This window comes from Mesorhizobium sp. BR1-1-3 (assembly GCF_020165455.1).
GTDB lineage: Bacteria > Pseudomonadota > Alphaproteobacteria > Rhizobiales > Rhizobiaceae > Mesorhizobium > Mesorhizobium ciceri.
Map to the genome: position 1 here is coordinate 1 of NZ_JAIUIC010000002.1, position 56,423 is coordinate 56,423.

General features: G+C 59.5%; 54 protein-coding genes and 4 pseudogenes (1 of these 58 running past the window's edge). 19 read left to right on the forward strand and 39 right to left on the reverse strand.

Annotated elements, in window-relative coordinates; all coding sequences use genetic code 11:
• Positions 1 to 2,070 precede the first annotated feature (2,070 nt).
• The 7 genes from LB559_RS04330 to LB559_RS04360 all read right to left on the reverse strand — a co-directional run bounded on the left by LB559_RS04330 (position 2,071) and on the right by LB559_RS04360 (position 6,164).
• Positions 2,071 to 2,451, reverse strand: a complete 381-nt coding sequence (locus LB559_RS04330; protein WP_024505614.1) for a DUF982 domain-containing protein — start codon at positions 2,449 to 2,451, stop codon at positions 2,071 to 2,073.
• A gap of 495 nt (positions 2,452 to 2,946) precedes the next feature.
• Positions 2,947 to 3,321 carry an SPW repeat protein gene (locus tag LB559_RS04335; protein WP_411970025.1) on the reverse strand — a complete coding sequence of 125 codons (375 nt, stop codon included), beginning with the start codon at positions 3,319 to 3,321 and terminating at the stop codon, positions 2,947 to 2,949.
• A 24-nt stretch (positions 3,322 to 3,345) separates the two neighbouring features.
• The gene (locus tag LB559_RS04340; protein WP_127367032.1) at positions 3,346 to 3,669 is read right to left on the reverse strand and encodes an RNA polymerase rpb6; all 324 of its coding nucleotides are present in this window, start codon (positions 3,667 to 3,669) and stop codon (positions 3,346 to 3,348) included.
• 11 nt (positions 3,670 to 3,680) lie between these two features.
• A complete protein-coding gene (locus LB559_RS04345; protein WP_318014150.1) occupies positions 3,681 to 4,448 on the reverse strand; it encodes an NADH dehydrogenase ubiquinone Fe-S protein 4 in 768 nt (255 codons plus the stop codon).
• A gap of 71 nt (positions 4,449 to 4,519) precedes the next feature.
• Positions 4,520 to 5,029: an Hsp20/alpha crystallin family protein gene (locus LB559_RS04350; RefSeq protein ID WP_013525023.1), complete on the reverse strand. Its 510-nt coding sequence runs from the start codon at positions 5,027 to 5,029 to the stop codon at positions 4,520 to 4,522.
• A 73-nt stretch (positions 5,030 to 5,102) separates the two neighbouring features.
• Positions 5,103 to 5,573 carry an Hsp20 family protein gene (locus LB559_RS04355; RefSeq protein ID WP_224673631.1) on the reverse strand — a complete coding sequence of 157 codons (471 nt, stop codon included), beginning with the start codon at positions 5,571 to 5,573 and terminating at the stop codon, positions 5,103 to 5,105.
• Between the two features lie 237 nt (positions 5,574 to 5,810).
• Positions 5,811 to 6,164: a hypothetical protein gene (locus LB559_RS04360; protein WP_224673114.1), complete on the reverse strand. Its 354-nt coding sequence runs from the start codon at positions 6,162 to 6,164 to the stop codon at positions 5,811 to 5,813.
• Between the two features lie 286 nt (positions 6,165 to 6,450).
• On the opposite strand from LB559_RS04360, the gene LB559_RS04365 reads away from it, so the two are divergent.
• Positions 6,451 to 7,791, forward strand: coding sequence for a Do family serine endopeptidase (locus LB559_RS04365; RefSeq protein WP_224673115.1), 1,341 nt, complete (start codon positions 6,451 to 6,453; stop codon positions 7,789 to 7,791).
• A gap of 562 nt (positions 7,792 to 8,353) precedes the next feature.
• Here LB559_RS04365 and LB559_RS04370 read toward each other — a convergent pair.
• From LB559_RS04370 to LB559_RS04425, 11 genes and pseudogenes are all read right to left on the reverse strand, one after another.
• Positions 8,354 to 8,590, reverse strand: a complete 237-nt coding sequence (locus tag LB559_RS04370; RefSeq protein ID WP_224673116.1) for a hypothetical protein — start codon at positions 8,588 to 8,590, stop codon at positions 8,354 to 8,356.
• Between the two features lie 478 nt (positions 8,591 to 9,068).
• Positions 9,069 to 10,321, reverse strand: a pseudogene (locus LB559_RS04375) (GGDEF domain-containing protein).
• Between the two features lie 1,522 nt (positions 10,322 to 11,843).
• Positions 11,844 to 12,668 carry a Ku protein gene (locus tag LB559_RS04380; protein ID WP_224673117.1) on the reverse strand — a complete coding sequence of 275 codons (825 nt, stop codon included), beginning with the start codon at positions 12,666 to 12,668 and terminating at the stop codon, positions 11,844 to 11,846.
• 83 nt (positions 12,669 to 12,751) lie between these two features.
• Positions 12,752 to 13,612 carry an RNA ligase family protein gene (locus LB559_RS04385; protein WP_224673118.1) on the reverse strand — a complete coding sequence of 287 codons (861 nt, stop codon included), beginning with the start codon at positions 13,610 to 13,612 and terminating at the stop codon, positions 12,752 to 12,754.
• Positions 13,613 to 13,847: 235 nt separating this feature from the next.
• Positions 13,848 to 14,168, reverse strand: coding sequence for a KTSC domain-containing protein (locus LB559_RS04390; RefSeq protein ID WP_127369311.1), 321 nt, complete (start codon positions 14,166 to 14,168; stop codon positions 13,848 to 13,850).
• A 597-nt stretch (positions 14,169 to 14,765) separates the two neighbouring features.
• Positions 14,766 to 14,957 carry a hypothetical protein gene (locus LB559_RS04395; protein WP_224673119.1) on the reverse strand — a complete coding sequence of 64 codons (192 nt, stop codon included), beginning with the start codon at positions 14,955 to 14,957 and terminating at the stop codon, positions 14,766 to 14,768.
• The gene (locus LB559_RS04400) at positions 14,954 to 15,094 is read right to left on the reverse strand and encodes an entericidin A/B family lipoprotein (protein WP_032809501.1); all 141 of its coding nucleotides are present in this window, start codon (positions 15,092 to 15,094) and stop codon (positions 14,954 to 14,956) included. Before LB559_RS04400 ends, LB559_RS04395 begins: the two co-directional genes overlap by 4 nt.
• A gap of 675 nt (positions 15,095 to 15,769) precedes the next feature.
• Positions 15,770 to 16,480 carry a hypothetical protein gene (locus tag LB559_RS04410; protein WP_024505780.1) on the reverse strand — a complete coding sequence of 237 codons (711 nt, stop codon included), beginning with the start codon at positions 16,478 to 16,480 and terminating at the stop codon, positions 15,770 to 15,772.
• A 5-nt stretch (positions 16,481 to 16,485) separates the two neighbouring features.
• Complete coding sequence (locus tag LB559_RS04415) at positions 16,486 to 17,079, reverse strand: SOS response-associated peptidase (protein ID WP_013525037.1); 594 nt, start codon at positions 17,077 to 17,079, stop codon at positions 16,486 to 16,488.
• Positions 17,080 to 18,142: 1,063 nt separating this feature from the next.
• Entirely contained in the window at positions 18,143 to 18,949 is an 807-nt protein-coding gene (locus tag LB559_RS04420; protein ID WP_224673120.1) for a DUF2243 domain-containing protein, read from the reverse strand.
• Between the two features lies 1 nt (position 18,950).
• Entirely contained in the window at positions 18,951 to 19,121 is a 171-nt protein-coding gene (locus LB559_RS04425; RefSeq protein WP_013525040.1) for a hypothetical protein, read from the reverse strand.
• A gap of 154 nt (positions 19,122 to 19,275) precedes the next feature.
• On the opposite strand from LB559_RS04425, the pseudogene ctaD reads away from it, so the two are divergent.
• A pseudogene (gene ctaD, locus LB559_RS04430) lies at positions 19,276 to 20,930 on the forward strand (cytochrome c oxidase subunit I).
• 77 nt (positions 20,931 to 21,007) lie between these two features.
• Here ctaD and sdhD read toward each other — a convergent pair.
• Positions 21,008 to 21,397, reverse strand: a complete 390-nt coding sequence (gene sdhD, locus LB559_RS04435; RefSeq protein ID WP_224673121.1) for a succinate dehydrogenase, hydrophobic membrane anchor protein — start codon at positions 21,395 to 21,397, stop codon at positions 21,008 to 21,010.
• Between the two features lie 663 nt (positions 21,398 to 22,060).
• Between sdhD and cphA the strand changes: the two genes are divergently transcribed.
• From cphA to LB559_RS04455, 4 genes are all read left to right on the forward strand, one after another.
• Complete coding sequence (gene cphA / locus LB559_RS04440; RefSeq protein WP_224673122.1) at positions 22,061 to 24,841, forward strand: cyanophycin synthetase; 2,781 nt, start codon at positions 22,061 to 22,063, stop codon at positions 24,839 to 24,841.
• Positions 24,841 to 25,743, forward strand: coding sequence for an isoaspartyl peptidase/L-asparaginase family protein (locus tag LB559_RS04445; RefSeq protein WP_224673123.1), 903 nt, complete (start codon positions 24,841 to 24,843; stop codon positions 25,741 to 25,743). The genes cphA and LB559_RS04445 overlap by 1 nt, the downstream gene beginning before the upstream one ends.
• A complete protein-coding gene (locus LB559_RS04450) occupies positions 25,647 to 26,564 on the forward strand; it encodes a cyanophycinase (protein WP_224673124.1) in 918 nt (305 codons plus the stop codon). The genes LB559_RS04445 and LB559_RS04450 overlap by 97 nt, the downstream gene beginning before the upstream one ends.
• 257 nt (positions 26,565 to 26,821) lie before the next feature.
• Positions 26,822 to 27,679: an alpha/beta fold hydrolase gene (locus tag LB559_RS04455; protein ID WP_224673125.1), complete on the forward strand. Its 858-nt coding sequence runs from the start codon at positions 26,822 to 26,824 to the stop codon at positions 27,677 to 27,679.
• 633 nt (positions 27,680 to 28,312) lie between these two features.
• Here the strand turns inward: LB559_RS04455 and LB559_RS04460 are convergent.
• Positions 28,313 to 28,795, reverse strand: a complete 483-nt coding sequence (locus tag LB559_RS04460; protein ID WP_013525048.1) for a DUF2269 family protein — start codon at positions 28,793 to 28,795, stop codon at positions 28,313 to 28,315.
• Positions 28,795 to 30,081 carry an SDR family oxidoreductase gene (locus LB559_RS04465; RefSeq protein WP_013525049.1) on the reverse strand — a complete coding sequence of 429 codons (1,287 nt, stop codon included), beginning with the start codon at positions 30,079 to 30,081 and terminating at the stop codon, positions 28,795 to 28,797. The genes LB559_RS04460 and LB559_RS04465 overlap by 1 nt, the downstream gene beginning before the upstream one ends.
• On the opposite strand from LB559_RS04465, the gene LB559_RS04470 reads away from it, so the two are divergent.
• Complete coding sequence (locus tag LB559_RS04470) at positions 29,986 to 30,462, forward strand: hypothetical protein (protein WP_164920089.1); 477 nt, start codon at positions 29,986 to 29,988, stop codon at positions 30,460 to 30,462. The two genes, LB559_RS04465 and LB559_RS04470, sit on opposite strands and share 96 nt — an antisense overlap.
• A 53-nt stretch (positions 30,463 to 30,515) precedes the next feature.
• Here the strand turns inward: LB559_RS04470 and LB559_RS04475 are convergent, their stop codons facing one another.
• Entirely contained in the window at positions 30,516 to 31,040 is a 525-nt protein-coding gene (locus LB559_RS04475) for a ferritin-like domain-containing protein (protein ID WP_224673126.1), read from the reverse strand.
• Positions 31,041 to 31,590: 550 nt separating this feature from the next.
• Positions 31,591 to 31,725 (reverse strand): hypothetical protein, encoded by a 135-nt coding sequence (locus tag LB559_RS32825; protein WP_013525051.1) that lies wholly within the window; start codon positions 31,723 to 31,725, stop codon positions 31,591 to 31,593.
• Positions 31,726 to 32,205: 480 nt separating this feature from the next.
• Here LB559_RS32825 and LB559_RS04480 point away from each other — a divergent pair, with 480 nt between their 5' ends.
• From LB559_RS04480 to LB559_RS04495, 4 genes are all read left to right on the forward strand, one after another.
• Entirely contained in the window at positions 32,206 to 33,174 is a 969-nt protein-coding gene (locus tag LB559_RS04480; RefSeq protein WP_024505775.1) for a manganese catalase family protein, read from the forward strand.
• A 127-nt stretch (positions 33,175 to 33,301) separates the two neighbouring features.
• A complete protein-coding gene (locus tag LB559_RS04485; protein ID WP_063170815.1) occupies positions 33,302 to 34,351 on the forward strand; it encodes a chemotaxis protein CheB in 1,050 nt (349 codons plus the stop codon).
• A gap of 401 nt (positions 34,352 to 34,752) precedes the next feature.
• A complete protein-coding gene (locus tag LB559_RS04490; protein WP_224673127.1) occupies positions 34,753 to 34,956 on the forward strand; it encodes a hypothetical protein in 204 nt (67 codons plus the stop codon).
• A gap of 819 nt (positions 34,957 to 35,775) precedes the next feature.
• Positions 35,776 to 36,279 carry a hypothetical protein gene (locus LB559_RS04495; protein ID WP_224673655.1) on the forward strand — a complete coding sequence of 168 codons (504 nt, stop codon included), beginning with the start codon at positions 35,776 to 35,778 and terminating at the stop codon, positions 36,277 to 36,279.
• Between the two features lie 4 nt (positions 36,280 to 36,283).
• On the opposite strand, the gene LB559_RS04500 is transcribed toward LB559_RS04495, so the two are convergent.
• The 5 genes and pseudogenes from LB559_RS04500 to LB559_RS04520 form a co-directional block, all read right to left on the reverse strand.
• Positions 36,284 to 36,892: an EF-hand domain-containing protein gene (locus tag LB559_RS04500; protein WP_224673128.1), complete on the reverse strand. Its 609-nt coding sequence runs from the start codon at positions 36,890 to 36,892 to the stop codon at positions 36,284 to 36,286.
• Positions 36,893 to 37,060: 168 nt separating this feature from the next.
• Positions 37,061 to 37,255: pseudogene (locus LB559_RS04505) on the reverse strand (IclR family transcriptional regulator C-terminal domain-containing protein); the annotation flags it as partial.
• A gap of 111 nt (positions 37,256 to 37,366) precedes the next feature.
• Positions 37,367 to 37,744: a helix-turn-helix domain-containing protein gene (locus tag LB559_RS33065; RefSeq protein ID WP_411970031.1), complete on the reverse strand. Its 378-nt coding sequence runs from the start codon at positions 37,742 to 37,744 to the stop codon at positions 37,367 to 37,369.
• 1,694 nt (positions 37,745 to 39,438) lie between these two features.
• Positions 39,439 to 40,170 (reverse strand): Crp/Fnr family transcriptional regulator, encoded by a 732-nt coding sequence (locus LB559_RS04515; RefSeq protein ID WP_224673129.1) that lies wholly within the window; start codon positions 40,168 to 40,170, stop codon positions 39,439 to 39,441.
• Positions 40,171 to 40,829: 659 nt separating this feature from the next.
• Entirely contained in the window at positions 40,830 to 41,081 is a 252-nt protein-coding gene (locus tag LB559_RS04520) for a hypothetical protein (protein WP_024505862.1), read from the reverse strand.
• 432 nt (positions 41,082 to 41,513) lie between these two features.
• Between LB559_RS04520 and LB559_RS04525 the strand changes: the two genes are divergently transcribed.
• Positions 41,514 to 41,735, forward strand: coding sequence for a DUF768 domain-containing protein (locus LB559_RS04525; RefSeq protein WP_013525056.1), 222 nt, complete (start codon positions 41,514 to 41,516; stop codon positions 41,733 to 41,735).
• 597 nt (positions 41,736 to 42,332) lie between these two features.
• Here LB559_RS04525 and LB559_RS04530 read toward each other — a convergent pair.
• The 4 genes from LB559_RS04530 to LB559_RS04545 all read right to left on the reverse strand — a co-directional run bounded on the left by LB559_RS04530 (position 42,333) and on the right by LB559_RS04545 (position 43,786).
• The gene (locus LB559_RS04530; protein ID WP_411970026.1) at positions 42,333 to 42,521 is read right to left on the reverse strand and encodes a DUF982 domain-containing protein; all 189 of its coding nucleotides are present in this window, start codon (positions 42,519 to 42,521) and stop codon (positions 42,333 to 42,335) included.
• A gap of 551 nt (positions 42,522 to 43,072) precedes the next feature.
• On the reverse strand, positions 43,073 to 43,234 hold the full coding sequence (locus LB559_RS04535; RefSeq protein ID WP_224673130.1) for a hypothetical protein: 162 nt from the start codon (positions 43,232 to 43,234) through the stop codon (positions 43,073 to 43,075).
• 79 nt (positions 43,235 to 43,313) lie between these two features.
• Positions 43,314 to 43,556, reverse strand: a complete 243-nt coding sequence (locus LB559_RS04540; RefSeq protein ID WP_013525060.1) for a DUF982 domain-containing protein — start codon at positions 43,554 to 43,556, stop codon at positions 43,314 to 43,316.
• Positions 43,556 to 43,786, reverse strand: a complete 231-nt coding sequence (locus LB559_RS04545; protein ID WP_224673131.1) for a hypothetical protein — start codon at positions 43,784 to 43,786, stop codon at positions 43,556 to 43,558. Before LB559_RS04545 ends, LB559_RS04540 begins: the two co-directional genes overlap by 1 nt.
• A gap of 1,091 nt (positions 43,787 to 44,877) precedes the next feature.
• Between LB559_RS04545 and LB559_RS04550 the strand changes: the two genes are divergently transcribed.
• Positions 44,878 to 45,621 (forward strand): Crp/Fnr family transcriptional regulator, encoded by a 744-nt coding sequence (locus tag LB559_RS04550; RefSeq protein WP_224673132.1) that lies wholly within the window; start codon positions 44,878 to 44,880, stop codon positions 45,619 to 45,621.
• A 9-nt stretch (positions 45,622 to 45,630) separates the two neighbouring features.
• Entirely contained in the window at positions 45,631 to 45,858 is a 228-nt protein-coding gene (locus tag LB559_RS04555; protein ID WP_224673133.1) for a DUF6894 family protein, read from the forward strand.
• A 476-nt stretch (positions 45,859 to 46,334) separates the two neighbouring features.
• Here the strand turns inward: LB559_RS04555 and LB559_RS04560 are convergent.
• The 4 genes and pseudogenes from LB559_RS04560 to LB559_RS04575 all read right to left on the reverse strand — a co-directional run.
• Positions 46,335 to 46,670: pseudogene (locus LB559_RS04560) on the reverse strand (Crp/Fnr family transcriptional regulator); the annotation flags it as partial.
• Between the two features lie 393 nt (positions 46,671 to 47,063).
• Entirely contained in the window at positions 47,064 to 47,309 is a 246-nt protein-coding gene (locus LB559_RS04565; protein ID WP_063174025.1) for a DUF6894 family protein, read from the reverse strand.
• A gap of 42 nt (positions 47,310 to 47,351) precedes the next feature.
• Positions 47,352 to 47,735: a hypothetical protein gene (locus LB559_RS04570; RefSeq protein ID WP_224673134.1), complete on the reverse strand. Its 384-nt coding sequence runs from the start codon at positions 47,733 to 47,735 to the stop codon at positions 47,352 to 47,354.
• Positions 47,736 to 48,469: 734 nt separating this feature from the next.
• Positions 48,470 to 50,386, reverse strand: a complete 1,917-nt coding sequence (locus LB559_RS04575) for a PAS domain-containing sensor histidine kinase (RefSeq protein ID WP_224673135.1) — start codon at positions 50,384 to 50,386, stop codon at positions 48,470 to 48,472.
• A gap of 256 nt (positions 50,387 to 50,642) precedes the next feature.
• Here LB559_RS04575 and LB559_RS04580 point away from each other — a divergent pair, with 256 nt between their 5' ends.
• Complete coding sequence (locus LB559_RS04580; RefSeq protein WP_024504654.1) at positions 50,643 to 52,082, forward strand: ATPase domain-containing protein; 1,440 nt, start codon at positions 50,643 to 50,645, stop codon at positions 52,080 to 52,082.
• Positions 52,079 to 53,134, forward strand: coding sequence for a sensor histidine kinase (locus LB559_RS04585; RefSeq protein WP_024504653.1), 1,056 nt, complete (start codon positions 52,079 to 52,081; stop codon positions 53,132 to 53,134). Before LB559_RS04580 ends, LB559_RS04585 begins: the two co-directional genes overlap by 4 nt.
• Positions 53,135 to 53,169: 35 nt before the next feature.
• Here LB559_RS04585 and LB559_RS04590 read toward each other — a convergent pair whose 3' ends face one another.
• Together LB559_RS04590 and LB559_RS04595 are read right to left on the reverse strand one after the other, a co-directional pair.
• The gene (locus LB559_RS04590; RefSeq protein ID WP_224673136.1) at positions 53,170 to 53,355 is read right to left on the reverse strand and encodes a recombinase family protein; all 186 of its coding nucleotides are present in this window, start codon (positions 53,353 to 53,355) and stop codon (positions 53,170 to 53,172) included.
• Between the two features lie 369 nt (positions 53,356 to 53,724).
• Positions 53,725 to 53,916 (reverse strand): recombinase family protein, encoded by a 192-nt coding sequence (locus LB559_RS04595; RefSeq protein WP_224673137.1) that lies wholly within the window; start codon positions 53,914 to 53,916, stop codon positions 53,725 to 53,727.
• 268 nt (positions 53,917 to 54,184) lie between these two features.
• On the opposite strand from LB559_RS04595, the gene LB559_RS04600 reads away from it, so the two are divergent.
• The 3 genes from LB559_RS04600 (at position 54,185) to LB559_RS04610 (ending at position 55,773) form a co-directional block, all read left to right on the forward strand.
• A complete protein-coding gene (locus LB559_RS04600) occupies positions 54,185 to 54,499 on the forward strand; it encodes a glycine zipper 2TM domain-containing protein (RefSeq protein ID WP_224673138.1) in 315 nt (104 codons plus the stop codon).
• Between the two features lie 181 nt (positions 54,500 to 54,680).
• Complete coding sequence (locus tag LB559_RS04605) at positions 54,681 to 55,295, forward strand: class I SAM-dependent methyltransferase (RefSeq protein WP_224673139.1); 615 nt, start codon at positions 54,681 to 54,683, stop codon at positions 55,293 to 55,295.
• A gap of 106 nt (positions 55,296 to 55,401) precedes the next feature.
• Positions 55,402 to 55,773, forward strand: a complete 372-nt coding sequence (locus LB559_RS04610; protein WP_224673140.1) for a nuclear transport factor 2 family protein — start codon at positions 55,402 to 55,404, stop codon at positions 55,771 to 55,773.
• Positions 55,774 to 56,085: 312 nt separating this feature from the next.
• On the opposite strand, the gene LB559_RS04615 is transcribed toward LB559_RS04610, so the two are convergent.
• Positions 56,086 to 56,423 carry the 3' portion of a hypothetical protein gene (locus LB559_RS04615; protein ID WP_013525073.1) on the reverse strand. Its footprint extends 10 nt past the window's final position, so only the last 338 of its 348 coding nucleotides appear in the window; its start codon lies off the right edge, out of view; it ends in the stop codon at positions 56,086 to 56,088.

The following is a 56,423-nucleotide window of genomic DNA, read 5'->3' on the forward strand; positions in this document are numbered from 1 at the left end:
GGGGGGGGCCGGCGCCTAACGTCCCAACAAACCCGCCACAGGCGCCGGCCACCCCTCCAATCGCTTACCGAGATGTGGATTGTGGGGGATGCGCACCATGTGTCGGCGATGACCAGTCGATGCCCGTCCGCGTGAACGTCTGCGCCCGCCGTCCTCTCGAGTCAACCTGGGGAGAATTCGACCATGGAACACAGTTTGGCTGAAAATAGCGGCGCGGCTCTCCCGCGATCGCCTGGGTCGCGGCGGCCCTTGCATGATATGGACCGTCTAGCTGCCGATAGTTGGGCTTCGCCATTTGCTCGGCTATAGTTAGAACCATCTATGGCTCAAAGCCCCTCCAGCATCATCGGTTCGCCGGCTCAAGGATCAGGTAAGTTCCGGCGCCACCTCAGTGATCATCCCACTGACGCGGAGGGAAGCCCGCTTTGAACTGCACATTTTACGTCGCGGACCCCATGTCGGTCTGGTCGCCATGTTAGCCGACGCTAAATCAGAGCGATGCGACACTTCTTGCTGGGCCTTACAGTCTGTCTCTATTGCACCACATTGCTTCGGGCCGAAGCATGGCAGCCCTTTGGCGTCCGGCAGCTTGGCTTTACATTCGATATTCCTCCAGGTTTCGTCCTCACCCAGCACTCGGATCAAGGCGCGGCTTTTCTGGGGCCGAGAGAAGCGTCCCTAGTCGTTTGGGGCGGACGATTGGGCAAAGCCAGTTTTCGCGCCGAGATCGAGCACCGCATGATAGAGGACAAAAAGTCCGGTTGGCGACTGACCTATCGGCGCATAACATCCAGATGGGCAAGCTACTCGGGTGTCAAGAATGGCGAGATCCGCTATGTCCGCGCAATCACGGTCTGCGGCGACCGCGCCGCGCTTTTCATAATTAATTACAGGAAATCGGAAAAGAAACCATATGACCCTGTTGTCGTGCGGATGGTCCGGTCCCTGAAGGCACAGGGCTGCTAAGTGGGGGGTGGGCAACGCGGACTGCTGCGCCCTGAGCTGCGGCCGCGTGATCCGCACGCTCAGGCAGTCGGCCTTGCGGCTGTTTCCAAATGGTGCATCCCAGACGTGGGAAGACGACGCGGAGAGCATCTCCCGACCGCTTCCTGCAACGGAGGGGCGATCATTTCCATTACTATCGCCGTGTGCTCAGAGGGGTCAGAGACGAGAGCTGCGTGTTCGTGCGCCGCGCCCTCGACACCACTGACCGTTTAAAATCCGCACGCCAGAGATTTTCGCGAGGCTGCTGACGATGCCTTGTAGGCATCGTTGATGCTGGGCGAAATCCACAAGCAGCGCGTGTCCGATACCGCCCATGCCGTGTCTCTGGATTTGTCTATCAGCCTTTCGCAGAGATATTGGTCGCCGGGCTCCTCGGCACGATCCTGCGGACTAGCCGAGAGCACGATAGGCGAGCCTGCCAAATCATCATCTGTTGACGCGGTCGGCGGCCGTCGAGAACAATACACACTGTCTATTCACCGCGCCACTCGTTCGAAGACCGCATGAAGAACGGTAGGCTCGGCGAGGAGCTTCGGCGCATGTTGATGGGCTACCCGATCTACCGGCCGAAATATGGCGAGGACGGCGACATGAAGATGTGGCAACAGGAACTATGAAGATCTTGTGGCCGCTCGATCCTGGGATCGTATGACCCGCTGACGCACTGCGGCAAGACGTTCTTCCTTCGCCCAGTGGTCCTGCAAGGCGCGTTCCAAGTAGTCGTATAACGGGAGCCATGCCTCACCATGGTCACCTCGTGCCACAATGATTTCGGCGACGCGGTCGAGTACTCGCTCAATCCGCTGTGCCGTGACTGGTCGAGGCGTGGGCGAGTCTCGCCTCACGGCTTCGCCCGTCCGCAAGGCCATGAATGCACCATGCCTTATGTGTAGCGGACTTTTTTGGTGCAGTGAAGGCCTGCATTCGGCTTGAGCTGCAATCGGCGGCTGCGGCTTGCAGATGTGAAAGGCTCTTTGCTCATCGGGGTTGGCAGCGGGAGGGCGATCGTCCGCAGCCCCCGAATACGATAGCGCGAGTTGCCGGCGCAGCCCGTCCGTCATCTGGTCAACCGAGCCTCTCCTCCTCGTGAGCGCGTGGCAGATTGTTTGCTGCGGCGGCGTGATTGCCGCCGCAGAGAGTTTTAACGGTTAGTTCGTGTGCACTGCCAATCTTCGGCCCTGTCATCCAAGACGGCGCCAAGGGAACGTCTTCGATCACACCCACCCTGCGTGCCCAGGTCGCAAACGCCTTGTGCGCGGCCTCGACCGACTTGCGACCATCATACGCCGAGTAGCATGTATCACAGGCCGCTCCGTGGAGAAGGCCGCGCCTTTCGACCGGCCATTCTTCCAGAAATTCTATGGCATCCATGACGCAACCGATCTTTTTGAGGACGAAACTGTCATCTCGCACGAAAATCGGCTGTTTGAACGTAGCGCTCTCCATCGTGACCTCCCTTCAAGCCCTAAAGCGGCGCTTGTGTCTCTTCGGGTGACGCAGGATGATTCCTCGGCAAAACATGCCGGTCTGCGTGACGCCTTCGGCACAGAGAGGATATTGGAAATAGCTCTTTTCAGTTCAAGAGAGAATTGGCCGGCCGAGCCCAGCAGCCTCTTGGCAATTGGCACCTCATCCCGCTGCCAGCGCGTCTGTCCGCGAGGCCCTCGGCCCACCAACCTGCACGTCGGCGATCTTGCCGTCGCGTAGCAAGGCCTCTAACCGGCGTAGCAGTGTAGATAGACTGGAAGAGCATCAGCGCAGCGAAGGCAGCGTTGTGTTTTCCTTTACTCATGTCCATTGCGGCCACTCCACACAGCGCGGGATATAGGTCGTCAAACCGGAGCGCATCAATTCTGGCACGTCAACGCCTTCATCGCCGCCGGCATCGTCTCGCGAAAAAAAGAGCGGGCCCGGAAGAGTCGGACCCGCCAGCGGCTATGATCAGGCTGCAGAGAGCGGTCGGTCATTCGCGAGCCAAAGGCTGGCTGCTGCCAGGGCAGCAACCACAGCGCCAGCGATGGCGTGCGACCACATTGCTGCCGCCAGGCCGGCAAAGCCAAGCACCCAAGGTGCGGCCACAATCCACAGGCCGACGACAAGGTTCGCCCATTCCTCATATTTGTGGAACGCCACCAACGCGCGCGCTGCGATCAGAACGGTGATTACGCCCGCGATGAAGGCGTGCCAGACGGCAACAGCATCGGCAGCATAGCCAAGGAGCCAAGGCGAGAGCGCCAGCGCGATGCCGGCAAGGATGTTTACGACATCAAGCGCCCGCCTGCTGCTGTCGGAAGCGAGATTCTTCAACATCGTCATTCTCCTTTCCTGCGTTTCAGTACGTCAATGTACCGCCCTTGAGTCGAGGGCGGGTGCGGCAGCGGGCCTGTTCGGCCCGATGCCGCAAAGCTTCTTGGGTCCGGATTTGAAACGGACGCAGTCCTTCGGCGAGATCGGCTCAGTCAGGAGGAAGGGTTCGATCTCCCGAGGTTCGAACGAATTGCCGGCGATCTCACTCAATGCGAGATGCGGCCGGCTCTTCGGCCTGGCCGCCAGCCGGGGCGCTGCGCCGCGCGCCAGTGCGCGCGCCCGCCCTGCTGCCGCGACCGCAAGCGCGAAGGGGTTCGGGATGGTCCGTTGGGCGTCGAAGACGATCAGTGGGTCCATTCTTGCCTCCATCATGCGGCTATCCGGGATCGTACCGGGCTGAGCCGAGTCTGGAATCTCTGGGTACTGCCTTCCAAGGCCAGCAGAGCGAGCTCAACCTCGTCCAATCGCGTCGGACGTGCATTTTCCGGCATGCCTTCAGCGGTGGCCAGGTCGATCAGGTACTCGTTCCAGGCCCAGTTCTTGAGCACGGCACATTTCTCTTCGGGTGCGAGTACCGGGTCATCCACCACCTGCATCGGAGAGGCGTAGAATGTCTCGGGCTCGGAAAGCGCCGTCTGTATGTGCGCTGCCTCTGCACCAGCGCCATAGTTGTGGCTTGCCTGAAGCCATGCCAATAGTAGCCGTTGCCAAACCACGTCGGAAAAGGCGTGCCTCTCCTCCGATGCTTGCCTGTTGCTGACCTTGGCCTGAGAGCCAGAAGATGGAGCCTGCACCACGTAGCTGAGGCCTTGGCGCTCCGCATAACGGATCGCCGCCTCCAGCGTCGGAAAATCCAGTCGAACCTGGGTCAGGGTGTCCCGGCCGCCCGTATAGCCCATCAGCGGCTCGATGAACGGGGCTGTGCGAGGTTCGAAGATCAATCGCCAGTCCTTACGGGGCTTTGCCGAGGTCGTGGCCGAGCGGCATGGCTGGTAGATCCGTGCCGTCACGCCGTCCGGAAACACTGACCGCCCCATTGACAAAGCCGGCTCGTCGACACGAGGCCGATTGTCATTGTCCGGCCGGCCGGAGGTCCTGGTTGGGCTTCTGATGTCGCTGCTTTGAACTGTCTCCATTGTGTGTCCCTCCTATCATGAAGGGTGGTACGAGCAGCGGCCGTTACGGCCGCTGCTCATACTGCCGTGCGTCAGTTCTTGCCGTTGATTGCGATCCGCTTGGCCTTCGCCTGCGCCCGCTCGGTCTTGGGCAAGGTCACGGTCAGCACCCCGTTCTTGAAGGCGGCGTTGACCTTGTCTTCCTCGACCTCGTAGCCGAGCGGAATGAGGCGCTCGAAGCGACCGTAGAAGCGCTCGGAGAACTGCCGGTCTTTGTCCTCGGTCTCGGAACGCTTCTCGCCTTTAAGCTTGAGCGCCCCGTTGTCCAGCAGGACTTCTATGTCGCTCTCGTCCAGGCCGGGTATTTCCGCCGTGACGCGGACTTCCTTGTCCGTGTCGGAAATTTCGACGCTGGGCCAAGTGGCGGCAAAAGAGGGACTGAAGGCCGGCAGTCTGGCGCCGAAGCTGCGGAAGGCGTCATCGAACAGCCGGTTTACCTCCCGGTGGAGGGAGACGAAGGGGTCTCGATCTCCATCAGGGAAGAGACTGGGCGCCGAGTTTCCGTTGCCCCGGCCCCATGGGATCAAATCACGTACGCTCATTGTCTTTCTCCTTTCGTAGGTCTGTGAGCCGGGCCGGACGCCCGGCTCAAGCGATGCCTTCATCGTGGATTGCTCAGGCCGCCAGCTTCTCGGTCTCGACCTTGCGGGCTTCGATCTTCGGCATGGGAGCCCCGCTGGAGATCTCGACCTTGCGCGGTTTCATCTCCTCGGGAACCTCGCGCTTGAGATCGATGCTCAGCAGCCCGTTCTCAAGGCTGGCGCCAGCAACTTTGACATGATCGGCCAGTTCGAACCGACGCTCGAAAGCGCGCCCGTTGAAGCCGCGGTAGAGATACTGGCCGTTCTCATCGCCGGATTGCGACCCGCTCACGACCAGCATGTTGGGCTGGTGAGTGATGGTCAGCTGGTCCTGCGAGAAACCGGCGACCGCCATCGTGACGCGATAGTCATCATCATCAACCTTGGCGATATCGTAGGGCGGCCAGTTGTCGAACGAGGCCACACGGCTCGCATTTTCAAGCATGTCGACCATGCGGTCGAAGCCGATGCTGGACCGGTACAGGGGGGTAAAATCGAGGTTCATAACCACATCCTCCTTTGAGCAACATGGATCATAGGAGGCGCCAAGAGCCTTGCCGCCTCCTGGTCTTGCCGGCCCCATCAGGCGACCGGCGACCATCAATTTAGAATCGCGACTTGCACCTTCAAGAGGTATTAGGAAAATTTTCAGCGGCAATCCGGGCGAAACGCACCCATGCCACCCCCCGCCGGCGGGGTCACTCGCCGACGGGTCAATGGTTCACGAACAATCAGGTCGCGCTTAAATCCGATCGATGAATGGCACGAACCCGGCCACCATCGCGCTGTCACTGCCATCAGGACCGGCAAGCTCGTCCGATTGATCCAATTGTTGCAATGCATCCATGATCGCATCGAAGCTGACTGGTTCACCCGCCCCCGGCAGCATGCGAAGCGCTGGCACGGATTCTACCGCGCAGGCATCCGACGCCCATGACGAAAGGATGGCGCGCTTCTCCTGACCGTCCAGGGCAACGTCGGCCAAGACGTCGTGGGGATGTTTGAAATGCCGTGCCGGATGCAGCAATCGGTCCAGAAAAACATCGGGGGCCACGGGTTCAATCGAGGCAAAATCGGTCGAAATGGCTGCTTCCATTGATGGTCCTCCGCTTCAGACAATCTCCTGCGTGTTTGAGTTTGGCGGCTCTCGCGATTCCCGCCAGACGAAATTTTGGGACGTCTCAAGCAAGTTTCAATGGCTTGGCACGGGTCACATTTCCCGTGGTCAACGCCTTAGAACCATTTTATCCAGCCGGTGAAACAATCGGCGAGAATCTCAGTTCTGACGTCGGGCGAAAATCAAGGACCCGAATCCGGCAGGAGAACCAGTCATGTCTTACCTCTCTAGGAACTTGTGCATTGGCTTGATCACAGGAGCCCTGATGCTCTCGACTGGCGGCCTTGCTCCGGCCACCGCACAGGAAATTCCGAACGACTTCAGCGCAATCGTGCGTCAGAAGCTGCCCGCGGTTGTCGCCATCACGACCAGGCAGATCATCCAGGATCAAACGACGCTCAACGACTTTCTCAATCCCTTCGACGGAGGAGGGCGTATCCAGCCCCAGGTGCGGGAAGCACTCGGCTCCGGCTTTGTGATCAGTCCCGAAGGCTACATCGTCACCAATAACCATGTCGTCGCCGACGCAACTGAGATTCACGTCGTGTTCTCCGACAAGGAGACGGCGCCCGCCCGGGTGGTGGGCCGCGATCCGGCAACCGACATCGCGGTATTGAAAGTCGAGCCTCGGCCCAACATGACGGCGACGGCCTGGGGGGATTCGGACGCGATGCAACCAGGGGCCTGGACCATCGCCATCGGCAGTCCCTTCGGCCTCGGGGGCACGGTCACTGTCGGCGTCCTTTCTGCCCGCTCTCGCGATATCCAGGCCGGTCCTTACGACGATTTCCTGCAGACTGACGCCTCGATCAACAGAGGTAACTCGGGAGGTCCTTTGTTCAACGCGCGCGGCGAAGTCATCGGAGTCAACACGGCAATCGTGTCGCCGTCAGGCGGTAGCATAGGCATTGGGTTCGCGGTGCCCTCGCGCACAGCTCGGACTGTCGTCGACCAACTGATCAGCACTGGCCGCATCGAGCGCGGCTTCATCGGCGTGCGTCTTCAGGAGATCACGCCTTCCATCGCCGAGGCGCTCGGAATGCCGGGCGCCAAGGGAGCGCTGGTTGCCTCGGTCGAGGCTGGCAGCCCGGCGCAGAAAGCGGGAATCCAGGCCGGCGACGTGATAACCCGGTTCAACGACAAGGACATCCAAGGCGTCCATGACCTGACGCTGGCGGCAGCAAGCCAGAAGCCGGGATCGAAAGTGACCGTAACAACGAACCGGAGCGGCACAAACCAGGAATTGTCGCTGACTGTCGATCGACGCAGGGACCAGGAGGAACAGACCGGTGCCATTCCAAGCCTGGGGACTGAGGACCAGCGCCTTGGTATGTCGCTGAGCGCCATTCCGGACGAAGCGCGCCAGCAACTCGGCCTGCAGGCCGACACCACGGGCGTGTTCGTCCAGGATGTCGCTCCCAACAGTCTTGCGGCCGAAAGCGGCATCCGGCCCGGCGACGTCATCGTGTCGGCCAACAACCGAAACATGACCCAGCCGTCTGACGTCCGCGAGGAATGGGCGAAATCCCGTCAGCAGAAAAAGCCAGTGCTGTTCCGTATCGACCGGCAGGGACAATCGCTTTTCGTTGCTGTGGCAAACTCCTGACTGACAGGCCGGAGACGGCGTCGCGATCTGTGCTGCTGGGCTGGCCCCCTACCGGAGCGCACCAGAGTTGTGAAGCTGATGAGCGTTATGTTTGAAGTGGCGGTCCGGCTCAACATGCGGCTGCGGGAACTGCTCTGCGGCTTTGCGCGCACGGTCGGCGACTCCGGTCGGCGAGGCGAAAGTCCTTGCGTTTCGGCGCATCCGGCGACCACACAGGTGGACAACAAAAGCCTGCGATCCGCTTCTGAGCGCGTGTGCTTTTATCGATGTAAGGAACTTCGCGCCGCAGGTTTAGACTAGCGATCTCTGGCGTGTGAACGCAAGAGAAGTCGGCGATCTCCGAAATCGGTTGAGTGATCAATGCTGTAGCGTTGTCCAGTGGCCGGCTGAGCCGCACGAGGCCTGTGATGCCTGCTACTCGGCTACGATGGTCGGGAGTCTGGAGCCCACGCGCAAGACCGACTGAACTGAAACGGGCACAAAGGTCGGTTTCATCAAGGATGTTTCTGCAACGCTGCCGTGGATGACAGGGCCAAATTGCACATTCGATGGGTTTGCTGATTTATTCCAGACGGGTGCCCGGTTCAGCCGGGTCGTCCTCGTCGGGCTTAAGCAGGTCAATAAGCGCGGCCCCTCGTGTTCCCGGAAGTGGGCGCCCCTGTCCCATTAACGCCTCGTCAGCAAAAGCCCATGCCCATGCCTCTCTCAATTCCTCGATCGACGCACCCGTTGCGATGATCTCCGCAACCGTAATATCGTCGGCTGATCCAATGACGGAGAGAACTTCTTGCCGTGTCATCGTTTGACCGCGTTCTGACTACAACTGAACTAGATGGAGATTTCATGGAGCACTTGCAACCGATCTAATGAGGGCTGTCGCAGGATTCCCTTGCGCAAGATCAGGGCCTGCGCAATGGGCGCCATTCACCTAGCCAAACGCGCGCCACATAGGGCGCAGGGCGCAGAAATCGACGGAGCCCATGCGCTCGGCATTTGCGAAGACCCGGCAAGTCATCCAGATGATCGCCCATCACTGAGGCCATTTGGTGGAACTCCCCCTGGACCATCCACGCAGCCGGAATCGGCCATGGGTGTTCTGAACAACCCGGAAACTCGTTTCAGGGGATTATTCTCGAAATCGTAGTCTGCCGGGCGCGATGTGGAGATTACAGGGGAACCCTTCGTCTCGGTGGTCCAAAGTCCCTGAACTAACCTGTTATCGTCGACGCACGGGAAACCCCGTGATTCAGAAGAGCAGATCTCGGGCCACGCACGGCCTATGCCCCGAGGCTGCCCGGCCGAATCTGTTTGCGCGCGGATAACTCCGGTCTGTGAAGCAGCACCCTGTTGCGGCCCGTCTGCTTGGCAAGGTAAAGTGCGGCATCCGCTCGCTGCTGTAACTGCTCCGGCGAGATCGCCTCAGAGGTCTGAACGGCAACTCCAATGCTCAGGGTGACCCAGCGCGACACACGGGATCCAGGGTTGGGCAAAGCGGCAGCCTCGACGCTCTTACGCATTCGTTCAGCTACAGCGGCGGCCTCTTCCTCGTTCACCCCGGGCAGGAGCACGAGGAATTCTTCGCCGCCATAACGGGCAACGTGATCGCGATCACGCCTCACGTTTTCCTTCAAGATAGTTGCGACCCTTACCAAACACCGATCTCCCTCCGCATGGCCGAGGTGGTCGTTTAGCTTCTTGAAGTTGTCAATGTCGCACATCAGCATCGCGGCACCGGCAAGGCAACGTTTGTCACTTCCCCATAGGCGCTCGAGTGTTTCCGTCATCCAGCGACGGTTGGAGATGCCGGTGAGTGGATCGGTCCTCGCCAGGAGTACCAGTCGATCATTCGCTTTCGCCAGTTCGGCGACCCTGCGTCGGTCGCGAAGCTCAAAGAGGAAAGTCTTTTGAGCAAGAATTGTCATGATGCGCCGCGCGGCCACCGTTGCAAAGATACCGCTGGCGAAGAACAGCGTTCCAGCCACTGCACTCCCATGCGCGATGGCCGGGTTCTGCAGTTGAAGCATGAGATAGAGTCCGAGCGCCAGCGCAGCGATCGTCATCGTCCCCGCCAGGGGGATCCCGAAGATTATGATGGCTGTGATGGCCACGAACAACATGACGTTCAATTGCCGTTCGTAGAACTCGCCACCAGCGCTTGCTCCGACCAATGCGACTGACAACAAGATCAGGAACATGCCTGCGATCAGCGAAGCTCCTTGGAGCCAAGGCGCCTCGGTTTACGCCAGGCTAGGACCACGGCCAACGCGACGGGCGGGATGATGGCGCCGGGCAGGAGCATGGACTGCGCTACGCCCCATGGAAGCAACGCCGCGTTCAGTGCCAACGTCAGCACATCCAAAAATGCCACCCAGATCATCCACGCGCGGATGATTTTCGCCGTTTGCGACCAGACACGTGCTCGAAATAGGCGTTCGATCTCGCCACGCAGGCTGATTTCGCGCGTACGGCGCGCCAGAAGCCGGTCGACCTCAGCGGCTAGGGCAGGATCATCCTGCACATCGGGGGGCATCAGATCTGACAAGTCGATAGGCCTACGCTGCTTTCTCCTGAACATCTATCCAAGCCATAGGCGGTCGGCGGTGGGCAAGCATGTCAACTTACCCTGAAGATTTGATTTATAGCTGCGATTTGCGAACACTCAGTCCCAAACCATCCGATGCTCGATGCGCGTACCCGAATTAACCTTTGTAATTGCGGTGGCGCTGCACCGCTGTTATCCACGCCCCGCCGCCGGGCTCGGCGAAATGTCCCGAGAGCTTCTGAAGTTGACCGCGTGAAGGAACGGGTGATGCCGATTCTTGTCATGTCGACCTTTCGAGTATTGCCTGCAGACCAACAGGATGGATTTGGCCATGAAAGGAAGCCGACCGGTTATTTCGTTGTTGGATTTCGACATACTCTCCCGGGCTCTTACGTCAGCCATCAGGGAGAGCCCGGAATCCGATTCGACGGTCCAGGCCCGCGAGCTTGTGTGCCTATACACCGGGAAAAAGTCAGCCGACCAAAATTTGATCGCGGCCTTGCTTCACGCCAGTCGCGCCCAGCTGGACGTGGAAGCATCCAAGGCCAATCGCCCGGCCAGAATTGACTGAGTGCCTGCATCTGCTCGACGTGACCTCTCACCGGGTTGTCTCCTCGACGGAGCTACGTCCGAGACGAAGCCCAAAGGCGCGACCGACTGAGACGCAGAGCAGAATTCCCGCAGGCGACAGGACGAATATCCTGACCGCGACACGATAGCCAGCAGGTCACCGAATGGACCTTTGGAAGTCATGGCAGCGGGTTGGACTTCGATCGAGATAGCCGAGGCCATCGAGCATCCGGCCGTGGCCGACCGTCGTGGGCGCGAGGAAAACGCTGCTCTAGATCCTGCTGCTCGCACGAGCATTTTTACCCCAGGGCCATAAATTTTGCACTGACCTGAGGAACACGCATCTGCAGTCGAAGTTCGGGATGTGCTTGGTGAGGACGACTCCCTCCTTGAAACGACCAAGCTCTGGTGCGAGGGCCCGCCTCCGGTTCCGAGACCCGGTGGCGGGCCTGTGCAATGCAAGCAAGCGTTAAGTTTTTTCTGCAGGCCTGGACCTCTCTCTGAAATCGAAATTGGGTCTGCAGCTTGGCTCCCGGGCCAGGTCTCAAAGCAGGGCCCGCCGCTGTTTGTGTCCTCAGTGGCGGGCCCACTTCGCTTCCGCTCAACGCTACATTGCGATTGACTAAAGCAACGAACATCCAATGAACGCAATCTCACATGCATCGATCCATGGCCAGGTCGGCACGATCATTTTTTGGGTGACGGTGACCACGCCGACCAGTTGGTCACAAGGAGAACCAAACGACGAGACCTATAGCTACGGGCACAACGGCAATCCGGCCCTCCGCGATTTGTCGCGTCGGGTGTTCTTTCCTCCCGATTGCCGCAGCGTCGCAGTGCGACGAGCCGGTGAGATTGGCCGAAGGCCTGACGCCGGAAACGCGCGAGCGCGCCAAAACTACTGGATGATGCGCGGTGATGGTGGGATTGCTATCTTTAACTATGCCGATTTGCGGCTCTTGGCCTTTGGCCGGTCTTGGCCGATGCCTTCCTTGGCGAGGCTCTTTCGCAAAACCGAGGCCAGGTCGACCACGTTCTCCTGAGGCTTTGGCGCTGGTTTCGGCGGTTTTTTGCCCTTGCGCTTGGCGTCGATCATGGCAATCAACGCATCCTCGTAAGTATCCTCGAATTTCGAAGGATCGAACTTTGTCACCTTCTTGTCGATGAGAAGCCCCGCGATTTCGAGCAAATCCGAATCGTAATTTGGGCTTTTCACGTCATTAAAGACGGTGTCTTCCGATGTCATCTCATTGTGGGTGCGCAACTCGGTCAGCAGCATTCCTTTTTCAAACGGCTGTATCAATACTTCGCGGCCGCGCTGATAGAGTACGACGCAGGAACGTGCCGCGACGCGCTTCTTGGCCATCGCATCGCGCAGGACGGCAAAGGCCTCAAGGGAAGCGCCATCTGCCGGGATCAAGTAGTAGGGCTTTTCGAGATAGCGCGTGTCGATCTCGGCAACCGGAACAAAGGAATCGACATCAAGCGTATGCTGGGACGTCAGTTTCAGTTTCTTGATCTCGTCCGGCTCGACGTGGATGAAATCGCCCTTGTCCGCCTCATAGCCTTTGATCTGATCCTCGGCTTCGACAACATCGCCGGTGCCTTCGTCGACATAGGCACTCTTCACGGGTAAACCGTTGCTGCGGTTCAAAATCTTGAAGTGGATTTTCGATGCCTCGCTGGTGGCACCCACTATCTTGACCCCGCACGACACGGAACCGACCCTCAGAAAACCCTTCCAGACCGCGCGTGGCGCCACCATGCCGTTTCTCCTAGACGTCGACTTCCGCACAACGCCAGGCACACGGTTCTGTTCCGCGTCATGGGCAGCACCTTGTCGCAAGCTTATTCCTCACGGTAGTCCAGCAGCTTGGCGTGGCGGAGCCTTTCCTCGCCCTTCAGGAACCGCACGCGACCGACCAGACCAGGCTTGAGCCATTCGGCCTTTTCTTTCTTGAGACCGATCGGCACTGGTCCCCCGACCTTCCCTTGCACGCGATCCCAAAGTCGCTGGCGCTTGTCAGCTTTAAACGCAACGAAAGCGCCGCCAGCATATCGGCCTTTGTCGGCCATGAGCACCATTGCGGGCTTTCCGGCCTCGCGCTGCACGCCAATAATGTCCATTTCCTTTTCGGCATAGCACTTGATCTTGCGCCAGTTCATCGTCGGTCCGCTGCGATAGACGCTGTCCTTGCGCTTCGAGACCATGCCCTCCAACCCTGCCCTGTCGACCAGGTGATAAACCGCGTCACCGGTGCCGGGCATGGCTTTGCTGACCTGAATGCGGCCGACGGCTGGAATCAGTTCCTGCAGGATCTCGCGGCGGTCTTCCACCGGCATGTTGCGCAAATCATGCCCGTTGAGGTGCAGGAGGTCGAATGCCACCAAATACAGATCGCGCGACGGCTCACGATGGGTGACGGCTGACTGCAGGGCCTGGAAGTCGGACAGGCCGGCCTCGTTGACCGTGATTGTCTCGCCATCGATGATGAAACTTTCCGCCTCGATCGCCTCCGCCTCTCCGGCAAGTTCGATATAGCGGCCTGTCCAGTCGTATCCGTTCTTGGTGAACAGCCGGATCCCGTTTTCATCCTTCATGATTTGGGTCCGATACCCGTCGAATTTGATCTCATGGAGCCATTCGTCGCCCTGCGGTGGCGTTTCGACCAGCTCGGGCTCCATGGGCTTGATGAACTTCAGACGCATGCGCTGACTCGCATAGTGCGATTCAATTAGCGCTCGCTAAAATGGTTCCGGAACATTTTAGACGAATTGAATGTTTGATGGTTATGACGAAGCTATCCGACCTTGGACCGCCGATTCCCGGCACGCAGCACGGCGGCGAGCCTGCCGACGAGCGCGACAATTTCATGACCTGTCCGGTCTGCGGCCAGCCGTTCGACATGCGCGATTTCCGCCAGGTCGCTTGGCACAATCTGCCTCAGCATGAACCGCTGGAATCGGAGCTTGCCACGGGCCGGAACGCGAACTGGTTGCGGATCCGACCATTGAAATAGCGGCCCTTGGCAAAGGCAGATTTGAAATCGGCGACGATCTCCGGCGGTACATCCAGAAAGTCGTACTGCCTGCCACTCGCTACAAACCACACTGAGAGAACCCTGGTTTCCGGGTCGTATTCGAACTTGCGTATTGAGGTCGACGGCATGGTGCACCAGGTCATTGCCGGTGAGCGACCCGCGAGATGGCCCGCCCTGTGAGGAAGCAGAGAGCGGGCCGACCACGGCTGTACGTCCATGGCCATCATCGCCTCCACGGAAGGACGGTGACAGCATTCCAACTCCCATTGGATTTCGGTGTTCCACACATAAACAAAAAGGCCCGCCACCTCTCGGCAGCGGGCAGTGTAGGTCGCTAGGATCACCCAGCGGTACCTAAAGTACACCCCGCCTCGCCAAAAGGGAAATGTTAGGTATCTCTAATGGATGATTCGGACCCTGGGGCTGACCGTGGGGTATCAAATCCGAGAATATCCTGCGGGCCAGGTGATAGCGGAATACCGAGCTGGGGCCCCGACATCCTATTGGGCCGCCGCACAGGCAACGAAAATGCCCGTGACGCCACACCGATCCGGAAACTACTTTCTTGAGGTGACCGATGCGAGCACGGGAGGGTGTTCGCCTACCAATACACCGATTTGCTCTACTGAGTGGCTTTGAGCAGCGGCTGCTGCTTCACCTCCGGGCCAAACCGGCCGCTCCATTCATAGCCGCAGCGGGCTGTCCTAGGGATAGTTGGACTGGACGGTGTGTTGATTCACCCCTGCTGGATGGCTGAGGTGCAAAACCATGCAAACCACAATGCCCCGATACGCGACAGAAAAGCGGTTGCATCGTCGACTTTATTCAAGCCGGAATTCAACCGCATGCTTGTCGGACTCACGAATGAGGCCACTGTCCATGGCGGCTTCGAACGCCTTGGTGAAATACTGATCATCGGAGCCCTCGTGATCCTGCTGCGCAAGATCGATCGGCAGCGCTCCGATCACGCGGCCCGTTGTCTTCTCGATAACCGTGACGGTCCTCTGCATCATGGTTTGTTGACCGTGTCGTCGACTGCGTTGGCCGTTGCCTTGACGTCCCGGCCGACGCCTCGGACGGTGTTGGCGCAGGCCGCAAGGGCAAAGGCACAGGCAAGAATGACAATCGGTGTGATGCGTAGCAGTTTCATGGACGGGTTCTCCTATTTGTGATTATCAAGTCCGCTTTGCCGTATCGCACCTGTAACCGCCATCACCTTGTTGTGGGCGGCCGCTTCATCTGCGGTGTCAAAGGGCGTTGCGATGGTCGTCCCATCCAGAGCCAGTATCACAGCCAGGAACGGAAGGCCGATCAGCGGTGGTGCGTAGACAACGTACGCTGGGCGGGCATTCTTCATCGCCCATGTAGCACCATTTGTCGGTCAGGACCTAATCCACCTTAAAATGCCGAAGCGCCTCTATTCTTCACATCGCCGACTTCCTGCACCACCGTGGCAAGCGATTCCTTCTATAGGAAACAGCCATGATTTTCCTTCCGGGTAGTGATTGGGGTATGGTCGTGGAGAAATCTGCTGACAGCAAGTCGGCGACCTGGCCCCAAGTCCTATGCGTGCGAGGATGGCCATGGATCAGAAGCAGAGGCGGCCCAGATCCGCCATGCCGAAGCCTTATCGGCCGCCCTCGGTTTCCAACATTTCAAGCACGAAGTTGTCGAACATCTGCCATCCTCAAAAAGGGCGGTTGTCGGCTTGAAGAACTCCATGAGCATGGATTGGTTCGGGACGTGCCAATCGCGACTGCAGATCGTTTCGGCTCCCGGTTAGCTTTCGCTCAGGGCTCATTCTGACGCGAATGGCTAGACGGATTTAACGGAGCAGGCCCTCGTCGTCGAACGCGTTCCAGCCCTTCAACTTGGGCCGGGGAGCGTCATCTCTGGGGTTATTCCCGGCACCGCGACCCTTCTCGCTACCCTTTCCCGCCCGCGTCAGGGCAGCCTTGCCGGCGCCACGTCGCCTGTTCTCTGTAACTTGCTGCGCGTCCTCTTCACGCCAAAGGCTTGGCAGATCACGATCAAGGATGTCTTCGATGTGCTTGGGATCGAACACGTGGAAGGTGACGGCCTTGGATCGACCGCGCATCTTCACGGTGCGGGTGCCAATGCTTTGCAGCCGTCCGTTTTTCAGCCACTTGTGACGCTCACGCGAAGAGATCGCAAGGATGTCTTCGGCCTCGCGCGGCAGGACCGGGAGTACTGCGATGGTTTCCAGTGCCTTGGCGATCTTGTTCGAGGCGGCCTCGAACTCTTCGGCATCGTCTTCGCGCATCCGCAATGTCATGCGACCAGTCTCGGCTTTGACGTACTTCCTCACCGCCCAAGGCAGGCGGGCACGTATTTCACGCTCGATACCTTTCGTGCGCACCGACGAGCCAAGCGTCGCTGATGGCGGAAGGGGCCACTCGGTAATCAGTGACAACGAGGTGCTGACGCTTTGGCGAGAGCCGCGATCTCGAGGGGCCACAATTGCCGCAGCCAAGCCGCCAAGAATCTTTCGTGTTTGCGCAAAACGCACCGGCATCTGAGCTAGTCGCTTCCTTGTCGCACGGTTTCTACCGCCAGCGACCCGGCCGGCAGGGCCTTCAACAGCTCCACCTCGGGTTTCGTGAGGTGGATCCATGCCGCCCAATCATCCGGGCGCAGAACCACAATCTGGCGATTGTGGATGGGCGCCACGTCCAGGCCGGGTTCCGTCGTCAGCATTGCGAATGTCGGGGGCTTGTTGCCTTCGCCATCGCGCCACAGGCCGGCGATCGCCATGAACGAGGCGCCGTTGAGCGTGAAGCGATGCTTAGCCTTTGGAGACTTCTTTCCCGTGAATTCGAAGAAAGCCGACGCCGGAATAAGGCAGCGCTTGCTGTTGGAGAAGTTCCGTCCTTCCGAGCGGAAGTTGAAGATCGGCCCGCCTTTGGGCCCGGAGGGTGGAAAGGCAAAGGTCATGCGCGTGAGTTCGATCGTGTCGCCGGCGGCGCGCATGATCGGGGCGGGATCACTGATGCGGATGTCATCCGCCTGCGGCAGATCCAGTTCGGTTTGATAAGTGGGAATGTCGAGCGCCAGCAATTGCCTCATCCTGCAATATTCGGCCCAGGCGATATGCTGCTCATAGTCGTTGCACATAGCTGCCCACGCTTTCAGTCAGTTGATGACTTATAACAGATAACGCGGCTTGGCTGCGGCGCCACCATCCGGAGATTTTCCGCTATGCCCGAAATCTCGCGATCTGCTTGAGCATCGCGCAGTTTGTCCGTGATGACATCGCCGTGGCTCACAATGATGCGCTCAAGGTCCGGTTCATCAGACCATCTGCGGAAAGCCGCGCCCAGCGCCTACCGCCGCCAGGCCAGCGGGCAGTTCTCATGGGGAAAGCACTGAATGGGAACAGTGCAACGGCCGAAGTTTGACAGCGCGATTTTGTTCCACCGTCCGTGATCAGCTTCGCGCCATTTTGGAAAACCGTACAGCAACCCTTTCTGGTCTGTTCGACTTCATGTGGTATGGCTCGCTATGTCTTGGACCTTTCCGACACCGCAGTACTGACCGAGATTCTGGCAGAGTTGGCCCGTTCTGGTGCTGGCTCCCGTCTCGATCTGATATGCAAGGTCTGCGATGCCAAGGGCAACGAATCCAGCAATTCAGGGTAGCGTTACGGGTCCTGAGAACCGCGACGTGATGCTTCACCGGCCAACCTGCCATTGAAAAACCCGCCACTGAGGGAGCAGTAACGGGCCTTCCGGTGTTATGCTCGGCCAGGGAAACCGAGCGCAATCCAAACTTCATTTTCGGAGCCATGTTGCAGTGGGTCCGCCCCTGCTGGCGGGCAGAGGCGGACCCGGCCAAGGCTTGGGACCCAGGCCCGGCAGCGGGGGACGCTGCCGCCGTTTCCAACCTGCGTCGACATATCAGGTTCCACTAATGCACAAAAAGCCCGCCACCTTTGAGCAGCGGGCGTTCCAAAGCTGCAATTCTCTTGATTAATCGATAATCCCGGAGAGCCCGGATGAGTTGGGCGAAGCCGTCACCGACGACGGCCGCTCACGTTTCGTGAATGCCGGCTTCTGATAGCTGTTCTTCATCGATCTTACCCTTTGCCAATCCGCAATGTGCCACTCTTTGCCGTCGGCCAGGCGTGGCAACCGGCCGACAAAAAGCCCGCCATCTTTCGGAAGCGGGCTAGGATGCCTCACTGCTGGTAGGAGCGACTGCTCGCACCAGCGGCATCGGTCCAGGCGAGGCATCCGGCAATGACAGGCGTTGTGCCGACGACCAGGGCGCCGCGCGCGTGCAGGGTCATCAACCCGCGCCATGAGACTCTATCGACGCCCCAGATGGTGCCGCTGGCGTCGACCCACTTGAGGTCGGCGTCGGCCGCTTGAACCGCCTGCATCATCGCGGCCGGTTGCATCCCAGCTCGAAAGACGATGACGGAAGTGGCTGCACCGTTGAAGAGCGGGCCAGCACCCGCAGCCAGTCCTGCAAGCAGGACGATGCTGGTCAGAGCCGCCGAGGCACCTGCCGGTGGTCCACCGCGGTTGGGCAGCACCAGCACCAACAGCAGCGGCACGATTCCGAAGATGACCAGCCACCCAATATCCCAGGGGAGCGGCATGTGGCTGTTCATCTTGATCCGATGCAGGCCGAGCAGCCAATGGAACACAATGGCGTCCACCAGATGCCAGACGCCGAACCCGATGAAGGCCAGCCGAAGGATCTCGGTCGTCGTTACGTCCCGCCTGCCTGCTGCCCTCGCCGCCACCAGCAGCACCGTGCCGGCAACGGCGAGCACGTACATGAACAAGTGGAAGAGGCCGTCGGCCATGATCTGGAAGCGCAGGTCGGAACCCGCCGGGTCGGCGAGGCCCGAGAGAAGATGATGCCATTGCAGAATCTGGTGCAGGACGATGCCGTCGAAGAAACCGCCCAGCGCGAAGCCGAGCAGAAGCCAGCCGACTCTCGTTCTCGGATCGAGTTTCGCGGTGATGGTGTCCATATCAGGACGACTCCGCCGAAACCGGAGAGCCAAGTCTGGTTAGCAGCTCCAGGTGCATCGCCCTGTCCGGCGTCGGGTCGTGGAGATCATGACGGGCCTCGATCCAGAAGGCGGTAATCAGCCCGCCGACCACTGTCGTCAGAACCAAAGTCCCAGCAATGATTGCCAGCATGGATGTCGACCCTTCAACCGCGGGCACGCCGCGCCCGACCCGAACCTTGGCTTCTGCCGTATGTTCCCTCGCGTCGGGCGTTCTGGGGAGGAACAATCAACTTACATCATGGTTCGGATGCCCTGTTGGGGGATGGCTGAAGCGGAGAACATTCATGAGCGAATATTCGGCGGCGGCTCCGAGCAGCCGCGACGACCACAAGCCGCGGGGCATCACCCGCTGGCTGTTTTCGACAAACCACAAGGATATCGGAACCCTCTACCTGATCTTCGCCTTCATCGCGGGGGTCATCGGCATGCTCTTGTCGGTGGGCATGCGAATTGAACTGCAGCAACCCGGGATCCAGGTTTTCCCCGGGTTAGCATCGATGATCTACGGCTACCAAGGCGACGCGGCCATAGATGCCGGCAAGCAACTTTACAACGTGTTCACCACGGCGCACGCGCTGATCATGATCTTCTTCACCGTCATGCCCGCACTGATCGGTGGTTTCGCCAACTGGATGGTTCCGATCATGATCGGCGCCCCGGACATGGCGTTCCCACGCATGAATAACATCTCGTTCTGGCTGCTGCCGCCGGCATTGATGCTGCTTTTATTGTCGATCTTCATGCCCAGCGTCCCCGGCGGATACGGTCCCGGGACCGGCTGGTTCCTCTACCCGCCCCTGTCGACGTCCGGCCATCCCGGTCCTGCCGTCGATCTGGTCATTCTTTCTCTGCACATCGCGGGAGCCTCCTCGATACTAGGCGCCATCAATTTCATCACCACGATCTTCAATATGCGCGCGCCAGGGATGACGTTGCATAAAATGCCTCTGTTCGTGGTCGATCCTCATCACCGGATTCTGCTGCTGCTGGCCCTGCCTGTCCTGGCAGGGGCCATCACAATGCTCCTGACCGATAGAAATTTCGGCACCACATTCTTCGCGCCGGACGGCGGCGGCGATCCTATCCGTACCAGCATCTCTTCTGGTTTTTCGGCCATCCGGAAGTCTACATCATGATCTTGCCGGCCTTCGGCATCGTCAGCCAGGTGATCTCGACATTTTCGCGAAAGCCGATCTTCGGCTATCTGGGGATGGTCTACGCGATCGTCGCGATCGGAGCGATCGGCTTCGTCGTCTGGGCCCACCATATGTACACCAGCGGAATAGGGCTGGACACGCAGCGCTATTTCACCTTCGCCACGATGGTGATCGCGGTGCCGACTGGGATCAAGGTGTTCTCCTGGATCGCGACCATGTGGGGTGGTTCCCTTAGCCTGCGCGCCCCGATGCTGTGGGCGCTCGGCTTCATATTCCTGTTCACTGTCGGAGGCGTGACCGGCGTACAGCTTGCAAATGCCAGCCTGGACCGCCAATTGCACGACACCTACTATGTCGTCGCACACTTCCACTACATTCTCTCGTTGGGTGCGATCTTCGGCATCTTCGCGGGCTGGTATTACTGGTTTCCGAAGATGACTGGATATTTGTACAATCCGCTTTTGGCTGCAATCCATTTCTGGACGACCTTCGTCGGTGTGAATCTCGTCTTCTTCCCCCACCACTTTCTCGGAATGGCCGGCATGCCACGTCGCTACATCGACTATCCCGACGCTTTTGCCGGTTGGAACATGGTCTCCTCCTTTGGATCGTATCTGTCGGCCGCGAGTGTCCTGATTTTCCTTGCCGGCATCGTGGAGGCTTTCCACCGGCGACGGGCCGCCGGCATGAACCCCTGGGGGCCGGGAGCCACCACATTGGAATGGGAGTTGACCTCTCCACCGCCTTTCCATCAATGGGACAGGCTGCCGAAAATCAAATGAATCCGGCTGGCGAGCGCGACAGGCGGCGGGATCGGCGCTGAGTTGGAAGGCGCGCGCCGCGCTGGCCGTGAATTGAACTATCGGAAGCTGATCACGAGCACGGCGAAAAAGCTGGCGAGGGCTACTGCCCAGCAAAACAACCAGTTGGCGATCAGCAGGACAGATTTCAGCACCGTGGCGTGGCAATAATCTTCGATGATCGATTGCATGCCCAGCCGCATGTGGACGCAGTTCACCAGCATGAAGGCGATGAGGGCGGGTGCGACATAGATCGATCCGACTACGCGGATGACGACATCTCGAGGCTCTCCGCTCAGCCTTATGACGACCGCGACGATGTAGATGACGAGGATCAACAGTGCAGCAGATGTCAGTCGTTCCAGCATGAACGTTTCGGTTCCGTGTTCAGCCGACCCAAGGCCGCGCACTCGAGCTAGCGGAGTTCTGATCGAGCGTCGGTCAGCCATCTTGCTTCCCCAAACTCACCTGGTTCCGTTGCCCGTAATTCAAGCTGTTGCTGTCCAATGCTCGGGCTCGCGTCACGGACGGATAGTGCGCAAGCACGTTCTCCAGTTTGGCGAGGCGAGCTTTTTGGGCGGTTAGCTCGTATCCTGAACGCCATCCAATCTTCCCGGGTCTGCCAGCTTTCCACAACTCCTTTTCAAGGAGCGAGATGCTGAGGCGGACGGCGTCGATCTCTTTGACCAGCGCGGCCTTCACCAATTTCCGACTCTGCATGGCTTTAGTTCCGGTGGGCAAGGGTGGCGCCAAACACAGTGCATTTGGAAATGTTCCCCGGTGGGCGTCCGGCGTAGAAAATATAAATGCTTCGATGCTGCCCTCAAAGCGGTCGCCACAAGCCCACCCGGCACTCGGCACCTGGGATCTCTGTCCCCACCCTGGTCGGGTCTCGCCTCCAATGGGCCGCGGCTTGCCGGGCTATGCTTAGGAACAAGCAGGCGCATGCTTGGCCCGCCCCTTGCGGCAGGTAAGATGACCAGAATCTGTTATTTGGCCAACATATGTTAAACATGCTTTTTGTTTCTCGATCGCGCAAAAATATTTGCGTTTCATCGTCGGGAACGTATCGATCCTCAAGAAGTTTGCGGGGCTAGTCAGGAGAACGGGCTATGTCGGGCAACGAAATTCATCAAGACGCCTCGCGTTTTCGCACCAGAATCCGTGTCGTGGACGCTCGCGTGTTCCGCGGACCTCATCTCTACAGCATGAGTCCAATGGTCCGGATCCAGATTGACCTCGGGGCCCTTGAGGCGTTCCCGACAGACAAGCTGCCCGGGTTTACCGAGGACATCGTTCGCCTGTTGCCCGGCCTTGCGGCCCATGGCTGCAGCTATGGCGTCGCCGGCGGGTTCGTCCGCCGTATGCAGGAAGGAACCTGGCTCGGCCACGTCGTGGAGCACGTCGCCCTGGAACTGCAGAACATGCTGGGCCACCGGGTGACACGAGGAAAGACACGTTCGGTCAAAGGCAGTCCGGGCACTTACAACGTCATGTTCGCCTACAATGATGAGGTTGTGGGGCTGCTCGCCGGACGAGTTGCGCTCGAGTTGGTGGATGGTCTCCTGCCGGCCAATCTGCATGGCCTCGAGGGGCTCGACGAGATTGCCGAAATGGACGGGCCATTCGATTTCGCAGTGAGGCTGCAGCAGCTCAAGGCTCGCGCCGCCGAGCGTGCCTTGGGCCCCACGACCGCCTCTCTGGTGCGCGAGGCCGGGAGACGGGGGATTCCCGCGGCGCGGCTCGATGACAGCAGCCTGGTGCTGCTCGGCCAAGGCAAGCATCAGAAGCGAATCCGCGCCAGCTGCACCGACCTCACTTCCGAGATCGCGACCGAAATCGCCTCCGACAAGGACCTGACAAAATTTCTGCTGCAGCAGGCCGGGCTAACGGTCCCCAGCGGGGAACTGGTGCGATCGGCGCAGGACGCGGTCGCGGCAGCGGCACGGCTCGGGTACCCTGTGGTCACCAAACCACTGGACGGCAATCATGGAAACGGCGTCAACATCGGCCTCGCAAGCGAGGACGAAGTCCGCTGGGGCTTCGAACAGGCGCGAGAACACAGTCGCAGCGTTATCGTCGAGCAGCACTTCGTCGGCTCGGACCACAGGATCCTGGTGATCGGAGGAAAGGTGGTGGCGCTTGCCGAGAGGGTCCCGGCACATGTCGTCGGCGATGGCCGGAGTTCTGTCGCCGAACTCGTCGAGGAGACGAACCACGACCCGCGACGGGGAGAGGGCCATTCTTCGGTGCTGACCCGCATCGAGATCGACGAATGTGTCGAGCATTTCCTGTCAAAGTCGCAGCTCACGCTTTCGAGCGTTCCAGCGCCGGGTCAAATGGTGCTCCTGCGACCCACCGCTAATCTGTCGACCGGCGGGACGGCAATTGACCGGACGGATGAAATCCATCCGGAAAACGCGCTGATCGCCAGGCGGGCGGCACAGATCGTCGGTCTCGACATTGCGGGGATCGACTTCGTCTGCCCTGACATTTCCCGGCCGGTCAGCGAGACCGGCGGCGGCATCATAGAGGTGAATGCCGGTCCCGGGTTTCGCATGCATCTCGAACCGTCCTCAGGCCGCGCCCGCAATGTCGCACGGCCGGTGCTCGATCTTCTCTTCAGGGGTGGCAAGGACGGCCGCATTCCAATCTTCGCGATCACAGGGACAAACGGCAAGTCGACCACCGCCAGAATGCTCTCGCACATTCTTCAGGCGAATGGTGCAACGGTCGGGCTCACCTCGACCACCGGCGTCTACCTGAACGGCGAGCGGATCATGACAGGCGATTGCTCGGGTCCGCAAAGCGCCAGGATCGTGCTTCGCGAGCCAGGTGTCGATGTCGCCGTGCTGGAATGTGCACGCGGCGGCATCCTGCGCGAAGGCCTTGCATTCGACGCATGCGACATTGGCGCGGTGCTGAACGTCCATGGCGATCATCTGGGGCTGAGAGGCATCGACACTATCGACGACCTGGCGGAAGTGAAGTCGGTGGTCGTCGAGTCTGTCCGCCGCGGCGGGTGGAGCATCCTCAACGCCGACGACATTCACACCTCCGCGATGTCGCGCGAAGCAGGGGGCAGGATCTGCTACTTCTCGCTGGTGAACAGGAGCGACTGGCCCGATTTCCTGTGCAGCCACGTGGCGGAAGGCGGCCGCGCCGTGACGCGGGAGCGCAGCAGGGACAGTTGGGACATCGTCATCCACGAGGATGGGGAGTCGATGTTCCTGATGGACGTCGACGAAATTCCCGCGACCTTCGAGGGGGCCGCTGAATTCAATGTTGCCAACAGCTTGGCGGCCGTTGCGATGGCACATTGCCACGACATACCTGCGGCAACTATCCGCGCTGCATTGGCCGAGTTCACCACCTCGTTCGAGCATTCTCCCGGTCGCCTCAACGTCTTCGACGGGCATGGTTTCCGCACGATCGTTGACTACGCGCACAATCCCGACGGGTTGAAGGCGCTGGGAAAGCTCGTTTCCCATATGAAGCGCGGGTATCAGCGCACGATCGGCCTTGTCGCAATACCGGGCGACCGCCGCGAATGCGACATACGCGAGATGGGCGCGGTGGCTTCGCGAATATTCGACGTCATCGTCTTCAAGGAGGATGAACATGAACTGCGCGGCCGAGCCCCCGGAACGATCGCCGGCTTGCTGCGGGAAGGCGCCTTGAACGCCGGCTGCGCTCCAGGGCGCATACAAGCCGTCTGTCCCGAAAAAGAGGCCGTCGACGTGTGTCTCCAGCTTGCTCGGGAGAAAGACCTTGTCGTGCTCACCGTCGACGACGTTGAGGCGGTCTGGAGCCACGTGACCGGGTTTGAGGGCGCGGCACCTTCTCGGCGAGGGCCCGATCAGACCCGTGTTCGCCATCTGAGGGCTGGCTGATGTGGTCGCTCATCCTGCACGGCGGCGCCAAGGAGATCGATCCAGAAGAGGAGGAGGCGCATCGCAACGGGTGCATCAAGGCGCTTGAGGCCGGTCGCGCCGTCCTGGCCGGCGGCGGAACTGCAGTCGACGCGGTAGAAGCCGCCGGTCGTGTCCTCGAGACGGACCCGACGTTCAATGCAGGATATGGCAGTGCCCTAAATTCGGACGGCGAGGTCGAAATGTGCGCAGGCGTCATGGAGGGCAGGGACTTCAATGTGGGCGCCGTCGCTGTGATCAAGGGCGTGCGCCATCCCATCAGTGTCGCCAAGGCCATGCTGCATGAGGAGCCAATCCTGCTGGCGTCGGACGGCGCCAGGCGTTTCGCGGCCGATAAACAACTGGAGCTTTGCGATCCGGCTGATTTGGTCACGCCGCAGCAACGCGATTTGGCCAGCAAGTCGGAGGCGAAGGATACAATCGGCGTCGTTGCCCTTGACCAGTATGGGGATCTCGCCGTGGGCACTTCGACCGGGGGACTGGACGGCAGCGCTCCGGGCCGTGTGGGCGATTCTCCGCAACCCGGTTGCGGCTACTACGCCGACAACCAGCTGGGCGCCGTGGCCTTTTCGGGAGACGGCGAGCATATCGCGCGAAAGGCTCTCGCCGCTCGCGTCATGCAGGAGCTTTCCGCGCGGCGCGCACTTTCCTCTGGACAGGCAGCTATGGCGGGCGTTGAGGAGGTGCTGGAGCCCTCCCTCATGGAGGTTGAGGCGATCGGCGGTGAAGCGGGAGCCATCGTGCTTACCCCAACCGGGAAGTCCGGGTGGGCGCACAACAGCCGGGAGTTCGCAGTCGCGTTCATGACCAGCGAGGACAACCATCCGCATGTCTTCGTGCGCAAGAGAGACGAGGGCAGATGACCGACAGGAAGAAAAGGCGCCCCTCCAATGGCAAAGCCGGAACGCTTGTCATTATCGGTGGCCACGAGGACCATGACGGCGATCGCGTCATATTGAAGGAGGTCGCAAGTCTGGTTCCGAACGGGCGCCTGGTCCTTGCGACCATCGCTTCGCATGAGCCGGATGGCTATCTCGAGAAGTATCAGAAGTCCTTCGGCGAGTTGGGCATCAAGGAAGTCGTCGAGCTCTACGTCAACGACCGTCTCGAGGCGGCGCATGAAAAAAAAATAAGCGCGCTCGCAAACGTGAGCGCTGTGTTCTTCTCCGGTGGCGACCAGCTCCGCATCACCAGCCAGATCGGCGACACCCCCATCGACGAGCGGGTGCACGAAATCTATGAAGCCGGAGGCATAATTGCCGGCACCTCCGCGGGCGCGTCGGTCATGAGCGATACCATGATGGTGAAGGGGCCGAACGCTGCGTCCTTTCGGATCGGCCATATTCGCATGGCGCCGGGGTTGGGCCTGCTGCCGAATGTCATCATCGACCAGCACTTTGCGGAGCGGGGCCGCATCGGGCGGCTCATCGGAGCGGTGTCGCAGAACCCACGGGTCCTGGGCATCGGCATCGATGAAGACACGGCGATCGTGGTGAATGGCGAGATGTTCAAGGTCATCGGCAGCGGCGCTGTCTATCTGGTCGATGCAGCCGGCGTCACGCATTCCAACATCGCGGAAGGTGAACCTGATGCCGCCCTTTCCATCCATGATCTGAGGGTTCACGTGCTGAGCTCCGGCGATGCCTTCGATCTCGCGATGCGACGCCCGGTCGGGGTTCCGTGAGGCTTCGATACCCTGATGGCAAAGATGCGGCGGGACAGCTGACCGAATTGGCGACGTCGATGCCGATGCACAACCGCGACGCGCTCAACGGTGGGCCACCGTGCAGACCCAGCGCAGGAGTCAGTATGTTTTCAAACCGGATAAAACTCGCCACACTGTTTGCGGCTGCCGCCCTGTCGCTGGCGGCATACAATAACGCACGCGCCAGGAAGGCCTTGGCTCCCCGTTCGAGGGGACGCACTCTGAGGATCGATGGGGTGGACCTGAGTATCATCGAGAAAGGCAGCGGGCCTCCTTTGCTCCTGTTGCATGGCAATGGCTCGGTTGCGGAGGATTTTGCGGTCAGCGGCGTGCTCGACCTGGCGAGTGCCAACCATCGGGTCCTCGCCTTCGACCGGCCAGGTTTCGGCGGAAGCTCGCGACCGGCTCGAAAGCGCTGGTCGGCGTGCGAGCAGGCCGATCTCTTCCACGAGGCCGCCGCCAAAATAGGCATTCACAAGTACCTCGTGCTCGGACATTCCTGGGGCGCGTGGATCGCGCTGGAGATGGCCCGCAGGCACGCTCCCTCGGTCGCCGGCCTGGTCCTCGTCTCTGGATATTACTATCCCTCACCGAGGCTGGATCTCGCTCTTGCAGCACTACCGGCCATACCGCTGATGGGCTCGGCATTTCTTCACACCTTGCTGCCGCTCGCAGTAAGGCTCGGCTGGCCGTCGGCCATGCGAAAGATATTCCGGCCCGGGCCGATCTCGAACGTTTTTTCAGTGAGCACAAAGGAGGTCGCCAGCCGCCCCTCTCAGTTGCGCTCAGTCTGTGTGGAGACAGCCCTGATGCTCAGCGCGGCGCTGTTTACGAAGCCTAGCTATCGGGACATCGACGTGCCGACCGGAATCGTGGCTGGAGCAGGGGACAGGCTGTTCGACGCTCGGCGTGAAGCGGAACGCTTGCATGCCGAAATTTCAGGGTCACTGATGGAAATAATCCCGAATTCCGGGCACATGGCCCACCACAGTGACCCGCAGGCGGTGCTCGGAATGATCGACAAGGTCACCTGTATGCCTCGTCCACCAAAAGAGGGTGGCAGCAGCGACGCGCTCTCGCCAGCTGCGCGCTGACCATCATCGATCAGGGCAGCCTGCGCCTTGTCGTATTGGCAGCGCAGGGTACTTGCGCCGAGCCGGTTCGCCGGGCGTCGCCCATTGCCCCCAGGCTGAGAGCGCCCGACACCAAGCGGCCGAACTGCCTCCTGAAGGCACGGGTCACGCCGGCGATGGATCCGCAGCAGAGATCGCCGAATGAAAGGACTGCGGGAAACGCGGTCGCTGATTTGCTCAGGCCTGCCGGTAGATGTGGCCTTCGTCGACGGTGGTCAAACGGCGCGTATCTCGACTGCGGCCGGACGGCGACCTCGCCGAACCGCTCGGCAACACGATCGAGGCCCCGCGGCATGCGGGAGCGCCGTGCTCGGTGACGACAAGCTCGGGCTGCAATGCCGCAAGTTGCCACCGAAGTCGCCGACGATGCATTTCGAAGCCGTGCACGGGCGACGTGGATAGACGTGTCGTCGGCAATCAAAGTCCCGTCAGCCTCCCGCCACAGAGGTGCTCCGGCGATGGCCGGGAACCTGTGCAACCATAGCCACCCGGTATGTAGGAACGGAACGAGGCAGTCTGCGGCTGGCTCCATCGCCGCCCATTTGTTAGGCGCAACGATGTTGCAGACCGTGACGAGGGAGACGAAGTCCGGTGCTACAAGGCGAACCAATCGATCGAAGGCCGCGAAATCATCAGCCAGAAGATGGCGAGAACAGCCGCGAAGGCAGGAAAGCCGAACGCGAACCAGAGCCGAAACAAGGTGTCATAGCGTTGTGGTGGAGGTTGCTTCGCTGCCGCGGCCTGCATAGCGAGATTGCGCATCTCGATCTGCATCCACACGACTGGAAGCCAGAACAGCCCGGTGATGAAGTAGAGCAGGATCGAAAGCACAATCCACCCCTCGGTCAGCGAATAGCCGGAATGCCAGGCGAGGAATGCACCGGTGACAGGTTGGGCGACGACGGCGGTTGCAGTGAAGATGAAATCGGCGATCACGACGATGCGTGCGACCGCCGCGATGGTCGCGGAATTTCCGGTCCGGTGAGCGAGCAGCATGAAGAAGGCGATGCCGGCGCCGGTGCCCAGCAGCACGGCCGCGCCGACGACATGCAGGAACTTGAGCATGAAGTAGGTCATCAGCGTTCCTCCAGGACCGCCAGCGCGACAAAATGCAGAACCAGGATCGGCAGGATCTTCAGGAATGGGCCGAGCGGCTCGTTCCACAGTTCTGGTCGCAGCATGGTCCCCGCGATCGCATAGAAAAGAGCCACCGCAATCGCCCCGAACAGCCCCAGCCGACTGGTCGGTCGCCAGGCGATCAACGCGCCAACCGCCATGTCGGCCAGCGCTCCGGCGATGACCGCCGGTTCCGCCAGCGGACCGATGGCCGTGCCGACCAGCAAGTCGACCCCGCGGCGCCAGCCGGTGGTCACGGAAATGATGCCGGTCATGATCCAGAAGAAGGGCAGGACAGTAAAGATCGCCGGCTTGACGAAATAGAGACGGGCGAACCATCGCTCCTGCACCGTCGCGGGATTGAGCTTTAGCGCCGCTTCGAGGCTGGATGGTTGGATCCCTGTCGCTGTGATCCACGCCTGCGGGTCGCCGACAGCGCCCCGCACGATTTCCTTGGCCGCATTGCTGCGCATCGGCGGTCGCCAGCCGAGCAGAGCCGCCGCATCGCCGACCCGGTACAGGCCGGCCGCGACGCTACCGGGCAGAGTGAACTCTCCAGCCGGTCTCGACCCGAGCCAGCGGCGGTAGAGGCCGACCACCTTGCTCATCGGCAGCGCTTCAGGTCCGGCAAGGTCAAGCGCAAGGTGCGATGCGCTATCGGGCCGGAGAAAATGCAGGACAGTGGCGATCACGTCATCCAACTGTACGACCTGAAGCCGACCCGTGCTGGGCATCACCGGCAACAGTGGCAATGCGGCCAGTCCGCGAAACAGCGCACTGGCGCCGAACGCCGGCCGGCCCAGCACGACCGACGGGCGCAGGATGACCCAGTCCAAATCGCGCGCCATCAACGCCTGGTCGCCAGCCAGCTTGGTGGCCGAGAAGGCGGACGGCTGCAGCCGATCGACCCCGATTGCCGAGAAGTGAATGACTTTTCTCACGCCTGCCTGCTCACAGGCGGCAAAGAGGGCCGATGCGCCGCCCGCATGCACTCCGCCAGTGCTTTCTTGCGTGCTGTCCTGCAGCACGCCGGCGCAGTTGACGACTGCATCGACGCCTATGAGGTGCGGGCTCCAGTCCTGCGTCCGCAGCGCCTTTGCCATGTCTAGCAAGACAGGCGGCAAGCCGGTGAAGGGCGCAGTGCCGGCACGATGCAGCACGCGAACGATTTCATATCCATCGGCGGCCAGGCGCGCGCAAAGCGAAGCTCCAATCAGACCCGACGCGCCGGTGACGAGAACCCTCACCTGGCACCTGAAAACTGCAGTGACAGTCGCGCCTCATCCTGTCTGCACGCGGAGCCGGACGAAACAGCGGTGTCGCTGCGATCGGGCCGCACGATCGAGCGATTCCGCGCGCCTCGCCGAGGGCAGATGGAAGCGAGCGTCGCGGCGCTGCTGGCGCGTCCGGCCAGAGCTCCGACAGTTTCGAGCAACGATATCGAGCGGAAGCTCGGGTTGATTGTTCCTTTGGTTTCTACCATGGGCGCTGATCCCAAGCTGCCACGGATGTTCCTGCAACCATTCATGGGCAAGGCGAGTTGTTCGCGCAGGAATGACCGCCTCGGACGGTTCGGTGCAACGACCGTATCCACTATTTGCTCATGCACGCAGCGCCAGCCAACCTGATCGACGGTGTCGATGGACTCGATCTCCTTCCCGCCCAACGCGTTCAGCTAGATCTAGGCGGCATCTTGCAGCGCCCTTTCATTTACGCTGGTTTCTCCAAGCTGCGTCAGCGCCTCGTCCGTTGCCTTCTCTTCGTCGAGCGTCTGCTGCAGCAGCGGAACCGCGTCATTCAAGCCGAGCAGCCTTGCCCAGGTTACCAATGTCGTATAACGGGCGATCTCATAATGCTCGACGGCCTGGGCAGCGGCAACAAGCCCGGCGTCGAGGGCCGGCGCCGCCTGGAACTCCTCCAGTATCTCCCCGCCCTCCTCAATGATGCCGTCGATCGCGGGACAGGTCTTGCCCTGCGCGCGCTTGCCGAAAATCTCGAACACCTGCTGCAGCCGCTCAACCTGACCCTCAGTCTCGTCGCGGTGCTTCTCGAACGCGGCGGTCAACTCTTGCGATTCGGCACCCCTGGCCATTTTCCTGAGGGCACTTAAGATCTTACGCTCCGCGTAGTATATGTCCTTCAAGGCTTCGTAAAATAGATCTTCCAGGCCCTTTGTGCTGCTCTGGGCGCTTTTCTTCGTCGCCATCTCCATGTCCCACTTCGAGTTCAATGCTTCGCGGCATATGCAGCTCTAACAACCAAGGCCATCGGTTGTTCCTCGCCCTCAAAGACATCGTGGGAACACGAGCAAGGACCGTGATCTCGCTCCGTTCTGGTCGGCACAACCGGCGCCATGTCGCCTCTGCGCCTGGCTAGCCTCGCGGCCGCTTGTCAAGCCGCCTGCCGCGCCTTAACCGGCGTTCTCGCCTATCGAAGTCGATTGCTGGTCACGCTTTCGCCGATCAATGTTGATAAGACGGCGGTCGGGGGCCGCGGCGCCGGAACGACCTCTTCAGCGTTTTGTGGGCAAGCTGCTGTGAGACCAGATCGCGCGCTTTTCGGCACATATTGCAAACCACAATGGTCGCTCGGCTGCCTCTGCCGGTCTAAACGGGACCCGGCCCGCGGCATGCCCGGATGGTTGAAGCGGATTGTTTAAAAGGTGTGTCGGGGTGAACTAGATCATGCGCCGCCATCGGTTGCGACGATCGAGCGACGATTGCTCCTACCGGCCGCCCGACCGCCGTTTCGCTTCTTCATCGATCCTGCGACCTGAGAATCTTGAGTGCCTCGTCCTTGGTGAGGCCGCACTTTCGGGCAAAGTAGTTCGCTTCGATGGCCCTTTCGCGATCCGTCCGAGACGCGGTGTTCTGCTTGGCCTTCTTGCCCATCGATGCTATCGCCTCGATTATATCGCCTGCTGGTGATCAAGCGCCTACGCCGTGGGAGGGCTCACGCGGGGATCGGGTCACCAATCGTGCAGCTCCGCTGCCTGGCTCGAACTGTGGTTTGGCGCGATTGTTCCGAGATCGCAAAACTTCGCAAGAGATGCCTGGCGCCGGACTTTGCTGTGGCCATTCGGGATCTGTCATCCCATCGCTGTGACCTGCAGACGAATGCAGAGCCTCAGCAGTTTTTTCGCCGCTTTCATCGTGGGTTAGTCCCGACAACATGTTCGTTCCAGTACCCGGAGGAAAACGTGCGCGACCAGTCTTTCTCCCATCTGGAGGCGCTCATTGATGTGCGTCCCGACACGAATTTCACCCCTAGCGCGCCATGGCCTCGCGGATCGGCCACTGCGTCACTCGATGCAATATGGAACAATCCTCGCAGGCGGATGTTGGGCAACCCAACCCCCTGGAGGATTGCCAATGTTCATGCACAACAAGCGCCTGCAATACACCGTCCGCGTTTCGGAGCCTAATCCCCGCCTGGCCTGCATGATCATGGAACAATTCGGTGGCGCCGATGGTGAGCTTGCCGCGGCGATGCGCTATTTCACGCAAGGCCTCGGCGAGGATGATCTTGGCCGTCGCGACATGTTGCTCGACATAGCCACTGAAGAACTCAGCCACCTTGAGGTGGTGGGATCGATCGTCACCATGCTGAACAAGGGGCTCAAGGCACAACTTGCCGAAGGCCAGATGAAAGAAGCGGACCTTTATATGATGATCGGCGCCAGCGGTACGACAGCCAAGGAATCCATCCTGTTTGGCGGTGCTCCCGCGCTGTGCGACTCAGCCGGCGTTCCCTGGACCGCGGCCTATGTCGACTCACGCGGTGAACCTACCGTGGATTTGCGGTCGAACATCGCCGCTGAAGCGCGCGCCAAGATCGTTTACGAACGCCTCATCAACATCACCGATGATCCGGGCATCAAGGACGCGCTCGGCTTCCTGATGACACGCGAGATCGCTCATCAAAAGTCGTTTGAGAAAGCACTCTACGCCATCGAAAACAATTTCCCGTCAGGCAAGCTCCCGGGCATCGAGAGGTACGCCAGCATGTACGTCAACACCTCTCAAGGTGACGGCGATACCAATGGTCCATGGAATTCCGGCGAAGAGTGGGATCGGATCGATGACCTTGAAGAGGTGATGCCCGTCGACGGCGGAGACGGCTTGGCAACCGTCAAAATGGGCGCCAGAGACATGAAGGTGGTGGCCAAGATGGCCGACCGTACTCTTTCTGATCCGGCGTCCGATCCGATCACGGGCGCTGATCTAGGTGCCGGTCCGGGAGCTGGCCGAACCAAGAACGCGGATTTTGGCGGCGCGGCAAGCATTCAGGAGGCCCCGGCCGTGGCCGAGGCTGCTGTCAAACGCGCACGTAAGCGTTAGTTTGGAGCTGACGTCATTGCGGGCAACAATGTTCGGGGTCAGGAAGCTAACGACGAAAGCAGGGCATCCGACTGGCAGCAGCGGACTGGCCGGAGTGCTCGCTATTTGCTGAGTGGGTGAAGCACATATGGCCACCGCCGCACCACGATCAGAGTCGGAACATGCGGGGCAGTCGGAGAAGGTCCGTGCCTACGGTTGCGAGAACCGGTGCATTGTCGCAATCGGAGCCTCGGCGGGGGGCCTCGACGCGCTGAAGAGACTTGTCCGGGATATTTCGCCGGACATTCCGGCGGCCCTCCTCATCGTACAGCACGTCGGTCTCACGAGTTACCTCGGCGACATTCTCGGTCGCGCTGCCAACATGCCCGTAGCGAATGCCGCCAGCGGCACGAAGGTTAAAAACGGGCACATCTTCGTTGCACCGCCCGGAGCTCACCTGCTTTTACATGATGATCACATGCTGCTGCGGCGCGGGCCGCGGGAGAATTTGGCGCGCCCTGCCATCGATCCCCTTTTTCGATCAGCGGCCTGCAGCTTTGGCGGCAGCGTGATTGGTGTCGTGCTCACGGGCAGCCTCTCCGACGGGACCGCCGGCTTGCGCGCCATCAAGATTTGCGGAGGGGTCAGCGTGGTTCAAGATCCCGACGACGCTGCAGTACCCGATATGCCGCTGAGCGCCTTGCAGAATGTGGAAGTCGACCATTGCGTCGCCCTGTCCGAAATGGCTGGCCTGTTGCGCAGGCTTGCGTCCGAACTCGCAGGGCCGACACCAGAAATCCCGCCTGTCATCCGCCTTGAGGCTGCGATTGCTGCTCAGGAGCACAGCACAATGGAACAGACAGAACGCCAGCTTGGCATCCCCTCGACATTTGTCTGCCCCGAATGTCACGGACCGCTTTGGGAGATCGAAGACGGGCCGATTACCCGTTACCGTTGTCACACTGGACATGCATTCGGAGCGGACGTTTTGATGCAGGCCCAGGCGGACGATGCGGAACAGGCCCTTTGGAGCCTTCTAAGAGCGCACCAGCAGCGGGCCGAGTTGGCGAAACGGACGGCGCAACGAGAAGCCGCTCGGGAAAGACATAGCTTGGCCAGCCAAATGGCTACGCGGGCCGCGGAACACGAAGCCGACGCGAAACTTATTGAAGAAATTATCCATCGTCGAAGGCCGTGACAAAACACACGCCCCGACAACCATGAGCTTATTTCGGTCCGGGGCTCACGGTTACCGGGTTGGCGGCGTCACTTGCCGGAGACCATGATCCCACAGAGACAGCAAGGGTGTCGGCAAAGAACGATATTAGGTCACATCAACGTCAGGCGGACGTCGCGCAGGGCATTCAACAGAAATTCCGAACCATCTCCACCCCGCTCCAAAACGCCAACTTCAGCAGAAATGCTGGGAATTGCCAAGCCTCGGCTATCCGGAACAAAATACCCGACAGCAGCTTTGGCCACGAGCTAACGCTCGTGTCGCGGGTTCACCAATTGAAGTATGGCGCCGCCGACGAATGCGGCCTCGGCCGCCTGGAGAAACCCGATGTTTACAGATAAGATTGCTGCAAGAGGTCTGCAATGCTGGTCGAGCAATATGTCGAATCCAGAAAAAGGCGACATGACGTCATTTCTACCTCGACGGCAGAAGCCGCCATTCGGGAGGTGCTCCCGAATTGGCAGATTTCCGGAAGAGCCTTTGATGACATGATAGCAGCCAGCGCCATCGCACACGGTCTCGGCGTGCGGTTTGACAGATCGATCCCAACGGAGAGTCCTGGCTGAGCAAGCCATTTAGGGAGTCACGCGGCCGCGTGGATATCCACGCTTGGTGCCTTTCCGACGCATGCATGCCGCATTTGAAAGTCGGGCTATGCGGAGCAACCATGCGGAGTTTCTTCCTTCACGTTCGGACCCGGGACGGTCAGCTCCTCAAGGATCCAGAGGGGCAGGAGTGCGCAAATTGCAAGTGGTAGAAGACGACGCCATGGCGTCTGCCAGGGAAATCCTGGGCGAAGGACTGTTGGCCCGGGAAGCCAGTCGTCACCGGCGACCTTCGACACTTTCGAGGAGCGCGAAGTCCTGGTCCTGGAGTTCCCCTTCGCGCATGGCGGAAAAGCCCGGTGCTCAGCCACAGTGCCTAATGTGCTTAGGTGTCGGTGCAGCAGAGCCTATGACGGTGATCGTGCCGACCAGCACTGGTCATAAGGAAGGACCCAGACAACCAGACCTGCAAGACCACCTCGCTGCTCGCACGAGCGATGACCAGTCAGCGCCCATGGGGCTGCTACAAGGGCACAAGCATCTTCGTGGTATAACCCAGTGGGTTTTCCCTGCCAGCAGTTCGAACGCTAGCTTGCGAAAGGGTCTTCCGCATTTTCACAAGTGAACGGCCACATCAATGTCAAATGTACCGCAGAATGTGCGTAGGACGCGTTCATCCACGCGTGGCGGGTCAGCATAGCGTTCCATTTCCTGTTGCTCATCGAAGGGCCGGCTGATGACCTTCAGAATCTCCTCGAAAGGCATTCGATGTTTTGTCGGCGCGCTGGCGCGAGCGCATCGCAAGCGATGCAGCCGACACGGCCGCGCTCCGGGCGGGCGATGCACGCCTTCAATCCCGAGGCGATGATCCAGGCGGCGCTGGGCGGGGACTTCACACCCGCCTGGATCCTCGAACAACTGCCGCACCGCACCCTGATCGATGGTACAGATAAGCAATATCAGATAATTGCGGGAAACCGTGTGCAAAAATCGCACACGAAAGTTTCTTTCGTTCCCACGACACTGCAGCCGACAGTCATTCGGACATACTTTTGCCGACGACATTGGCCGCTTTTTCGCCGACGTTCGCTGCGTTATCCGTGGGGCCGCAATGTCGCCGCCAATTCCCCTGGGGTTCCTGGAAGCTTTTCGAACTTTCTGGGTCGCGCGGCAGCCCAAATTGCGGTGCTCATGGACAAAGTAGGATTGATTCGGCTTTCCATGGTTTTGAAGGCATCAACCCCCTGGCACGTCGCGCCCGATAGCGCAACGCCATTACTTCCACCCGCTCGCGCTCGACGCCGCCCGCTCGCCGCTCCGTCTGAAGTAAGTCCTCACCTCTAAACAGCTACGGCATGTCTTCGCTGTTTCGGCCATGCATGTTGGAGCCGTGCATGAAGGACTGGATTTCGTCCAGATCGATCTTGCCATCACCATTCTCGTCGATGTTGATGAAGATCCTGCCGACCCCGCCTTCAACCTCGTTCTGGGACAATGAACCGTCGCCATCCGTGTCCAACAGTCCAAACACCAGTCGCATGCCGGCACCGCGCATCATTTGGTGACCACGGTGTCGAGCCATTCTGTGTCCTCTGCCCCAGTCGCCACGATTTAGCCAATGGTCGCCATGACGGCTAGCTTCATCGGGGCGGTCAGCATCCTTGATGCGGCCGTCCCGGTTCATGTAGCGATCTTCCTCATCGCGGAAACCTTCCTCAGAACCGCGATCCTGCTTCATTCTCTCCCGGACCGCTTGCTCAACCATCTGGCGGATCATTTCGCGTGTTGGTCCGTCCGCTTGTCGGTTGATATCCGGCAACTGCCCGCCGACCGGCTGTTCGGTGGCCGGAGGGGGTGCGGGTGTCGAGGGGGCCGGTGTTCCGCTTGTCTGGGCCAACGCGGGGAAGGTCAGAGCTATGAAAGCGGCCGCGGCCGTCGTGACGTGTGAATGTCTCATGGCGTGCTCCATCTATCGCGCCTGCTTGCTTGGAAGGCCAAACTGGAGCTCGATCTGTTGTTCCCTGAGGGGACTAGGTTCCGGCGAAGGCAAGCTGCTCGTGAGCCCTTGGGCCAAGCCTCGAATGCCTGTGATTAATGAAGCGGCTAGTTCGGCTTCCGCAATGCGTCAAACGATTGCCCCGGCGATCGCCGCGATTGGGCGGTCAAGGGAATTCAGCACCGGGGCCCCAAAGCAGATGATCCCGTCCGCAACCTGCTGGTCGTCGCAGCTGAAGCCATTCGTGCGGATATCGCGCATTTCAGCAATGAGGTCGTCAATAGTTTGCACGCTTTCTGTGTTCGAGGCTCGGGAAGACCATCGGCATAGAGCCGCCGTACTTCGAAATCGCTCATCTGGCTGAGAAAGGCTTTGCCGGTGGCCGTAAAGGCTGCGGGCAAACGCATTCCTGGACGGAACTGGATCAGCGAATGGCTAACGCTCGAATTGCGTGCGGCGAGATAGAAGACCTCTCTCCCTTCGAGCACCGAAAGGATAATTGTTGCCCCCGGGCAACTCCGTCTCGCCAACTCCGTCGCCACGTCGGATTGCTGGGCAAAGGCGTTCGACCATCGCATGACGGGGGCCTAACTGGAAGGTCTGGTCGCCGCGGCGTATCAAGAGCTCCAAGTGTACGCCGAGCGTCGAACATAGCGCATGCGCAGAAGAACGCGCGATTCCAAGCTCGCGAGCCAGATCCGATAGCGTTGGGAAGTTCGTGATCTCGCGACGATGTCCAAGATACGCACCCCACGGTTCAGGGCAGGGGGAAGGGCCGCTTTCGCGCCTCGTTTTGATTGATCTCGGTGTCAGCCATGGCTCCTCCCAAGCGCGTCACGCATAAACCTTGAGGTGACAGGGCCGCAGATAGCGAGCCATCGGGCAAAAATCGAAAGGCCGGAAGGGTTGCTGTACGGTTTTACAAGGCAACGACGCTAGGTCGTTGGAACAAAAACCGCGCTGTCGAGATTGGGTCATTGCACTGTTCCCATTCGGTGCTTTTCCCATGGGAACTGCCCACTGGCCTGACGGCTGGCGGGCTTTTTTGTATCAGCGGAACCTTATTACTCATGCTCAGTTCTTGGCGGCAGCGCCCCGCACGCTGCTGGCCAAGGAAAGGCAACCCTTGGCCGGGCCCGCATCGGTCCTCACCCAAGCGGTGCGGGCCCACTGTCGATGCTGCCGAGCCCGTCTTCACACCCTTGGGCGTATCTTTCGAACAGTTCCACCTTTTCTGGATAAGGAAGGCGGTGTAAACGCTGGCAACCTTCGCACCGATAGTGGGCGGCAACGATGAACCAACGCCCTGGCTTGGTGAACTCGTTTCCACATCCGGGGCATTTGAGTGTCATCTCAACCGAAGATAGTTTCTGGGAGAGCGGCATCAGGTCGCGTAACTCAAACTGCCGACGCCAGAATCAGCGTTATCCCCACCACCGTCGACCTTGTCGGACGTGTGAAGACCTTGAAGCGAGAGGACAAGCTAGGCCACGCGACTTTGCGGGCGATCCGTGAGGCGAAATCGTGATGTTAAATGAAGTAAGCCCGCCGCTGAGCACACAACAACAGCGACGGGCCTTGCTCGCCTACGCTTGGTGGGGATTGATAACCAAGCTGAACTTAACTTGGATCTCAGAAACAGGTTCCAGCGCTACCAAAAGATTTGATCGCAGGTGGCCCGGCACCGGGTCTCTCAATCGGTGGCGGGGCCTTGCTCGGCTGTTTCAAGGAGATTTCCTTACCAATCGCGTCCCGAACTTCCATTTCAGAGACATGTTCCCTGGTCGTGGGACAGACACTTCAGCCTTTACAGGACGGCTTGATTTGGGGGGCCTTGGGCGTCGCTAGTGCTTGAAGCGAAGCTTCTGCAAAGTCCGACCGTAGATGAGCGAACAGCAGAGGCGTCCCTGACTTCCATGCGGACGCAAGCAAGCTCGTCAAGCAAGACACGCCCGCTGGCGCATAAGGTTGGCACGGATCGCACGCGAAAGCTCGATGTCGCTGAGGCGTTGGGAATGGGAAAAGTCAGCCCGATGTAGCACCTTCGTTTATTGATCACCTAATTGCCCACTGCTGCGGGCGTAGGCGGAGATCGATCAGGTCCCCGCAGATCTGACAATGCCCGCTATGCGGATAGCGACGGCATCAAGTCCGCCCTGGCAATCTCGTCAGGACGTGTGCCGCCGCTTCGGCCGTGTGGGCAGTGCACCCGAGAAGGTCGCCACCGCCTAACCTTGCCGGGTATTGGCGACGCCGGCCTATTGGCGACGCAATCCCAAACTCCCCACGATCCCTCGCTCAATATGACAGTTGAATCTGTGCTGGTGATTTTCCATGCAACCTCGAGGGGAGAGATGGTTCTGCTTGGAATGGGAAGCGTGGTGGGCTGGGTGGCGTAAGGCCAAGGTATAGTATGCCAACGACGTTGATCTCCCTGAAGGATGTCGATCTGAAGCGCCGGATTGCGAGATGATCTCTAATGGCAACCGGTTGTGCTCACCAATGATCTAAGTCAGGTCTGGAGACGAGCGGATGTCTCCAAGCAGCCTCACGTAGTCTGCCTCCGGCTGACCGTAGGTGCCATTTGCAGATGCCAGAAGGCCGCTGCGGTCCCGGATACGCACTTCGCCACGTCGGGAATAGATGAACCCGCGTCCTTCCAGCACCTGAAGCCCAACGGTAACTCCCGGACGCCTCGAGCCCAGCATGATGGCTAGAAACTCATGGGTGATCACAACGCGTCCACCGTGGACCCGATCATCACACATTAGAAGCCATCGCGCCAAACGCTCTTCAAGGTTTGCGCGCGCGTTGATCAGCGCCGTATAGCTGGTCTGGATGTGGAGATACTGGACATAGCGCAAGAGTAAGAGGCGCAGCGTCGGGCTGTTCGCGAGTGCCGCCTTGAATGGCTCAGCTCCGATCCTAAAAGCGTTGCCGGGCAGCTGGACAAAACATTCATGCGCGGCATAGTCAGCCCCCGTCACGAGCGCCGCACCAGTCATTCCCTCAAAACCGATGAGCGCAACCTCGGCTTCCTTCCCCGAGGTCCGCGCAACAACAGAACCGATGCCGTCCTCCAGGAAGTACACCGCATTGATCTCCGCAGCGGCTTGCTCCAGATTCATTCTCAAATTGAGGGCACATGGCTCAAGATGTGGTTGCAAAAGCGCTAGGTCATCGGGGTTGAGCCGACGCAGCAATCCGTTTTTATAGGAATCATTCACTGGATTGGTCATGGCTCAATCCCGCCTGGGGCAAGAGCTTTCCAATCTCCTTGCCGTCCGCGCCCGTAAAAACGTGCAGACGATCTTGTGAGGCTACGCCTCTTGGCGCGACAATCATAGGAGAATGCGAATCGATGCACGGCGAGCCCCCGCCACCGTGATTACAAAAGACTTGGAAGAAATGTCAGAGTTGGAAACGTACCGAGCTCGGGTTTGTACTAAACCGACATTCTGACGCCCCGGCCTGCCCGTCTTCATTTTGCCTGACCAGCGGAAGCGGCAACGGCCTAGTCTTGGCTTCTGACAGCAACGATGCGAGGCATGGCCGAGCCTCGCTTCGACTCCCGTGCCCGTCTCGCCATCTTGTACCTTCGTCGCGACCTGACTGCTTCCTCCGCCTGCTCGCGCGACATCTCCCCCGCGCGGCCAAACGGCTTCTTTTCTGGCATTCGATTGTCGTTGGCACGTTGGGTCACTGCCATGTCCGTCTCCGTTCGGAGCCGAACTTCGATTTGCCGGAACTATTCCATGCAGCACCCGCTGGTGCTGAGCGTGTTTTGAGCTGAGGTGAGGCGTTGTGAGGTCAAATTCCGTCGCGCTGCATTTCTAGCCTTGCATTAGAAACGCCATCCAGAATCCGGTGATAAAGCACGTCGAGCAAGTGGAGGTATTCAATCAATCTTGCCGGGCCGACCGGCCTTGGATTCCTCCAAGTCCAACTGGGCGCGACTGGCATGAACCAATGCTGCGATCAAATTTTCGTCGGCTGACTTTTTGCCGGTGTAGAGGCGCACAAGCTCGCGCGCCTGGACCTTCCAATTGGAGTCCGGGCTATCCCGGACGGCTGACGTAAGAGCCCGGGAGAGTATGTCGAAATCCAACAACGAAATACTCGGTCGGCTTCCTTTCACGATCAAATCCATCCTGTTGATCTGCGGCGTTCGCGACACTCGAAAGGTGGACAATGACCAGCATCGGCATCACCCAAAATAGGTCCATTCCTTCACGTGCTCAAGTTTCGGAAGCTCTCGCTGACCGATCATAGGACGCAGCGGCGCAGCGTAAATACCGCAGGGCAGCACCACTGCAATAACAAAGGTTAAGCGGTAGGCACAAAGCCGACTAGCTGCGGTTTTCTTGTCCAGCTTGCCTCTTCGGCAGCCCTGCCGATGACCGAACGCGTCAAAGATAAGCGGAACCTAATCTCCCGGCGTAGCTTGTCTCGATATGAGCGATCATGCCGAGAAACTAGTACCTCGCCCTCCACCAAGGTGGCAGAACCCGAAAGGAATTCTGATCTCGGCCGCTGTCGCTGTGCTTGCGTTCTGTGCTCTTCGCGGCTCGTGGAACTTTAGATGAGCACACGCGGCATCAACTTTCTGCACAAGTGGATTGCTAACGACATCCCAGAGACGGCGCCTCCCGACGCGGTCTCAATCGGTGAACTCACCCACAAGCTCCTGGCCGACGCCAAAGCGGTCGGCATCAAGAGAATAGAGCTGGATGAGGATGTGGATAGCCTTTACCGTATTTTCGTCGAAGCCATCGCTCACTTCGACGCCGGAATTCCAGAGTAGGTCCGCGGAGCTACGGTCTCATTCAAAAAGCGGATGCATTCGCTGGTGGGATTTTTATCAGATGGCGATGCCGTTCGAACAACACCAGCTTGTCTGGGTAGCCGAGACGAATCCTGGCATTGCAGGCCTCGCAACGAAACATGGATATTACCTTGAACCATGATCCTCGCCTTACAATAGGATGGGAGCATTTGGGGCAGTCGAAAACGAGCTCCGCATCTCCCAACTCGTCAGGTATGGGCATTGAAAGTCCTTTGTGGGGAGTTTGATCCATCCGGCAAACTGCGGTCAGGGTAAGCCCCGTGACGGTTGTAGAAGATTGGGTAGTCATAGGTCCATCCCACGCTACAATCCCTTTCAAGGCTAAGGTTCGCCCCCCGTGCGAACCGACGACCGCGGGGAGGGACGTAGCTGTGGCTGCCCACGCAACATCGATCTCCCGAGACAGTTCCTTACCGGAAGCCAAGCTCGGACCAATGCGTTTTGGCGGCGGGACTTAGGTCCGGCCCGTGAACTCCGCCACGTTTGTATCTGGCTTGGTCTTCAGCGAGCTACCCATCCGGTAATGCTGCCCGCAGGTGTCGACGGGGTGGCGGGCTAGTCAGTCTTTTCATGAGCAGCTCGGAACTGCCCCTCCGCGAAGCACCTCGGCGCCTCTTGAGCCGTCGCCTCACCGGCCATAGCGGCCATGCAGGCGCGGACAGCTTGGTTCCACTTAGGGCCACGCTTCGTCCATTTCACCAGATATTCGGAAGCGGCCTCCACGCTGTTGACGTTGTAGGTCATGCCGGGTCGCTCCCCGATGACGGGAACCGGAGGGGTGAACCAGTGGGTTGCCATCATACGACCCTCCCTCGCGACAATCGACGCTTGAGGTCTTCGGCATTCAGTATGCCTACCAGATCTTTCGGCGTATTCCTGATCCAAATATTCCGCCGGCGCCCCCCATGCATCGGCTGGCTGTCCGGTAAACACGTCGAATACCGTCCAGCTCTCGTCCGAGTCTTGCCTTAAGCCGTATCGCAGTTGCACCACGAGGCTAATTTAGGAGATCGGAATGTCTGATGCAAATGTCTGAGCGAGGGGATCGTGTGACTGGGGGGCACGTCAGCCAGGAGCTGCCAGCCCTGCTTGTGAATTGAGAAGGTTTGCGAGGCCCGTGATGATCTGGGGCATAACGAACGGCTTGGTTATCATGAGGCTGTTTGGCACTCCAAGTGACGGCCAGTCCTCCGCACCATCGCCACTTATGTAAATGACTGGCAAACTGGGGTTGACGGTCCGCATGTGACGGGCGACGTCCCAGCCGGTGGGGCCTTCTCCGATCCTTATATCGGTCAGGAGGGCTGCGACACCACCGGGTTACGATCAAAGGTCGCGATGGCATTGTCCCCTTTATAGACGGCAATCACCTCGAACCCGGCTTCACGCAGCGAGTGTTCGATATCCAGGAGGATAAGGCTCTCATCCTCCACGACCAGGACGGCACCTGAGTTCATTCGACGCCAGCTTCGCTCGTTGGTATCCGGGCATGCAACGGTGGCCGGCTGCGAATGTTCCTCGACGCCCCTAACATTGCTAATCGGGCAGCAGCATTTCCTCCTCCTCAGCCGCATCCTCGAAGAGTACACGGAAGTCGTTGGTCGGCATCTTGCCATCCATCGCCGTCAGGCAGGCCTCCGCCGCCAGTCGCCATTTGGGGCCACGGTTGGACCACTTCAGTAGTTCCTCGGCGGCAGTGTCGATACGGCTGATCCCAAGGCGGAATCCCGGTCTGTCGGTCTTGACGTAGACAGGCGGGTTGAACCAACGAAGGGGCATCAGGATTCGCGCACGTCGAACGCAGCGAAAAGCTCCCGTTTCGTGGCACAATCGACGATCATCGCGACCAACTGGCAGTCCGTCTCATGGAGATAAAGGCCGCGCTCGCGCACTGCTGTAATGGTTGCTTTCACGGAAATGATGGCGCCCGGTTGAGGGCCCAAAAGGACTTCTCGAACCAGCTCCTTGGCCGTCGTCTGCGCAGGCCGGACAGGTGTTTGAATGTCCATCCCATCCTCCCAGAGAGACAGAACCTCAATCGTCTATTCTGTGGCGCACTGTCTGAAAAAGACAAGTACCAGAAGCGTACAAAGCGGGTAGTAACGGGCGCGACCTTCTTGGGTCTGTGCGCTGTCATCAGACCATCCATGGGCGCTCATGGTCATCCAAACACAGCGCGGAAGGTCGGCCACCCCGAAGGAAGAATGTGCCTGTTCGGACATACATCGTCCGGAAGATGGTGGGATTACGGTCGCAGGAGCGCGCCGCCAAACTGCGCCCATAAGCGTTCGCACTCTCTCGCCCTTAGGCTCGGCGTCGCCGGTTCGCCGTAGAAGACCATGGCTCGGCGAACGTCGTATCCAGCACCGATGCGTTCGCCACGAATTGAATGGCCATTCCCAAGGTGAGGGGAGCGATTTTGGCACCCGCTTTGGTCGTGAGGTCAACCACACCGAACACTTCCGCACTGGCACGCCTGCCAGCCAAAACGGCCCTCGAGATGGCACTCTTCACGGCGAGGAGCATTTCGGTCAGTCGTCCGCTGAAACGGCTCTACAAACTCTCAAAAGCAAGGTTTGTTCCCGGTCACGCGGCATCTCCCCAAGTGCCGGTGTTCGGCTGCAAAAACCAAACTGGATCACGCGGCCTTTCTCATACCTGTGTAGTTGATATCAATCTGCTCGACCGGAAGGTCAGGCCGCCTAGCCCAGTTCCTCTCAGCGTCAAGCAGTTCATTCGGCCCAGTCAAGCCGTTCATGAACAGCCTGAGCACGTGCGCAGCTATGCGCTCTCCTCTCTCCGAAGCGAGAGGTACGCCGCGCTCGTTGCAGACCGTGTGACAAACGTGGGCCAGCATCTCAACATCGCTCGGCTCCAAAAATCGGCCCGGATACAACATACCATTTCCTTGTTAGACGATTGCGATGGATGTCCCTTACGCAAGGTCAGCGGCAGCCACAATCAACTATGATAGTGACGTCTCGACGCTGGCAAGAAAGCAGGTCGGTCGCGCTCGCTGGCCACGGGCCGTCTGCTCTGGGCAGCCCGGCGGAACATTAGCGCCCGCTGTAAGTTGGGCGCCAACCCCAACAGGTTCTTCATGGCGCAGGTTCCTTCCTCGAACATTTTGATCCGCAAGCTCCAGACCATCTCGGAACTCGCAGAACCAGATATTGCAATTTTGGGAAATGCCCGGATTGAGGAGAAGCAATATCAGGCCAACGCAGACATTCTGCGCGATGGCGACCAGCCGACGCTTTCGTTTGTTGTTCTTGACGGCATGATAGGCTCGACCAAAATGACAGGCGACGGCAAACGCCAAATCACCTCCTTTTTTGTTCCCGGCGACATTCCCGACCTTCATGGACTGCATCTGTCGGTCATGGATTGCACCTTTACGGCTCTAATGCCCTCTCGGGTGGGCTTCATGCGGCACGACGCTCTTCGCTCTATTTGCGACCAGCACCCTTCGATAACCACAGTGTTTTGGCGCTCGACGCTTGTCGATGCGGCGATCTATCGAGAGTGGGTCACCAACGTCGGAAGACGCGACGCCTATACTCGCATGGCTCATATTTTGTGCGAACTTATTGTCCGCCTCCGCGCAGTCGGCCGCATAGAAGATCATGTGGCCCGCCTTCCGATAACGCAGGCTGCGCTTGGTGATGCGCTCGGCCTTTCCAACGTACACGTGAACCGAGTTCTTCAGGATCTTAGACGCGACGGCCTGATATCCACCGTGGGCTCGCATTTTCATGCAACCGACTGGTCAGGGCTCGTTCGCGCCGGGGATTTTGATGGGATGTATCTGCACCAAAGGGCCGCTGACGTGTTGCGCCAATAGAGGTGTTCCATGGCGAGATATTTCTTTGACAGCAGTGTCCGGGACGAGCTCATAAAAGACGATGAGGGGATCGAATGTGATGGGATCGAGGAAGCATGCCGAGAGGGCATGGACGGGCTCAGAGATTTGGCGCTTGAATTCTTCAAGGACCCCGATGGGCAGCAATTGGCGATCTATGTCAGGGAGGAGGCTGGTGAAAGGCTGCTGAGCTTGAGCATCACCCTTCAGGGAAGCTGAGTGGCTTTGAGCTTACCCGGTTTCGCTGTGTAGCCGCGCAGGGGCTCCAGCGTGCGAACCCGCCGTACGCATCGGCGGGGCCTTACGACAGACCGCCGGGACCGTTGTGCCGCAACCAATGAGCCGGTCGGTTTGCGAACGTCAATAGCGCCGAGGAAGGCTAATCGGCGGGTCGCGCGGGACTCATGGTGGTGCGCGGTCTCAGCGCCCAGAAGACCTCGATCACGAGTAGACGCGCGTCTTGCATGGGCCTGGCCTGCGCGAGGCTGTTCTTTGGGCAAGAAAGTGTTAAGACCGGAACATCCGTGCGCGCCCAGGGTTGGATTGCAATCGGGTCGCATCGCGGCTTCCGCAGCCGTTTCGTGTCACCGGCAATGTGGGCGGGACGGGCTGTATTGCTGGCGCGAGGCGCAGGTGCTTGGATCACTGCGGTCTACGTCCGGCATGCTTGGAGCGCTATAATCGAACTTAGAGCGCTATAATCGAACTAGCCGAACGTAATCGGCTTCTGGCTTGCCGTAGGTGCCGTTTGCGCAGGCCGCAAGTCCGCTGCGGTCCCTGATGTGCACTTCGCCACGTCGAGAATAGATGAAACCACGTCCTTCCAGCACTTGCAGCCCAACGGTAACGCCTGGGCGTCTTGCTCCAAGCATGACGGCAAGAAACTCATGGGTGATCGCAAGGCGCTCGCCGTGGACCCGATCGTCACACATTAGGAGCCAGCGCGCCAACCGCTCTTCAAGGTTTGATTTTGCGTTGATCAGGGCCGTATAGCTGGTCTGGATGTGGAAGTAGTGGACATAGCGCAACAGGATACGCCCTCTGGCGCGCGATTGACAGTGAAATGCAACCTGATGCACGGCGGCCCCTCGGCCGCCCAATTACAAATCAGGGGTGTACAAAGTTAAAGGGTTGGAATCGTACAGACTCTGCTCCGTACGAATCTGACTATTTCCTGATCGAGGCAAAAGCGGGCATGATGTGCATCTTGCAAGGATGTCGACATTATCCGGTGGAATAAGGAACCAGCTCTCCCCTTAGGGCTGGATAGCGCCTGCCTTCTCGACTAGCCGCTGTAGCAGCTAGTGGGACTCAGCAATAATGCGGCGCGTTGACGTGATGTTCGGAAAGGATGATGTCAGCCTCAGCGACCGCATGCCGCTGGCGTTGGTGCGCAGCCATAATGAATAGCTAGGGCCGCGTCTTCATCTATCGGGCGGCTCACGCACCAACTCGACCGTGACCTTCACGGTGAATAGGAGCTTGCTGGTGTGATCGCGGACATGGATGGCAACCTCTCTGAAAGTGCCGTCCGGCATCCGGTCTTTGGCCATTTCAAGCAACGCTCTTGCTGCCTCATCTTCAGCGGCTTCCCGGCTCGCAATTTCGGTTCCTTCAGGATCGGGAAAGACTTCGCCATCGTCGGTTAAATCAAAGAAGAAGCGGGCCATGCGACCCTAATTCCGAACCCCCAAAAAGGTTTCCTTGTAGCGCTACTTGCTGGTGATCCAATCCACCAGGCCAGTTTCCATCTGCTCGCACCCGGTGAATTCATGTACCAGGCTCGTGGCCAGATCACGCCATTGATACTCAGGCACACCCGTTTGCCTGACCAACTCTCGGAATGCCGAGCGGAGAATGTCGGCGTCAAAGGCGGAGACGGCGACGCTTGCCACGCCCGGATCTTCCCACCCTCGCGCCATGTCATCGTGGTGACGTTGGCGAAGGCGTTTGAGCAGTTCGCGCGATGTCTCGATTGCGCGCCTTGAACGATCCACGTCTTGGCGAAACTTGGCAGTTCCGATCATGGAATTATGCCGAACAAGATAGCCGGTTGCGATTACGGCTTGTGCAACTTCTAAATGCGTTCGAACCATCGCGGCCTCCCTTCCAGCGAAAGGAATTGTTTACCCTGTTGTCCAGCATAACCCCAACGGATTCGCTGTACGTTTTCAACCAATCGGCTAATCGGCGATTGTCGGCCAATTGCTGGGTTCTAGCTCCGGTGAGCGGCACTTCACCTCAAAGTGCCGTGGCGGCCGGCGCAGAGGTGCGCGAACCCTGGCGCCGACCAACAGAATCTGAGCGGTCATGCCTCGCGCTGGTGGAGTATATCGGCCCTTCGGGAACCACAGGGACGCCAAACACAACGACCCGGAGAAGTCGGTGCGCACAGTCACCATTCATTTACAATATTAGCGCAGGCTGAAAATCGGACATGCAGGGTAGCTCGTACATGGCCCTTAGCCCCGGTGAAGACCCAGCGCCGGCGCTTTTCTGTTTCGCTGCTGGGTAGGCCCTGTCCGCACTCCTGCTAGACTGCGCGACTGCGAGAACAACGCCTCGCGGGTTCCCAATCCTTGCAAACAGTTAGATTCGGGAGCTAAGTGCGGCATAGGCTGGTAGGGCAGGCGACCAGAGCGATCTTTCGAAGAACGAAGTCGTCCTCTCGGACGAATCGGCTGCTTGAACGTACACTTTCCATAGAAAACTCCCTTCTGACCGCCGAGCAGGTTGCCGCTTCGCAAGTACTCTCAGAGAAAAATATTGGAGGGTCTTGTCCCAGCTTGACGCATCAAGGAACTCAAAGGGGGTGGTCTCTAAGGCGACCCTACGCGACATTAGCGGCTGCTATTGCGTTCGCCAATTCTTCTTCGGTAAACGGCTTGCTGAGAATTTTGATGTCGCGAGTCCCCGGGAGTTCGGCGTAGCCCGTTGCTATAATGACGGGTACGTTCGGCCACTGGACTTTGATCGTATTCGATAGCTGCAGGCCCGTCATCTTCGGCATAGCATGATCCGTTATGACGAGGTCGAACGGCTGCTCCTCCAGCAACCTGAGGGCTGCCGCCGCAGAATGCGCCTCCGCGACAGTATGGCCGAGATCCTCGAGCATTGCCGCGGTATTCAAAAGGACCAGCGCATCGTCATCCACTGCCAGAATCCGCAGCGACGCCGTCTCAATGGCTTCCTCGGCAAGAACATCCGGCCCGCGCGCGACTTCCGAGCTCGCGGTGGCCACCGGCAGCCACAGTTCCGCCGTCGTTCCTGCTCCCTTGCGGCTCCTAAGCGTCAGGCGCCCGCCCATTTGTTCTGTCATCCCATGGACCATAGACAGACCGAGACCCGTGCCTTTGCCAACGCCTTTTGTGGTGAAGAACGGTTCTGTCGCCCGAGCTAGTGTTTCTTCGTCCATTCCTTCGCCAGCGTCTGCTACCGAGAGGCAGACGTAGGGGCCCGGGGCCAAGCCAGCCTCTTTGCTTTCGCCGACCTGTTCCATCCGAGTGGAGATGACGATCGTTCCGCCGCCAGGCATCGCGTCCCTGGCATTGACGCACAGATTGAGCAATGCGAGTTCGATTTGACTTTCATCAACCATCACACGATCAAGCGAGAGCGGAAATTTCGTCTCTATGATCGCCCTTGAGCCCAGCGATCGTTCCAAGAGATCCTTCATTCCGTCTATGAGCCCTATCAAATCGACAGGCTTTGGATCGAGTTGCTGCCGCCGGGCAAAGGCCAGCATGCGCTGCGTCAAGGACGCTCCCCGTCGCGCGCCGAGCACCGCGTTGTCGAGAAGACGCAGCAATTGTGGATCGTCGGGAAGCCGTTTGCGGAGCAGCTCAAGACTACCCAGAATCGCCATCAGCAAATTATTGAAATCGTGAGCGACGCCGCCCGTCAGTTTGCCGATCGCATCCATTTTTTGGGAGTGGAAAAGGGCCTCACGTGCCTGATCCAAGGACTCCTGCGCCTTCTTCCGCTCCGTAATGTCGCGTGTGATCTTCGCGAACCCCAGGAGTTCGCCATCCTCGTGCCGAATGGCGTCGATGACCACGTGCGACCAGAACGCAGTGCCGTCTTTGCGTATACGCCAGCCTTCGCGCTCAACTCGCCCTTCACGGGCGGCGATCTCCAGGGCACTTTGCGGACTGCCTCGCTCGCGATCCTCGGGCGTGTAGAATTGAGAAAAGTGCTTGCCGATTATTTCGTCGGCCGAGTAACCTTTGATGCGTTCTGCACCCGAGTTCCAGCTCGTGATTACGCCTTCAGGATCAAGCATGTAGATCGCGTAGTCCGTCACGCCCTGAACCAGACGCTGGAACTGCTCCTGATTTTTCCGGATTTCCTCCTCCGCTTTCTTGCGCTCGGTAAGATCACGGGTGACTTTGGCGAAGCCGGTTAGTTTGCCGCTTGGATCGAGTATAGGATCCACCACAACGTGAGCCCAGAAAGGAGTCCCGTCGCGACGAACCCTCCAGCCCTCGGTCACAAATTTGCCATCGCGGACTGCTGTCTCCAGAGTCCGCGATGGAAGACCAGCTTCGCGATCCTCCTCCGTGTAGAAGCACGAGAAATGCTGACCGATGATCTCGCTGGCGGAATAGCCTTTGAACCGCTCGGCCCCCGCGTTCCAACTCGTCACGGTTCCCGAACGGTCCAACATATAGATCGCATAATCAGTAACGGCCTCGACGAGAACGCGGTAGCGATCCTCATCGGCTTTATCGACGGTTCCTTGAATCATACCCCATCCGTTCATTTGTTAACTCTGTGAAACTGCTGGCGTCTTGGATGGTTCCACAGACGATGGGAAGGCGTGCGCGCTGTGGCACAGGCCGTGACTGCCGTGGCCTGCAACGAGCTACTTGCCTGACGGGGGCGCGGCCATTACAGAAATTGGAATTTCAGATACCGGGCCGGGCCGCCGATCGCTCCACCCAGTTCTACTTCGAACCTGTGATACTGGCGGCTTGCGATTCCTGTTTGGAGACGATGGCGGAATGACCGAGCGAAAGAAGCAGCCCGTTGTAAGTTCCGGCATTGCCGGCTTGGACGAAATTCTTCGCGGTGGATTGCCCGCTTCAAATTTCTACATCGTGCAAGGCGATCCAGGCGCAGGCAAGACGACGGCGGCGTTGCAATTCCTGCGCGCTGGTGTGGCAGCCGGTGAACGCTGCATCTATGTCAGCCTTTCGCAAACCGCCGCCGAACTGCAAGCGATTGCGTCCTCACACGGCTGGACGCTTGATGGCATCCGCGTTGAGGAATTGTCCGCTTCGGAGACCCTGAGCGGAGCGGCCGATCAGACGATTTTCCAGACTGCGGACCTTCGATTGGATGAGACGCGCAAGGCGATTGAACGCGCGATTGAAGAACACAAGCCACACAGGCTTGTTTATGACTCGCTGCTCGAGATCCGGCTGATTACCGGCGACACACCGAGGTTCCGGCGCGAGCTGATTGGTTTCAAGGCCTTCCTGGCCAAGCGGGGCATTGTGGCGGTGTTGCTCGACACCCAGACCAGCGGAGGCGATCACAATGGCGAGGAAATCGAGGGCATTGCCCACGGCGTGATCCGGCTTGATAAATCTCTCGAGGACTACGGCGGCGTGCGGCGGCGTATTGAAGTCAGCAAACTGCGCGGTGTGCCGTTTGCAGACGGTTATCACGATATGGCTATTCGCGAAGGCGAAGGCGTTGTGGTTTTTCCGAGGATTGTGCCCGGGTCGCCTGCCGAAGTGACCAAGCCGCAGCTGATCAAGTCAGGGGTAGACGCTCTCGACGAGATGTTCGGCGGCGGCCAGGAATCGGGAACCATAACGCTCGTGATTGGTCAGTCGGGGACAGGCAAGTCGACGATGTCGTCGCTTTACGCCACTGCCGCGCTTCAGCGGGGCGAAAGCGTGGCCCTGTTCCTGTTTGAGGAGCGGCTGGAGACTTTCTTTCGCCGGTCCGAGGGACTTGGGATGGATCTTCGGCAGTTCTACAGGGATGGCCAACTCGTCATCTACGATTTTAGTCCGAACGAAATCTCGCCCGGAGAGTTCGGCCAGATTGTGCAGCAAGTCGTCAGTCGCAACAATACCCGCGTAGTCGTGATTGACAGCTTCACCGGCTATCTGAATTCTCTTCCCCACCGGGAAAAGGCGGTGCTGGACATCCAGTCTCTCCTGAAACATCTCGCTCGCGCTGACGTGCTAACCATGCTCATTGTCGCCCAGCATGGCTTGCTCGGGCAGAATGTTGGAATCGACGTGGACGTCAGTTTTCTCGGCGACACCGTGCTTCTGCTGCGCATGTCCGAGCATGAAGGCCGCCTTAGGCGCAATATCACGGTCGTCAAGAAACGCCACGGTCCCCACGATCTCGATGTCCGGGAACTTTTCATCGCGAGTTCCGGCGTTTCCGTGGTTGCTTACAATCCTCTGCCCGAGACGTGAGCGACGTCGAGCGAAACGGGCTGGGAACACTGGATTGGGTGCTCATTTTGGCGCCTTACCGCAAGGATGCTGGTTACACCGCCTCCCTGCTGCAGGAACGTGGTTTACGGGCTCGAGCGGCGAGCCCCGAGGACTTAGAGGGATTGCTTGCACTGTCCCCTGGAGTGCTGGTTGTTACCCATGAAGCCTTGAATCCTCAGGCTATCGCAACAGTTGAAAGTTTCCTTCAGTCGCAGCCGAATTGGTCGGAAATTCCAATCGTTGTTTTGTTGGACCGTGGGGCACAGCAGTCACGCATCCAAGCGGCGCTGAGTGCTGCCTGGCCACGTTCACGTCAGATATACTATCAGCGTCCAGTGGCTGCGCTCGAACTGATAAGCGGAATCCAGTCGGCACTCCTCACCAGAATTCGCCAGCGCGACGTGCGTGACTATCTTGAGCGGGAGACGGAACTCCGCCTTGAACTAAATCATCGAGTGAAAAACATCCTGGCGACCGTCATATCCATCTTCGATATGACCAGGCGCGGTGCGATCTCGGCAGAAGGGCTTGCAGAAGACTTCAAAGGGCGATTGAGAGCCTTGTCGGATGTTCATTCTGCAGTTTTTGCTGCCGGTGGCGAGACCGTGGCCTTAACGGATGTCGCAAAATCGGTCCTCGCGCCATACCTTTCCAAGCAACAAACTGCCATCACGATCGACGGACCCGAGGTGCTGCTTTCGCGCGATGCCGGTACAACTCTCGCCCTCTCGCTTCATGAACTAGCAACAAACGCCATTAAATATGGCGGCTTGTCCCGCCCCGAAGGCAGGATACGATTGGAATGGAATATAACGGCGAGTTCGGAACCAGTGCTGACGCTGAGATGGATCGAATCAGGAGGACCGTCGGTAGTTCAACCCTCGCGAGTAGGGTATGGAACACGCTATATGCGCGCCGCATTGACCAGCCTATTTGGAGAGGCTCCAGATCTTGTTTTCGCGTCGGATGGCCTGCGTTTCTCTATTCGCGGCCTACTGTCCCGCCTTGCACCCGATGAACGGCTAGGCTGATCGCGGCAGCGCCTACAATTTGGGCAGCGGAAATTCTAAGGTCGGTTGAGACCGGTGACCACTCCCTTGGCATTCAACGACCGCGCAATCTGAAGCTCGGTCCGACCAGCCTTCACGTATTCATGGTAGATCCAGCGCACCGTCGCAATTTCATCAGGTGGTCCAGGCACGAGGATGCCCCGATCCGTCTGGAGGCTCTTGTACTCTTTGAGAGCGAGCATGGTCTTTGTGCGCCCAAGCTGGTCGATGAACCGGCGCCTCAGGCCCAGGCCGGCCGACCCTCCCTGCCGGTGTCACCATTCGAACGAGCCTGCACTGGCCGGCAAACACCTTGACCGACAACACCCGGCTGTGCTCGGCACGCCATCGTGCGCTTTATCGCCTTGAGCAGGTCTGATCCGATGCTGCCATCGTTTGCGAACTGTTCGCCAAAATATTCAATTCAACGCCGGCAACACGACACCGATACTCGTACGACGCACTCTCATCGGGGTTCGGGAATCGCCCCCAGCGGCTCACATCGTAGACGATGACGATTCGAAATCCGCGTTCTTCGTTTCGACATCCGCCAACAGCCTTTGCTTCGAGGTTCAAGCGCTGCGACCGGCGTCCTCGTATGTGGCCACGGTGTCGTAGTTCATCGCATCCGCGAATTCACGGATTGCATCCTTCTGATTGTCGATCGAATAGCTCTGGTGGTCGGTGGACATTCGCAGGTATTGAGCTGCGCGCACGCGCTGTGCGTTCTCAGCAGGTCGACGGACCGTGTGCGCCTGTTCCATCATTTAGCGCCTGGAAGGCAGATTGAACGTCCGCTTGAACCGGACGATCCTAGCGGTATGAGGCTTCAATCTCGTTACACATTGATCGACACTTTGTATCGAATGGGACTTGTTGCCATAAAACGAGAAGCGCGGAAAATAGCAGGCAGGCTTCTATCAACACCCGAGAAACCATGTCTTTTATCGTGAGGGCTCGTGCCCCCGTTCCGCCGCATTGCGGCCGCACGGGACGAGCCATAGGGATTTCAGGCATTCAGGGAGACGTCAGATGAATTTTCGCAAAGCCATAGCCGCCGTGCTGATGACCGCAGCACTGGCAGGGTGCGCGCAGACCGAAGGCCAGCAGCGGGCCGGAACTGGCGCGCTGATCGGCGGCGCTGGCGGCGCCCTCGTCGGTCAGGCCATCGGCGGCAACACCGAAAGCACGCTCATCGGCGCTGCCGGCGGCGCCCTGCTCGGCGCCGTCGTCGGCTCGGCCACTACGCCGCAGCGTCGCGGCGAACAGATGTGCCGCTACCAGGACCCCCGCGGCCGCATCTACACGGCGCCGTGCGACGACAGGTACTACAACGGCGATTATTAAGCAGAGGGGTAGTCTGCTCATCCGTTGTGAAAGTGGGAAATGGGAACGGAAGCTCCACTGTGGGGCGGTGGTCCTGCTGGTACATTGTTGCTGATCGCGCCGCCGGCGGCGGCGCTGCGTTGTCATCTTTTGCCCATAACATAGTGCTACAAGCAAGGACGGCGGGTTTCTGGAGGTCGTGATGACTGAGAGCCTTGCCGGCACCCTGAAGAGCCGTGGCAAACAGGCAGCCAAGCGGCTGCTTGGCTATGATTCCCGCAACTGGCTGCGTATCCGCCAGATCGAGGCTTTCAGCCTCTTTCTCGAAGCCGGCAACCGCAAGGCCGCCGACGTGATCGAGATCTCGCCCGGCTGGAACCGCTATTGGCGGGCGATGTGCCCCAACTACCGCTCTGTCGATTTCCCCGGCTTCGACATCTGCAGGGACCGCACCGACGAGCAGTATTCGATCGTCATCGCCGACCAGGTGCTTGAACATGTGCAGCGTCCGCATGCAGCGGTGGAAAACATCCACGCCATGACCCGACCCGGCGGTTGGGCGATGGTTGCGACGCCCTTCCTGTTTCGCGTGCACGCCAGGCCGCACGACTACAACAGATGGACGCCCGCAGGCCTCAAACAGCTGATGGTTGAGGGCGGCTTCGCGGAAGCCAACGTCAAAGTCCACGGCTGGGGCAACAAGGCCTGCGCCAGGGCCCATATCGGCGGCCCCGTTCGCGCCTACGGCCTGTGGCGCGATCTCAGCAACGACGAGGAATACCCGCTGATGGTCTGGGCGTTCGCCAAGAAGGGATGAGTGGCGGAAGCCGCGCTCCATCGTGGTGATGGCCAGGGAGTTTGGCTGGACACTTGACCGGATCCGCCGCCAGTGACCTATTTCGAATTCGAGGAGGCGTTTGCGAATGGACATTCGAGCCACATTGACGGAGCTATGCGAGGCCTTCAACGCGCACGATCTCGAGCGGATTATGGCGTACTTTGCCGACGACTGCGTTCTGGAGATGCCGAGGGGGACCGAGCCTTGGGGAACGCGCTGCGAGGGCAAGCGCAGCGTACGAGACGCGCTTGCCACACGCTTTGAGGGTTTGCCCGATGTGCATTACGGCAATGGGCAGCACTTTGCGGACGAGGCTGCCAACACCGGCATGTCGAAATGGACCCTCACCGGCACCACCCGCGAGGGCGTCAAAAAGGAAGTTCGAGGTTGCGATTTCTACACATTTCGTGACGGAAAGGTGATCCGCAAGGACTCATACTGGAAGATCGTGGAGTAGGGGGTTGGCATTCCTGTCGGATCTTTTCGTTGTCCCGCATTCCAAAACAGGTGGATTACGCGATGCGCGTTTGCATCGCTGCACTCGCCGACGAAATGCCAACCTCAGAATTCCGGAACGCATTCAAAGTAGCTGCCAAGGATGAAACCACGTCCAGCTATTCCATGTCCGGCACGTCGCCACCCGCAAACAGAGTCGTCGGCTCGCCATAAGCCACCGAAGGGTTACCCTCGCGCGACCACGCAATGAGGCCAGCATGCTTGCCGGTTTGCAGGTCGCCGGTCTCATGACGGTGGAAGGCCCTGACCACGATCAGCCTGGTGCTTTCTGTTGGGAGAGTAAACTATTCAACCTGGAGGGTGTTTTTCCGCTGACCAACAGCCGGTTGAAGTTGAACGGCGCAGGGGGAAGCATCTCTGTCATCTCGAATAGAGGCACAGGGCCTTCCGGGTCCGGTGCTTTCTGCTTGGCCTTCAGGTCCGTGATCTCCTCGTCGCGCCGCGCAATCCGGCTTTCCAGATTGGCAATGCGCTCCGCAAGGAAATAGCGCCCCACGGCAAATCCACCGGCGCCGAACAATGCGGCAGACGTAGCAAAGGCCAACGGGTTAGCCGCCACCAGCGCAGAGTTGCTTTGTATGAAAGCGATAA

Coding starts and splice junctions, on each gene's coding strand:
- LB559_RS04330 (WP_024505614.1), bottom strand. CDS start 2,451: ATGGAGAGCGCTACGTTCAAACAGCCGATTTTCGTGCGAGATGACAGT.
- LB559_RS04335 (WP_411970025.1), bottom strand. CDS start 3,321: ATGACGATGTTGAAGAATCTCGCTTCCGACAGCAGCAGGCGGGCGCTT.
- LB559_RS04340 (WP_127367032.1), bottom strand. CDS start 3,669: ATGGACCCACTGATCGTCTTCGACGCCCAACGGACCATCCCGAACCCC.
- LB559_RS04345 (WP_318014150.1), bottom strand. CDS start 4,448: ATGGAGACAGTTCAAAGCAGCGACATCAGAAGCCCAACCAGGACCTCC.
- LB559_RS04350 (WP_013525023.1), bottom strand. CDS start 5,029: ATGAGCGTACGTGATTTGATCCCATGGGGCCGGGGCAACGGAAACTCG.
- LB559_RS04355 (WP_224673631.1), bottom strand. CDS start 5,573: ATGAACCTCGATTTTACCCCCCTGTACCGGTCCAGCATCGGCTTCGAC.
- LB559_RS04360 (WP_224673114.1), bottom strand. CDS start 6,164: ATGGAAGCAGCCATTTCGACCGATTTTGCCTCGATTGAACCCGTGGCC.
- LB559_RS04365 (WP_224673115.1), top strand. CDS start 6,451: ATGCTCTCGACTGGCGGCCTTGCTCCGGCCACCGCACAGGAAATTCCG.
- LB559_RS04370 (WP_224673116.1), bottom strand. CDS start 8,590: ATGACACGGCAAGAAGTTCTCTCCGTCATTGGATCAGCCGACGATATT.
- LB559_RS04380 (WP_224673117.1), bottom strand. CDS start 12,668: ATGGTGGCGCCACGCGCGGTCTGGAAGGGTTTTCTGAGGGTCGGTTCC.
- LB559_RS04385 (WP_224673118.1), bottom strand. CDS start 13,612: ATGCGTCTGAAGTTCATCAAGCCCATGGAGCCCGAGCTGGTCGAAACG.
- LB559_RS04390 (WP_127369311.1), bottom strand. CDS start 14,168: ATGGCCATGGACGTACAGCCGTGGTCGGCCCGCTCTCTGCTTCCTCAC.
- LB559_RS04395 (WP_224673119.1), bottom strand. CDS start 14,957: ATGATGCAGAGGACCGTCACGGTTATCGAGAAGACAACGGGCCGCGTG.
- LB559_RS04400 (WP_032809501.1), bottom strand. CDS start 15,094: ATGAAACTGCTACGCATCACACCGATTGTCATTCTTGCCTGTGCCTTT.
- LB559_RS04410 (WP_024505780.1), bottom strand. CDS start 16,480: ATGCCGGTGCGTTTTGCGCAAACACGAAAGATTCTTGGCGGCTTGGCT.
- LB559_RS04415 (WP_013525037.1), bottom strand. CDS start 17,079: ATGTGCAACGACTATGAGCAGCATATCGCCTGGGCCGAATATTGCAGG.
- LB559_RS04420 (WP_224673120.1), bottom strand. CDS start 18,949: ATGGACACCATCACCGCGAAACTCGATCCGAGAACGAGAGTCGGCTGG.
- LB559_RS04425 (WP_013525040.1), bottom strand. CDS start 19,121: ATGCTGGCAATCATTGCTGGGACTTTGGTTCTGACGACAGTGGTCGGC.
- sdhD (WP_224673121.1), bottom strand. CDS start 21,397: ATGGCTGACCGACGCTCGATCAGAACTCCGCTAGCTCGAGTGCGCGGC.
- cphA (WP_224673122.1), top strand. CDS start 22,061: ATGTCGGGCAACGAAATTCATCAAGACGCCTCGCGTTTTCGCACCAGA.
- LB559_RS04445 (WP_224673123.1), top strand. CDS start 24,841: ATGTGGTCGCTCATCCTGCACGGCGGCGCCAAGGAGATCGATCCAGAA.
- LB559_RS04460 (WP_013525048.1), bottom strand. CDS start 28,795: ATGACCTACTTCATGCTCAAGTTCCTGCATGTCGTCGGCGCGGCCGTG.
- LB559_RS04470 (WP_164920089.1), top strand. CDS start 29,986: ATGCAGCACGCGAACGATTTCATATCCATCGGCGGCCAGGCGCGCGCA.
- LB559_RS04475 (WP_224673126.1), bottom strand. CDS start 31,040: ATGGCGACGAAGAAAAGCGCCCAGAGCAGCACAAAGGGCCTGGAAGAT.
- LB559_RS32825 (WP_013525051.1), bottom strand. CDS start 31,725: ATGGGCAAGAAGGCCAAGCAGAACACCGCGTCTCGGACGGATCGCGAA.
- LB559_RS04480 (WP_024505775.1), top strand. CDS start 32,206: ATGTTCATGCACAACAAGCGCCTGCAATACACCGTCCGCGTTTCGGAG.
- LB559_RS04485 (WP_063170815.1), top strand. CDS start 33,302: ATGGCCACCGCCGCACCACGATCAGAGTCGGAACATGCGGGGCAGTCG.
- LB559_RS04490 (WP_224673127.1), top strand. CDS start 34,753: ATGCTGGTCGAGCAATATGTCGAATCCAGAAAAAGGCGACATGACGTC.
- LB559_RS04495 (WP_224673655.1), top strand. CDS start 35,776: ATGCACGCCTTCAATCCCGAGGCGATGATCCAGGCGGCGCTGGGCGGG.
- LB559_RS04500 (WP_224673128.1), bottom strand. CDS start 36,892: ATGAGACATTCACACGTCACGACGGCCGCGGCCGCTTTCATAGCTCTG.
- LB559_RS04515 (WP_224673129.1), bottom strand. CDS start 40,170: ATGACCAATCCAGTGAATGATTCCTATAAAAACGGATTGCTGCGTCGG.
- LB559_RS04520 (WP_024505862.1), bottom strand. CDS start 41,081: ATGGATTTGATCGTGAAAGGAAGCCGACCGAGTATTTCGTTGTTGGAT.
- LB559_RS04525 (WP_013525056.1), top strand. CDS start 41,514: ATGAGCACACGCGGCATCAACTTTCTGCACAAGTGGATTGCTAACGAC.
- LB559_RS04530 (WP_411970026.1), bottom strand. CDS start 42,521: ATGACCTACAACGTCAACAGCGTGGAGGCCGCTTCCGAATATCTGGTG.
- LB559_RS04535 (WP_224673130.1), bottom strand. CDS start 43,234: ATGAACTCAGGTGCCGTCCTGGTCGTGGAGGATGAGAGCCTTATCCTC.
- LB559_RS04540 (WP_013525060.1), bottom strand. CDS start 43,556: ATGCCCCTTCGTTGGTTCAACCCGCCTGTCTACGTCAAGACCGACAGA.
- LB559_RS04545 (WP_224673131.1), bottom strand. CDS start 43,786: ATGGACATTCAAACACCTGTCCGGCCTGCGCAGACGACGGCCAAGGAG.
- LB559_RS04550 (WP_224673132.1), top strand. CDS start 44,878: ATGGCGCAGGTTCCTTCCTCGAACATTTTGATCCGCAAGCTCCAGACC.
- LB559_RS04555 (WP_224673133.1), top strand. CDS start 45,631: ATGGCGAGATATTTCTTTGACAGCAGTGTCCGGGACGAGCTCATAAAA.
- LB559_RS04565 (WP_063174025.1), bottom strand. CDS start 47,309: ATGGCCCGCTTCTTCTTTGATTTAACCGACGATGGCGAAGTCTTTCCC.
- LB559_RS04570 (WP_224673134.1), bottom strand. CDS start 47,735: ATGGTTCGAACGCATTTAGAAGTTGCACAAGCCGTAATCGCAACCGGC.
- LB559_RS04575 (WP_224673135.1), bottom strand. CDS start 50,386: ATGATTCAAGGAACCGTCGATAAAGCCGATGAGGATCGCTACCGCGTT.
- LB559_RS04580 (WP_024504654.1), top strand. CDS start 50,643: ATGACCGAGCGAAAGAAGCAGCCCGTTGTAAGTTCCGGCATTGCCGGC.
- LB559_RS04590 (WP_224673136.1), bottom strand. CDS start 53,355: ATGCTCGCTCTCAAAGAGTACAAGAGCCTCCAGACGGATCGGGGCATC.
- LB559_RS04595 (WP_224673137.1), bottom strand. CDS start 53,916: ATGGAACAGGCGCACACGGTCCGTCGACCTGCTGAGAACGCACAGCGC.
- LB559_RS04600 (WP_224673138.1), top strand. CDS start 54,185: ATGAATTTTCGCAAAGCCATAGCCGCCGTGCTGATGACCGCAGCACTG.
- LB559_RS04605 (WP_224673139.1), top strand. CDS start 54,681: ATGACTGAGAGCCTTGCCGGCACCCTGAAGAGCCGTGGCAAACAGGCA.
- LB559_RS04610 (WP_224673140.1), top strand. CDS start 55,402: ATGGACATTCGAGCCACATTGACGGAGCTATGCGAGGCCTTCAACGCG.